This is a genomic window from Alteromonas abrolhosensis (assembly GCF_001953635.1).
Lineage (GTDB): Bacteria > Pseudomonadota > Gammaproteobacteria > Enterobacterales > Alteromonadaceae > Alteromonas > Alteromonas abrolhosensis.
The window spans coordinates 1-57671 of record NZ_MEJH01000013.1; the positions used below are offsets into that span (position 1 = coordinate 1).

Consider the following 57671-nt stretch of genomic DNA (forward strand, 5'->3'; position numbering starts at 1 on the left):
GATACGGTACCACCTGACTCCATTCCGAACTCAGAAGTGAAACGTATTAGCGCCGATGGTAGTGTGGGGTTTCCCCATGTGAGAGTAGGACACTGCCAGGTCCCATTAAAAGAAACCCGCCTAACGGCGGGTTTTTTGCGTCTGGAAGAAACAAAAAAATGGGGTCAGAGTACATTAACCGCCAATTCCTACCAGCAAAACCTCAAAATGGGGTCAGAGTACTTTATTACCCAAATCATAAGAACCAAGCCAAAGTACCCTTATCCTCCAATGAAGAAAAATAAGAGAAATGTACTCCGTCCCCAACATTAAAATGTGTTTTTCCGCGACTGCACTCTTTACCAGCTCAAGTCACTGTGAAAGTTTCATTTATCGAATAGTTTAAGGCGCACAAACTCCAACACAAACATCAGTCTCTTCACTCAGGAGTAAAGGGGTCAGAGTACTTTTTGGCTCTCACTCTCGTTAACAAAAGAAATGTACTCTGACCCCAAAATTGAGGCGAGTTTCACTTCGACCGCTTTCAATGTTTAGACAGTGTCAGGCCGCATTGCATAAATAGCTTACACAATTGAACAGCTTAAAATAATAAAGGGGTCAGAGTACTTTTTAATATTCACACTTATTAAAACGAAGAAATGTACTCTGACCCCATTTTTATGGGTTTAGATAGATCGGCTCTCTATGCCTGTGGTGTGTGTAATAACGAGTTTGAATATGAACTAGAAAACTATTGTTCGCAGATTAGGCACAAGTATTAAAGATTCTAAATAGGGGCAGAGTAATTAAAGTCTCAACTTTTTATGAGCTTGAAATATGCTCCGGACTCATTTGTTAGATATGTAAAAATGTACTCTGACCCCATAATTTTTTGTGTTGTCAGTATTTGTAGACATTCTTATTCGATAAAAGCCTTAATAGATCTGACTTACTTTTAGCAAACTGAGCGTTTTTTGGTAAACTCTGTCGGGTATTTTTCTAGTTGAAGTAAATAGGACGAACTAATGGCCGTATTCGGTACAGTATTCATGCCACAAATGGCACTTGCTACCTTTGTCAACGATAAGTGGACTGACACCGAATTTGTCAGCTCTGATAGTATTCAGCTTCATCCTGGTGCACATGTACTTCATTACTCGAGTACATGTTTTGAAGGCTTAAAAGCATTTAAGCACGAAGATGGCAGCATCAACATTTTCAGAATGGATAAGAATATTGAGCGCTTCGCTCAAAGTAGCCGTCTACTCAACTTGCCTGAAATAGACAAATCGCAAGTAGAGAAAATGATCATTGATATCGTCGCTAAATATGCGTCTGAAGTACCAGAGCCTCCGGGCTCTATGTATATCCGTCCTACGCATATCGGCACAGAAGCGTCTATCGGTAAAGCGGCAGCGCCATCGGCAAGTTCTATGTTATACGTCCTGTTATCGCCAGTTGGTGACTACTTTGCTGGCGGCCTTAAACCACTTCGCTTGTTGCTAGACGAAACAGGCATGCGCTGTGCGCCGCATATGGGAATGGTAAAAAGTGGTGGTAACTATGCCAGCGCGTTGCCTCCTATTCTGAAAGCCCGTGCTGAAGTACAGGCCGATCAAATTCTGTTCTGCCCTAATGGTGATGTTCAAGAAACAGGTGCTGCGAACTTCTTGCTTATCGATGGTGATGAAATCATTACCAAAGGCCTAGACACTAGCTTTTTACACGGCGTAACTCGTGCAACGATTCTTCAAATCGCCGAAGACCACGGCATGAAGGTTAGCGAGCGTGATATTACGGTAGAAGAGCTTCTAGAGCGTTCGGCAAAGCCAAATACTGAAGCGGCGCTGTCTGGTACAGCTGCAGTACTTACGCCAGTAGGTACATTTATCCACAACGATAAAGAGTATCAAGTAGGTAGCGGAGAAGCTGGCCCTGTTACGATGAAACTTAGACAAGCGTTAAATGATATCCAATGGGGTAAAGCCGAAGATAAGCACAACTGGTTGGTTAAAGTACCTAACTAATCTGACACCCATAAAAAAGCCTGCTAACGCAGGCTTTTTGGTATTATAAGGGTACTCGATTACTTCGCTTTGCCTTGCTTAGCGACTGCATCCATCATTGCTTTGATAGCGTCAGCATCGCCAAGATACTCTTTAGAGATTGGCTTAAGGTTTTCATCTAGTTCGTATACAAGTGGTACGCCTGTAGGAATGTTCAGACCTAGTACTTCTTCGTCTGACATACCATCAAGGTACTTAACAAGGGCACGAAGACTGTTGCCGTGCGCAGCAATAATTACGCGCTTGCCCGCTTGGATATCTGGACGAATAACGTCATGCCAGTACGGTAGTACACGTTCAATAGTAAGCTTCAGACTCTCACCACGTGGTAAGATATCTGAATCAACATTGTGGTAACGCGGATCGTGGCCTGGGAAGTGCTCGCTGTCATCTTCTACGGCTGGAGGTGGAATGTCGAAGCTACGACGCCAGATTTTTACCTGTTCTTCACCGTGCTTGGCTGCAGTCTCAGCTTTGTCTAAACCAGTAAGTGCACCGTAATGACGTTCGTTCAAGCGCCAGTGACGCTCTACTGGAAGGTAGTGCTGACCCATCTCTTCAAGTGCAATGTTAAGTGTTTTAATTGCGCGAAGAAGTACAGACGTATACGCCTGATCGAATGTAAATCCAGCATCTTTAAGAAGCTGACCTGCGGTCTTTGCTTGTGCTACACCAGTGTCGGTCAAGTCAACGTCGTGCCAGCCTGTGAAACGGTTTTCCAAGTTCCACTGACTTTCTCCATGACGAATAAGTACCAATTTATACATAGTTGGGTTACCTGCGGCGTTTGAGTGAAATAGTCTGAGATATTTCCAGTAATTGGACGTTCAGACGTATATTTAAAAATCTGCTGTTATCATCCTTGATCGGCGCTTAAAAATCCAGTTTATGCTAGTACAAAATCGCAGGTAAGACGTCTGTACATCGTCATAATTTTAGAATGGTTAAATAAAGCAGGTAAGGTCTGGATGAGCCACTTTTATCCACTCTTGCATAGCTGGCTCTTCAATGAAACTAAAGTCTTCAAAGTCAAACCCCGGTGCCACTGAACACCCCACAAGTGAATAGTCACCCATGGTTGCAGCTGCTTGGAAATTTCCCGCTTTTACTACTTCGACATATTCATTATTTTGGCCACCGATACGGCGTTCCCACAATTGTTGTTTTTGTAGCTGAAACAGCTGCAAAGGTGCCCCTTCGTAGTGATTCCATACTTCATCATGTAATACACGATGAAAACGACTGACTTGTCCCTTCAATAAAAGAAAGTAAATGTGGGTGAGTGCGGGGCGATTAGCGCCGTGCACGAAAGATTTAGTTTCATTTTCAGAGCGGAAAACCTGACGGTAGTATCCTCCCTCGGGATGAGGCGCAAGGTTGTACTTCTTAACTAGCGGGTGTGCCATGATAACTTCGTTATTATTGTTATTGCTTACTACGAATGCCTGATTATCTTCAAGACGTTCTGAGCGCGCACTAAGACATTAAGCGTTTGACCATCTTTTAAGCATACCGTTTACCAGCATATAAGAAAATAGAAATGTTGCATATTTGTAAATCACAACACAATATTACCCTTTCCGCCGAGTAGATTTGATAGATACTTTTACAAAGGCAGTGAGTAGCAGACACAAACGCATTATGCACAATTATTAATCGGTGGCATTTGTTACTGACATTGTTTCCTTACGAAGTCTTATATCGAGCATAAACAATATTGCTGCTCTTAAATAGCGACCTTGAAAAAAGCGAGGTCAAAGCTACTCACAGGTGAACTTTTTTTCATGTTTAAGCCGTACAAACTAGAAAATAAGGCGACAAACAATTACACGTCGCGCGTTTCTTGCGTTAGCAAAATTTAAACGTATACATTATTCACGAACAGGCAAAGAAGGATGGAGAGCGTATGACATATAAGTCTTTTTCGCAGCTTGAAGTAAACGGCAAAAACTTCAAGGCGGTTAACTTTGACGGTATAGGCAGTAAATATGCGCTCGACAGGCTTCCGTTTTGTATCAAAATTCTGTTGGAAAACCTGATTCGCCACGAAGATCAAGAGTTTGTTAGTAGCAACGATATTGAACAAGTTGCTAAATGGGATACCGCGAATCATGTTGATCACGAAGTGTCGTTCGTACCTGCCCGCGTAATTCTTCAGGATTTTACAGGCGTGCCCGCAATTGTAGATTTAGCGGCTATGCGAGATGCGGTCAATCGTTTAGGTGGTGATGCACAAGCAATTAATCCATTAAATCCAGTAGAACTGGTTATCGACCACTCGGTAATGGTGGATCACTTTGCTGAAGAGAATGCACTTGAAAAGAATACTGACATTGAAATTCAGCGAAACAGAGAGCGCTATCAGTTTCTGAAATGGGGTCAGTCTAGCTTTGATAACTTCAAAGTGGTTCCCCCCGGTCGCGGTATTGTGCACCAGGTTAACCTAGAGTACCTGGCTCGTTGCGCGTTTACTAAGGAACAGGATGGAGAAACGTTGGTTTACCCAGATACCTTAGTAGGAACAGATTCGCATACCACTATGATTAATGGCCTTGGCGTACTAGGCTGGGGTGTGGGAGGCATTGAAGCAGAAGCGGCGATGCTGGGTCAACCAGTAACAATGTTATTACCGAAAGTGGTTGGCTTCAGGCTTTCAGGTAAATTACCTGCTGGCGTAACTGCCACCGACATGGTGCTAACTATCACTCAACAACTACGTGAACATGGCGTTGTTGGAAAGTTTGTAGAATTCTACGGCCCAGGCCTTAAGCATCTTACTACGGCAGACCGTGCCACCATTGCAAACATGGCGCCCGAATATGGTGCTACTTGCGGTATCTTCCCAATTGATGACGTAGCATTAGACTACCTTCGACTCACCGGCCGAGACGAAGACCAAATTGCACTTGTTGAGGAATACGCGAAATTCAGTCACTTATGGCACGACGATCATTCAAAAGATGCGCAATATCATGAAACTCTTGAACTAAACTTAGATGAAGTTGTTCCTTCACTTGCTGGACCTAAGCGTCCCCAAGATAGAATTGCCCTCGATAAAGCAGCCGAAGCATTCAAAGAATGGCATCGTACGCAGATTGACGTGAAAGTGCTTGATGAAGAAACCGACTTAATTGCAGAAGCGGGCTTAGGCACGACTGACGAGGTGGACGAAGAGCACGATTCATTCGTGGAGTTCAGAGGAAGCAAGTTCAACTTAGAAGATGGCGCTATTGTAATTGCTGCTATCACCAGCTGTACTAATACATCGAACCCATCGGTACTTGTTGGCGCGGGTTTACTCGCTAAGAAAGCTGCGGAAAAAGGGCTAACCCGCAAACCGTGGGTTAAAACTTCATTAGCACCTGGTTCTCAGGTTGTAACTCAGTATTTGGAAGATGCTGGTCTTATGGACCCGCTTGAAGCATTAGGTTTCAACTTGGTTGGCTACGGCTGTACTACATGTATTGGTAACTCTGGGCCACTTCCCGACGCCATTACTGACGCCATTAGAAAAGCGAAGCTCACAGTAACATCAGTATTATCTGGTAACCGTAATTTCGAAGGACGTATCCATCCTGATGTGGCTGCAAACTACCTAGCGTCTCCACCACTGGTGGTTGCCTATGCGCTAGCTGGGAATATGAATGTAGATATTACTAAAGAGCCGTTAGGTCAGGCGAGAGATGGTTCTCCGGTATACTTAAAAGACATCTGGCCAACCGAAGACGAGATTCAGCAATACATAGCTGAAAACGTTACCGGTGATTTGTTTAAAGAAAAGTATGCAGATGTATTTAAAGGAAGCGGCGAGTGGAATGAACTGCAAGTCAGTAAGACATCCGTATACGACTGGCCAGAATCTACCTATATAAAACATCCGCCTTTCTTTGAAGTAATGGGTAAAGAGCCAGAAGCGTTGTCGGCAATCGAAAATGCGAGATGCTTGGTTAAGGTGGGCGATTCAATCACTACAGACCATATTTCTCCAGCCGGTGCTATTGCAGAGGATAGCCCTGCTGGCGAGTACCTACAGGCGCAAGGCGTTGAGCCAAAAGACTTTAACTCTTACGGGTCTCGCCGCGGTAACCACGAGGTTATGATGAGAGGTACGTTTGCTAACGTGCGTCTTCAAAACCAACTGGCACCTGGGACGAGAGGCAGTGCCACCACACACTTCCCAAGTGGCGACAGCATGTCTATTTTCCACGCCGCTATGCGCTATAAAGACGATGGCGTACCTGCCATTGTCATTGGCGGAAAAGAGTACGGTACTGGTTCAAGCCGAGATTGGGCAGCTAAAGGCCCTTCTTTAATGGGTGTGAAAGCAGTATTAGCCGAAAGCTATGAACGTATTCACCGTTCGAATCTGATTGGAATGGGTATCTTACCGCTTCAATTTAAACAAGGTGAAAGCGCAAGTGCTTTAGGATTAAAAGGTAATGAGACCTTCTCTATCAGCGCAGTTGAACGAGGGCAGTCTGAAGTTGAAGTAAAAGCCGTCTCTGACGAGGGGCAAACAACCACCTTTATGATGGATATCAGAATTGATACATCAAACGAGTTTACCTACTTCGAAAACGGCGGAATTCTGCATTATGTGATTAGAGAGTACTTGAAGAAGTAAGTACGATAGCCATCGAGGGCAAGGGAGCAATCCCTTGCCTGAAGTGTTGTCGAAAACGTAAATTGAAGATTAATCACCACCGATAATTTGAACTTGTGCAAGGTCGGTGTCGCCTTTAAGCACTTTGAAAATTGCGTCTTGAACGAGAGTTCGCATGCCATCAGCAGCAGCCTGAGACTTCATATCGGCGACGCTGGCTTCTTTGTACACCATTGACCGAAGCTCTGGCGTCATGCCCAGTAATTCATGTACACCCGTTCTACCTTTGTAACCCGTATTTCCGCACTCTTCGCAGCCTTTCGCCCTGTATAACTCTAGTGGCGTCTGAATATTAAGCTCTGCCATGTGCGCTTTACCGTACTGACGCTCAATAAAGGCCATATCGGTTTCAGTGGCTATGTACTTTTCTTTACAGTTACTACATAGCGTTCGAATAAGACGTTGAGCCAGTATGCCCACACAGGCATCTGAGAAGTTCACTGGGTCGAGACCCAAATCAAGTAAACGGGTAATTGTTTCAGGGGCTGAGTTGGTATGCAGTGTAGACAGTACCAAGTGACCGGTTAACGAGGCCTCGATACCTGCATGCGCGGTTTCTTTATCACGCATCTCACCAATAAGAATAATGTCAGGGTCGGCACGTAAGAATGCGCGCAGGGCAGCAGCAAAGTTAAAGCCAATCTTAGGGCTTACTTGAACCTGTTGTAGGCCGGGTTGCGTGATTTCCACCGGGTCCTCAGCTGTCCAAATTTTCTTTTCAGGCGTGTTTAAATATCCCAATATAGCGTGAAGCGTGGTGGTTTTACCTGAACCCGTCGGCCCAACAACGAGAAGAATGCCGTGAGGCTTCTTAATCATTTCTTCTAAACGCGCACGGTTGTTTGGTGCCAGGTTCATCTTATCTATAGGCATCGCACCGCCAGAGGCAAGAATACGCATAACCACACCTTCACCGGCAACCGTAGGTATGGTGGCTACACGAACTTCAACAAGTTGCCCATTCATTCTGAAGGCGAGTTTGCCATCTTGTGGCACGCGTTTTTCAGCGATGTTCAAATTCGACATTATCTTTATGCGTGCAATAACCGCACTATGATGCGAATTGGGCACCTGGTTCATGTCGCGGCAAACACCGTCCACGCGCATACGCACGCGAGTGGGGGCGTTTTTCTCTGGGTCTATGTGAATATCTGAAGCATTTAAACGTTTAGCATCGTGAAGAATACGGCTTACTAAGCGCACCACAGCAGGGGCGTCGTCCGACAGTTCATCGACTTGGTCTTCGTTGTCTTCAGAAGACGTACCAATCTCGTCGAGAATGTCACTCATCTCGCCTGGACCACCACCGCCGCTGTTTTCACCCAGGTATTGAAGAATTAAGCTTGGTAGGCTGACAGCTATTTCGTAGCTATCAATACCCATGGCGCTCTCTATTTCCATAAGTAGCGCCGCATTATTAGGTTCAGCCATCAACACTATGGGGTTGTCATGGGCATCGGCAATAACAGCCACATAGTTTCTTTTTAAATAAGAAACGTTCAGACGGCTTTCATTTTCGAACCTGTGGTATTTATCAGGTAAATAAGGAATGAATGGCACCTGATAATGAATAGAAAGTGAATTACCTATTTCCTCTTCAGGGATGCGATGTTCCGACACTAGTCGCTGAATGAGCGCTCTAATGTCTGGGGTCGAGTCTTGAATATCATTTAGGATTGCTTCGTCTAACAGACTTTTATGAACCAGCAAATCGAAAGGGTTGTTGGTGCCGCCTAATTCAAATCTGAACTTGTCGCCAAGAATAAGTGCTAATGCATTACCTAGTTTTAAATCTTCTTCGGTAAAACCACCGCTGACTTTGTTGATGATTTGAATAACACCCATCAACACGCCCGCATTCATTATAGGTACGCATAAAATGTTCTTGGTTTTAAAGTCATTGTCTTTGTCGAATTTGTCGGCAAAGCGAAGGCGCGGGTGAATGCTTTGAAGTAGAGCAGGATTATACGGGTCGTCAACAACCACTGCCCTTTGTGATAGGGCAACATAACCGGCAATCGACATCGGGCTAATAGGCACCTTTATTTCTAGTGTCTCTTTACCCGTTTTAAAGCGCGCAACCAAATCTTGATGCTGACGTCGACGCTGAAAAATACTCATACGCTGGGCATCGAACAAACCGAGGATAATTGGCTCTAATAAACCGTACGCATCCAGTAACGTGGAATGGTTGTTTAAGATGCGTTTTATTTGTGCAAAAGTTTGCTGGTTATTCTCTACTTCCATATTCTCACTACTAATAATGTTGGCGCCCATTCCTTAATGCATTTGGCTTTATAAGCACTTATCAAGTTAGGGTAACAAGATATACCTATACCACGAAAGCAACAATACTACTTATAGACAGTTACATACACTGGTATAGCGTAAAAATATGTGTATAAAAAGCAATCTGCCACTTGCATTGCTTCTGCCTTTCTGTATAATTCGCGCCCACTGCCCAATTAGGGCACGTAATTTTTAGCCGCGACCTCACTGCTTTTAGGGTGGTTGCCGAAGTAACGGATTCATCATCACTGATTAGCCTGTTGCTGGCGTGCTAGAAAAAAGAACAGGGTTCCGATTGGGAACCATCGGTTTACGCACATCCTTTCTTTCCGGAATAAATGGAAGAGAAAGGGTGAATTTTTTTGTTCTTTCGATTGGAGCTTAATCGATGCCAAATCAAAGAATTCGCATTCGTTTGAAAGCGTTTGATCACAAGTTGATCGATCAGTCTACGGCTGAAATCGTTGAAACTGCGAAACGCACTGGTGCTCAGGTAAGTGGTCCTATTCCTCTACCTACTCGCAAAGAACGCTATACAGTTCTGATTTCTCCGCACGTTAACAAAGACGCGCGTGATCAATATGAAATCCGTACTCACAAGCGTTTGGTAGACATCATCGAGCCAACTGATAAAACAGTTGACGCGTTGATGCGTTTGGACTTGGCTGCTGGCGTTGATGTTCAAATCAGCCTGGGCTAATAAGAGAGGGTTATAACAATGGCGATTGGTCTAGTCGGTCGTAAAGTGGGTATGACTCGCATCTTCACTGAAGATGGTACGTCTATCCCTGTGACTGTTATTGAAGCGACCCCAAACCGCGTTACTCAGCTTCGTACTGAGGAAACTGACGGTTATCGCGCTCTTCAGGTTACTGCTGGAACTAAGAAAGCTAACCGCATCAACAAAGCTGAAGCAGGTCACTTTGCTAAAGCTGGTGTTGAAGCTGGACGCACTCTAGTAGAATTCCGCCTAGAAGAAAACGAAGGTGCCGATATTGAAGTAGGCAGTGAAATCACTGTTGAAATCTTTAACGACACTAAGAAAATTGATGTAACTGGTACATCAAAAGGTAAAGGTTTCCAAGGTGCTATCAAACGCTGGAACTTCAGTTCTCAGCGTATGACACACGGTAACTCTTTGTCACACCGTGCTCCTGGTTCAATTGGTCAAAACCAATCACCAGGTAAAGTATTCAAAGGCAAGAAAATGGCTGGTCAGCTTGGTAACAAGCAAGTGACTACTCAGTCTTTGGAAGTTGTACGTGTTGACGTAGAGAACGGCCTTATCCTAGTTAAAGGTGCCGTACCTGGCGCAACTGGCAACGATGTAATCGTAAAGCCAGCTGTTAAAGCGTAACGTCTGGGGAGTGAACTGATGGAATTAACATTGAAAGACGCGCAAAGCGCTCTTGAAGTATCCGAAGCGACCTTTGGACGTGAATTCAACGAAGCCCTGGTACACCAGGTAGTTGTAGCTTACGGTGCAGGTGCTCGTCAGGGTACAAAAGCGCAGAAAACTCGCGCTGAAGTTCGTGGTGGCGGTAAGAAGCCATGGCGTCAAAAAGGTACTGGCCGCGCGCGTGCTGGTACAATCCGTAGCCCAATTTGGGTTGGCGGTGGCCGTGCTTTCGCAGCAAAGCCTCGTGACTTTGACCAAAAAGTTAACAAGAAAATGTATCGCGGTGCGATCAAGAGCATCCTGTCTGAACTAATCCGTCAAGACCGTTTGGTTGTTGTAGAGAAGTTCGGTGTTGACGCACCTAAGACTAAAGCTCTTATTTCTGCACTTAACGAATATGAACTAAATGACGTTCTAATCGTTACTCCTGAAGTTGATGAGAACTTGTTCCTAGCGGCGCGCAACTTGTACAAAGTTGACGTACGTGACGTAGCAGGCATCGACCCAGTGAGCTTGATTGCATTTGAAAAAGTGCTAATGACTGCTGATGCGGTTAAACAACTTGAGGAGGCGTTAGCATGAAAGAAGAACGTCTACTGAAGGTGCTAGTAGCACCTCACGTTTCAGAAAAGTCTACAATGGCTGCTGAAGCGAACAACACAGTTGTATTTAAAGTAGCTAAAGACGCGAACAAAGCCGAAATCAAAGCTGCAGTTGAAAAACTGTTTGAAGTTGAAGTTGAAGGTGTTCGTACTGTGAACGTTAAGGGTAAAACCAAGCGTCACGGCATGTCTTTCGGTAAGCGCAGCGACTGGAAAAAGGCCTACGTGGTTCTTAAAGAAGGTCAGGACATCGACTTTGTCGGTGGTGCTGAGTAAGAAGGGGATTAGAAATGCCATTATTGAAAGCTAAGCCAACTTCTGCCGGTCGTCGTCACGTTGTTCAGGTCGTAAATCCTGACCTGCACAAAGGTGCACCGTACGCACCTTTGCTTGAAAAGAACAGCAAATCTGGCGGTCGTAACAACAATGGTCGTATTACCACTCGTCACATTGGTGGTGGTCATAAGCAACACTACCGTGTAATCGACTTTAAACGCAACAAAGACGGCATTCCAGCTAAAGTTGAGCGTTTAGAATACGATCCAAACCGTTCTGCAAACATTGCACTAGTATTGTACGCAGACGGTGAACGTCGTTACATTCTGGCTCCTAAGGGTATGCAAGCAGGTGATGCAATCCAGTCTGGTTCGGACGCTCCGATCAAGTCTGGTAACACTCTACCTATGCGCAACATCCCAGTAGGTACTGTTGTACACGCAATTGAAATGAAGCCTGGCAAAGGTGCGCAAATCGCACGTTCTGCTGGTGCTTATGCTCAGATCCTAGCACGTGACGGAAACTACGTTACCCTACGTCTACGCTCTGGCGAAATGCGTAAAGTTCTATCTGATTGCCGCGCCACTATCGGTGAAGTTGGCAATGCAGAGCACATGCTTCGTTCACTAGGTAAAGCTGGTGCTACACGCTGGCGTGGTGTTCGTCCTACCGTTCGTGGTGTTGCCATGAACCCGGTTGATCACCCACACGGTGGTGGTGAAGGTCGTACATCAGGCGGTCGTCACCCAGTAACTCCTTGGGGTATTCCTACTAAAGGTAAGAAAACCCGAAGCAACAAGCGTACTGATAAGCTTATCGTACGTCGTCGTAACAAGTAATAGCGAGGATTCACCATGCCACGTTCTCTCAAGAAAGGTCCTTTTATTGACCTTCACTTGCTGAAGAAGGTAGAGGCTGCAGTGGAAAAGAACGAACGTAAACCAATTAAAACTTGGTCTCGTCGTTCTATGATCATCCCAGATATGATTGGGTTGACCATTGCGGTCCATAACGGTCGACAACATGTACCTGTCATTATTAGTGACGAAATGGTCGGCCACAAGTTGGGCGAATTTGCGCCAACGCGTACTTACCGCGGCCATGTCGCGGATAAGAAAGCTAAACGTTAAGGGGTAGGAAGATGGAAGCATTAGCTAAACACCGTTTTGCCCGCACGTCGGCTCAAAAGGCACGCTTGGTTGCGGATCAAATTCGCGGAATGCACGTTGAGAAAGCTCTTGAGCTTCTTGCGTACAGCCCGAAGAAAAGCGCAGCGCTAGTAAAGAAAGTATTGGAATCTGCGATTGCTAACGCAGAGCACAACGAAGGCGCAGACATCGACGAATTACGCGTGTCTAAAGTTTTCGTTGACGAAGGTCCAACTATGAAACGTATCAAGCCACGTGCTAAAGGCCGTGCTGATCGTATCTTCAAGCGCAGCAGTCACATCACTGTGGTTGTAGCGGATAACTAGGAGTAGATAATGGGACAGAAGGTACATCCTACAGGTATACGCCTGGGTATCAGCAAACCATGGACATCTACCTGGTACGCTAATACTGCAGACTATGCAGACAACCTGTATAACGATCATCAGGTACGTCAGTATCTGACTAAGCAACTTAAGAACGCTTCACTTTCTAAGATCGTGATCGAGCGTCCTGCTAAGAGCATCCGTGTGACTATTCACACTGCTCGTCCAGGCGTTGTAATCGGTAAGAAAGGTGAAGACGTAGAAAAGCTGCGTAACTACGTATCTAAGCTAGCCGGCGTGCCAGCTCAGATCAACATCGCTGAAGTACGTAAGCCAGAGCTAGATGGCCAGCTAGTAGCTGATAGCATCTCTAGCCAGCTAGAGCGTCGTGTTATGTTCCGTCGTGCTATGAAGCGCGCAGTACAAAACGCAATGCGTCTAGGCGCGAAAGGTATCAAAGTTGAAGTTAGCGGCCGTTTGGGCGGTGCAGAGATTGCACGTTCTGAATGGTACCGTGAAGGTCGCGTTCCTCTGCACACTTTCCGTGCGGACATCGATTACGCAACCTCTGAAGCGTCAACTACTTACGGTATCATCGGCGTTAAAGTATGGATCTTCAAAGGTGAAGTTCTAGGTGGTCTACCTACAACTCAAGAGCAAGCACCAGCTGCTCAACCTAAGAAGAAAGGCCGCAACGCTAAGCGAGAGGGCTAATCATGTTACAACCAAAACGCATGAAGTTCCGTAAGATGCACAAAGGCCGCAACCGCGGCTTAGCAGCGGGTAATACTGTTGCCTTTGGTACTTACGGCCTTAAAGCAGTTGGCCGTGGTCGAATGACTGCGCGTCAAATCGAAGCAGCGCGTCGTGCTATGACTCGTCACGTTAAGCGTCAAGGTAAAATTTGGATTCGAGTTTTCCCTGACAAGCCAATTACTGAGAAGCCTCTAGAAGTGCGTCAAGGTAAAGGTAAAGGTAACGTTGAGTACTGGGTATGCCAAATTCAGCCTGGTCGTGTTCTTTATGAGATGGAAGGTGTTCCTGAAGCTCTAGCACGCGAAGCGTTTGAATTGGCAGCGGCTAAACTGCCATTTAAAACAACCTTTGTAACTCGGACGGTGATGTAATGAAAGCGACTGAACTGAAAGAAAAGAGCGTAGAAGAGCTGAACGCAGAGTTGATTAACCTGCTACGCGAACAGTTCAACCTACGCATGCAGCACACAACAGGTCAGCTTGAAAAAACTGATCAGTTGAGAAAAGTACGTCGTAACATCGCGCGTGTTAAAACCATTCTGACTCAAAAGGCTGATGCGTAATGACTGAGCAAAAAATTCGTACAGTACAAGGTCGTGTGGTTAGCAACAAGATGGATAAAACCATCACTGTTGTAGTTGAACGTTTTGTTAAGCACCCAATCTATGGGAAGTTCATCAAGCGCTCTACTAAGCTTCACGCCCACGACGAAAACAACGTGTGCAATAAAGGTGACGTAGTAACAGTACGTGAATGTCGCCCACTATCTAAGAACAAATCTTGGATGCTAGTTGACGTTGTTGAGAAAGCTGGCGTTTAATCGCTAACTTTTTTCAAAGTCTTAAAAAAGCCGCTTTCGAGCGGCTTTTTTGTATCTGCAGTTTCTTACACGTGTTTCCATAGGCTCAAGCGTGTTCCTTATCAGCGCCGTTGAAGACTAGCGTCTTGTATAAATTAGCGTAGGCACTGGACATCCTTTCTATACCAAATTTACTTGTGACAAGCTTATACAAAGCCTCTCCATATTGTGCTCTTTCATCAGGGGCTTCAATTAGACTAATTAAGCTCTCACCAATTCCGTCAATATCGCCAGGCGCCACCATAACTCCCGTCTCATTGTGCTTAATCACTTCGGGTATGCCTCCTACAGGACTGGATAGCACAGCGCACTTATTCGCTCCTGCTTGAAGTAAGATATCTCCCAAACCCTCTGAGTAGGAAGGGTGTACTAAGATATCTATGTTGGGGAGTATTTTGGCTACCTCCTGTGTAAAGCCGCAAAGTTTTACATGGTCGTCTAACCTGTGACGTTCGATTAGTGATTGGTAGCTCTCTTGGAGATTACCCTCGCCAAATAGCAAACAGGTTACATTTTCATGTTTGTTTAATACGTCGTGCATAGCCAAAATGATATCTGCTTGCCCTTTTTGCGATATGTACTGGGCAAAGTTAGCGACTACAGTGTGATCATCAGGAATAGAAAATGTACGACGAAGCCAGTCACTGTCTTTTGGTTGAGTGTATTGGGTAAAATCGACAGCAGGGTAAATAACGTGCTGGTGTTTGACGCCTTCACAATGCATTGAAACTACCTTCTGCACCCCTTCAGATACACTGATAACGGCATCGAACTGTTTGTATTTGTAAAAGGAAAAATGGGTTTCGGGATTATCGATTCGCCTTGTGCAAACGGTAGGCACACCAGAGATTTTGGCTAGCATGGCACCCCAGACATCTGAACCACGTTCGCTATGCACGTGAATAATATCTGGGCTAACCGCGTTTACGACTTCCAGTAAACGTTTGACACATAGGAAGTCTGACTCACCGGCATACTTAATGGTGTGGGTTTCACAATGCCCAAAAGCGGTATAACGAATTTCGCTGTCTTCAGCGCACACCAAGTGAAGCGATATATCACCATGGTGCTCTAATGCATTGATGAGGTATGCAACTTGTTCGGCGCCACCGTGAAGATGTACGCCAAGTTCAATGTGAAGAACGCGTATACTCAAATGTCATCCTTAAAATTTATTTAATATTCTATATACGACGCTTATTTATTTAAGACCGTTTTTATCCTGCTTTTCTTCTAGAGCCACTTTTATATAAAGCAGCTCAAGCGTAGCAATAGCCTAAGAAATAGTTATCAAAGTAAGATAATTCTAGTCTTGTTAAGTATTTAGCCACCCATAATGAAGCTCGGCTCTAGACGCAGGCTATTTAGCCACTACAATGTCGAAAGTATTTATTCAGGCATGTAGCACTTTATTAATGTTATGACATGCGCAACGCTTGAAAGTGAGCGTATCGCTTCTGATTACACAGGGTTTGAAAGGCTTATATCAACCTCAATATTCGCTGTCTCTAAATGCTGTTGTCGAAGTTCTGTATTAAAAAGGATGTATTTATGGTTGTTGCCAATACACACGGCTATAAACCTACGCTACTCGAAACGCTCTGCCGATGGGGATATTCGCTTGTATTGGCGATTGCCATTCCCTTCGCATTTATTCATTTGTTAATAAAAGCCTCGAAAACAAGCGATAACTCGCGTCGTGAACGATTTGAGCGCTTTGGCTTTGTCCCTAAGCCGCCCAAGCAGAATGGCTATTTATTTCACTGTGTTTCAGTAGGGGAAGTGGTGGCTGCTTCATGCGTAATAAAGCGAATTATGCAGCACGAGCCAGATGCGCAAATAACCGTCACTACTACCACCTCTACAGGTTCTGCCCGTGTGCGAGATATATTTAAAGACGCGGTTCACCATTTCTATTTGCCTTACGACCTACCTTTGACCATGTCTGTAATGCTGAAACGCATTAGGCCTAAGGCGGTTATGATTACTGAAGTTGAATTATGGCCAAACCTCATTGATGTGTGCTGGAGGCGGAACATTCCCGTTATGGTGATAAATGCTCGCATGACCGAACGCTCAGCTAAGCGTTATAAAAAAATTGGAAAGCTATTTAACCCTATGTTGGCCAAGCTTTCCCACGTGTGTGCACAAGGCCAGAGAGATTTTGATAACTACGCATGGTTAGGAGTAGCACAAGCTAAGCTAACCCTGACAAACAATATTAAGTTTGACCAAGCTGCTACCACCATTAGCCCCTCTGAAGGCTTTCTTGGATTAGTGAAGGGTGAAAGGCCATTACTTGTTGCAGGTAGTACGCATGAACCTGAAGAGAGCGTTATCATTGAAGCAACACAGGCTTTATGGAAAAAGAATGCCTACCTACGGGTTATTATAGTTCCTCGCCATCCAGAGCGTTTTGATAGCGTAGCCAAATTACTTGAAAAGCATAATCTGACTTTTGTTAAAAGTTCAGAGGTAAACAATGTACCTGAAGATGTAAACGTCATCTTATTGGATGAAATGGGGAAGCTAAATCACGCCTATGCGGTTGCCACATTCGCCTTTGTTGGAGGCTCGATTGCCGATAGAGGCGGCCATAATGCTCTTGAACCCGCTGCGTACTCGCTGCCAATAATGATGGGGCCACACATTTATAATAACCCTGTTATTTGCGACTACCTGAAGGAGTGCGGCGCGTTGAGCATAGTTGAGGATGCTTCTCGTATTTTTTCTACGGTGCAAGATTGGCTTGAATCACCCAGTAAGGCTGAACAAGCGGGCAGGGCGGGTAAAAAGGTTCTGCAAGACAACAGTGGTGCACTAGATTCTACTTTGGCGTGTATTCATCGCTGCGTTCGTTAATGACGTAATTAAAAGCGACAAATCATTGTTATTGAATAAAAAAAGAACCCCGTAACAGTGCGCTTGATGCACCGAAATGGCAACTATAAGCGCGGCACAGAGGTAAATAGAACAGAGTTATTTGGCTATGTTTTTGATTTGAAAGACTTTGTAAAAGTTGGTTTGCGGCTTGCTATAAAGCGTACGACAGCGTAACAACAGTAAAATCCAAATAAATATGCACCTTTTAAAAAGGGCACTGCGTTACGCGTTTTCCAGGGAGAGACCTCCTGCCGGTGGGCAGGAGGTTTTCTTACTTTTGCTCTTCTACTTTTTCTTCTTTTCGCTCTGGTTCAATCAAGCTAATAACACGCCACCCTGCTTTTGGGTGAATGCTGTTGCCGTTGATAAAGGTATAGCTTTTACCTTCCGCATTGATCGCAATAAGCGGTGTAGCGCGCTCACCATACTGCTTAATATACTGCTCGTAGGTAAACTCTTCAGTTAAGCGGGTTGTTTTAACCATTGAGTCACGGGCAATGGCTGATGCTAAGTACCCATAAGTAACGCCTTCATCGAACAGAGTAAGCTTTTTCGCGTATTGTTCGCTAACTTGGTGACTTGGTCGTGTAGATTGCTCGTTATTTGTCAGCGCCCATACTTTGTCTTTGCCCATCGTGTATTCAAAGTGATACGCAATAAGTGGGTTAAGCTGCTTATAAGGCGACATGATCAGCACAGTACCAAATGTATTCAGATCTAGGTGGCGTGCCGCATGGTCAGACATCGGGTTACCGAAATATACCGGAATATCCTTCATGCGCGCTTCTCTAATCGCATCCCAGTTAGTATCAGCAATGGTAACGTCCAGCTTTTGATTTATCATTTCCGTCGCTAAGGCGCGATTGAACTTACTGCCACCGAAAATAAGGTAGCCAGTAGGCGCTGGCGCTCTCACCTTAAGTAGCGACGCAACGGTACGTGACGTTAGGCTCTGCACCACAACCGTCGCGATAATCACCATAAAGACGATAGGAACGATAATCCCTGCACCTTCATAACCAATTTCTTCAAGCTTTAAAGAGAAAAGGGCAGAAACCGCCGCTGCAACAATACCGCGAGGTGCAATCCAACTTAGCAAAGCTAACTCATTTAGCTTGAGTCCGGTACCAACGGAGGACGCCAGTACAGACAATGGCCGTGCCACAAACATAATGGCAGCAAGAACCACAATTGAGCCCCAACCAACATCCACTACCGATTGTAAGTTTAGGCGTGTGGCAAGCAAGATGAATAGGCCCGAAATAAGTAAAACACTCAGGGTTTCCTTAAACTCAAGAATGTCTTCTACATCAACGTCCTTCATATTGGCCAATACCATACCAGAGATGGTAACGGCTAGAAGGCCTGACTCGTGCGCCACGTAATTAGACGCTGCAAATACACCCAGAATTACGGTTAAAACGGCGGTATTAAGCAGGTAGTGTGGTATCCAATCTTTGCGAATAGACAGACCAAGCAGATAGCCGGAAGCAAGTCCAAGTACAGAACCAATACCAATGGTCTTGCCAAATGCTATTAGCGTATGGGTAATGGCAGTTTCTTGTGATGCTACGATAAATTCGAAAACCAGTACGGCGAGCAGTGCGCCAATAGGGTCTATGACAATTCCTTCCCAGCGCAAGATATTGGCCAAATTCGTTTTAGGTCGCACGGTTCTGAGCATGGGTACTATTACCGTAGGGCCAGTTACGGTAACAATGGCACCGAATAGGAAGGACAGCTGCCAGGTAAGGTCAAGGCTGTAATGAGCAGCAGTGGCTGCGACAAGCCAGGTTACAACCACGCCCACAGAGCAAAGGTTTCGCACCATGTTACCGTGACCAGCGATGTCGCTGAATTTCAGCGTCAGTGACCCTTCAAAAAGAATAATGGCAACGGAGAGAGAAACGACAGGAAACAGTAAATCTCCGAATAAGTCGTCTGCGTTGAGCACGCCAAAAACAGGGCCGACCACAATACCGACAATTAACAACGGTAAAATAGCAGGAAGCCTAACCTTATAAGCTAAGTATTGGCAGGTAATCGACAGTAATCCAACTGCAACGAGTGAAAGAAGCGGGTCTGACAAAGTGAGTCCTTAACGTGTTGGTATTATTCCATGGTATATCAGCCTAAACATTTGTCATACTGAGACTTTAGACCAAATAATGTTTATAGCGATATACGCTCGGGCTAAAAGTTTAGACCAATAGACCTTATTTCGCGCGCTAAAATGCATGTTAGAGAATGAATAGGTTTGCTATTATCCGTTAATTATTGTTCTTTTCGGAGCCCTTCATTGAACATTCTTTTTAAATTTGCGCTTATACCAGTATTACTTGTATTAGTTTCAGCATGCGCGGTTCAATATCCTACCCCGAACGCTCAACTACAAATAAAAAGTATCGTTAATTTGCCGAAAGAACTTTCAGAAACGTCCGGTCTTTTTTGCGATGTTGACGGCATGTATTCGTTGAATGATTCAGGTAATGCTCCCATCATTTACCGCATTAACTACCAAGGTGAAATTATTGAGCGTACGCGTTTACCGCTCACCAATAAAGACTGGGAAGCAATAACTGCCGACGCGTCGTCATTTTACATTGCGGATGTGGGGAACAATAAGGGTAAAAGAGAGCAGGTAGAAATACACAAGGTAAACCGTTCGAATGTGAATGACATCACCACTATTACTTTGAAATACGAAGGTAATGACGCTTCGAACAATATCCCCTATGCCCACGACTTTGACTCAGAGGCAATGGTTAAACATGGCGACGATCTTCTTCTTTTCTCAAAAAGCTGGAAAACAGGAATAACCCATGTTTATAAAGTGAATGAAGGTGAGATTGAACAAACTATAAGTACATTTGCATCCATTGACGGACTACCGGGCGTAGTGACGGGAGTCGATTTCGATCAGCACCAAAATAAGTTTGTCATTACCGGGTACAAATCAGACCCATTCGGAAATTTTTCCACTTTCATGGCTCAAATCTCGAAAGACTTTACTTTGCTTGATGTATGGCCGCTTGAGCAATATAAACAAGTTGAAGGCATATGTGTGGATAACAACGGCATGTATTGGTTCAGCGAAGAAGCTACGGAAGGTCGTAAAGCATCGCTTTCTAGCGCCAAAGTAACGCCATAACAATGCAGTAACAACGCCTTTGTATCGGGGGGAGTGCGGCGTTATTATGGCTAACTGAGCGAATACGGGCAGATAGTCTCTCCAAGTTATCTTTGTTTTTCCAATGTTTAGAATAGGTGTTCCTGTCAGTTACGATAGGCGTTCTTTTTTTAAGTTATCTTTTAGCCAATGTTAGTAAAATGGCTAATACCCAACCGCCCACTTTCCTGCCTATACTGAAATTGTGATCGAATAAGTTGTAGCCAACCACAGTTTGAGAGGCAGCGAAAAATGAGACGATTGAACCAGTCCTTTTTAGCAATGTGTATTTGCCCATGTTTTTTAATGGTGGGTGCAGCAAATGCCTCCGTAGTTGAAAAAGCACAGGAATGGCTCAATAAATACTCAAGCAATGACGACACGTTTTCCTTAACCCTCACCAAAAACAAAATTAAGTTTAAAGGCTGCAAACAAAAGCAGTACCAATTAGCGTTTAGCCAAAAAATTGCGCCTATGTTTAATGTTGAAGCTATTGTTCACTATAACAAAGGGTTGCTTGATTACGGCGTTATGTCTCAGCGTGTCAGAAGCCACGAATTTGAAGTAGTAAGCTGGTGGGATCGAGGGGATTATCGCTTGGGGTTGAGTCACAAAGTGCGCCCCCGCCACGAAATGAGTATTCCAGTTGCTGATACAATTCGACTTCCAACCAGCACGTCCGCAGGCCTTTATTTAGAAATTCCATTTGCCGAAGACAAGCATCTTCTTACTGTTGGTGCTATGAGAGAGTCGTGGGAAAGTGAAGGGGCATCAATGCAATTGCCCTGGCGCTCTAGCCGTGACAATCAAGTGAAAGTAGAATACGCCATCACTTTCTAAATGATGGCGCGTAAAACGGGTTTGTTTCGAAGCTTCAGACTTCGCAAAGTGTAAGCAAGCTTAGACCGCTACAGTTTAAACCTACTCACTTCTGATGAAAGCTCTTGTGCAAGTTCGTCGAGCTTGTCACTCACGCTAACCAATATCTTAGTTGCATTCAGGGTTTCTTCACTTGATGCACTAATGTCATTAATGTTTCGACTGATATCTTCAACCACAGTAGCTTGCTCTTCTGTGGCAGTGGCCACTTGTGTGTTCACATCGTTAATGTGAGCAATTTCTTCGGCGATATCTTGAAGTAGTTTATCTATTTCATTGGTTGCGGTTACCACATCGGTTGTGCGCGCGCGGCTAGACTCCATTTGCGAAACGGCAGATTTAGAGTCTTGCTGGAACTTGTCTATCTTCACCTGTATTTCATCAGTGGCTTGGGCGGCACGCTGTGCAAGTGTTCGCACCTCATCAGCAACTACCGAGAAGCCTCGGCCGTGATCGCCAGCCCGCGCTGCTTCAATTGCGGCATTTAGCGCAAGCAGGTTGGTTTGCTCTGAAATTCCCCGAATGGTATCAAGAATGCCGCCAATCGCCGCTGTGTGTTCATCAAGCGATTGAATAACCCTAGACACATCTTGAATTTGGTCGGAAAGACCGTTTATCGCGTGAACTGCGCGCTGGGTAATCTCTCGACCGTGAGCGGAGTTAGTGGTTGCCAGATTCGCATTTTGCGCAGCATGAGTAGCTGACTGAGCCACCTCATTCACCGTACTGCCCATCTCTGTTAATGCGGCTGCCGCCTGTAAGGTTTGATCGCGCTGACTCTTGGTAGAGTTTTCTGTTTGATGAGACTGCTTCGCAACATCTTGTGCTGACGCCTTTAGCGCGTGACTTGTTTTCGCCACTTGCGAAATAGTGCCGTGAAGGTGATCAATAAAGTTGTTGAACCCTTCCACTAAGCGGGCAATCTCTTTTTGTTCTGGCATAGGAATACGAGAGCGCAAATCGCCTTGTCCTCTACCAAGCTGCTGGAAAACATCGGCTAGCGATTCAAGTGGCTTGGTAAGCGTGCCTGCTAGCCAAATGCCAATAAGCGCGAAAGCGCCAGCAATAACCAAGGCCCAAATAATAATTTGGCGACTGCCTGCATTTAATGATGCGTAAAGCTCGTGCTCGGGTACTTGTGCTACCACATACCAACCGGCTTTTTCCACATAGGTACTGGCAAACAGTTGCGTGTCGCCTGCTGAATCGCTGGTGGCCATAGCAAAGCCCTGACGATTAAGTAGTTGCCCCGCTGCGCTCGAATCGCTTATTGACGCTAACTTCGCCTTGCCCAGTAACTCAGTGTCGGGGTGAGCGATAATGGTGCCGTTACCGTCAACAAGAAAGACAAAGCCGGTTTGGGCAATTTTCACCGCATTGATGATATCTAGTAACTCATCGACCGACTTAGCGACACCTGACATACCTCTACCGTTTACTTGCTGGTAATTCGCAAAAAGACGGTAACCCTTACCGGGTTCGTTGTACAAACTTAATGATATTGGCTCGCCGCTATCTTTATAGGCGAAAAACCATCCATCGAATTCATCGTTTTGAAGCACTCTTAAAAAACCGTCCTGGTTCCAATATTTGTAGGTGGTTCTGTCTACGAATGAGGCAACAGTTAAATCGTTGAATTCAACAATATTACTTAAATAGTTAACAAGACGGCGTTCGCCAGCGCTGTCTGCACCTGCTGAAGACCATGCAAGAATGTCAGGATTAGAGGCAATGCCATGAGCAACAGTAAGCATCACACTTGCTTCCCTGTCCACTCGGTTGCCAACCTGTTTAAGTAACGAAGGAAGCTGAAGCTCTTCCATGTTCTCTTTAACGAGATCACGGGCAATCCACTGGCTAATGGAACCTACAAGAATAGCAGCAGCGAGTACCGCCACAATAAGAGAAATAATGAGTTTTTGTTTTATACTGAAAGTCATGACTTTCGACCACGTAAGTTAATGCTGAAATTTTGATAAAGGGTGACGTGGCATTGCAGGCACAGCAACGTCTGATACTGAGTCCTAGGCGGGTCAGTACTACTCTCTGATTCTTACGCTAGTGCTATTGTTATTTTTAAAGCGCAGACAAGTTATCGACCTATTCCCTGCAAAGTTTATACTTTTTGCTAAGGAAAGAAGATTGTGAAGCATAATTGACCAATAGGTCAATAGAAAGATGAGGGTTGATACCAACACTTATTACAAAAAGGCCCTCTGACTTTCATAGAAAACGAGAGGGCCAATGTCATGCTGAAGCTACAGATTTAATTAGCAACAGACCTAGGAAAAGTAAGTGCTAAACCTTACTCTTTGTTTTCCTTAGGAATTGGGAAACCACGGTCACGCATCAATGCATCTACCTTGGCATCGCGGCCGCGGAACTTGCGATAAGCTTCGGCTGGATCCATAGCATTACGTACAGCGAATAGGTATTTCACTAAGCGATCGCCTACTTCTTTATCGTAGAAACCACCCGGTGCTTCCATAAAGGCTTCTGCTGCGTCGGCAGTAAGTACCTCTGCCCACATGTAGCCATAATAGGCCGCTGCATAACCTTCACCCGAGAACACGTGACCGAAATGAGGTGAACGGTGACGCATAACGATTTCTTCTGGCATACCTAGCTTCTTAAGCTCTTCACGCTCAAAAGTATCAGGGTCAATCTTGCTAGGATCGGTAGTGTGATACTTCAGGTCCATAATGGCAGAAGCCATGTATTCAGTGGTTTTGAAGCCTTCATTGAAGGTTGAGGCCTTCTTAATCTTCTCAACCAGTTCAGCAGGAATTGGCTCGCCTGTTTCATGGTGCACTAGGTAGTTGTTAATAACCTCATCGGTGGTTAACCAACGCTCTAGTAACTGAGACTGGAACTCAGTGTAATCGCGTACGCCAGAATGCGAAGATGGGTATTTTACGTCAGACGCTAAGAAGTGAAGTGCATGACCAAATTCATGGAAGTAGGTCTCAGCATCATCCCAAGAAATAAGCGTAGCTTCGCCGTCAGCGCCTTTCACGAAGTTCGAGTTGTTAGAAGACAATACGGTTTTCTTGCCATCGAACGTGGTGTAAGAGCGATACGTGGTCGCCCAGGCACCAGAGCGTTTACCCTGGCGTGAGAATGGATCTAGGTACCAAAGGCCAATGTGTTCACCGCTGTCTTTGTCCGTTACTTCCCATACTTTCACGTCTTCGTGGAATACTGGCACTTTGCCTTCTGCAACAGGTGTGAAGTTGAAGTTGAACAAGCGACCGGCAACGTAGAACATTGCTTCGCGAAGCTTATCAAGCTGTAAGTACTGTTTTACTTCGTTTGAATCTAGGTCGTATTTCGCTTGGCGTACTTTCTCTGCATAGAAGCGGTAGTCCCAAGGTGCAATAGTAATGTCTGCACCTTCTTTATCGGCAATGGCTTGCATGTCAGCTACTTCTTCTTCAACGCGAGCAATAGCGGCTGGCCATACTTTCATCATAAGATCCATGGCGTTTTCTGGGTTCTTCGCCATGCGATCTTCTAAACGCCACTGTGCGTAATTTTCGTAACCTAATAACTCAACGCGTTCATCTCGAAGGGTTAGGATACGTTTAATGATATCGTTGTTATCAAACTCGTCAGCATTGTCGCCGCGGTTATAGTAAGTACGCCATACTTTTTCACGAAGCTCACGATTAGTTGAGTAGGTCAAAAACGGGTCCATTGACGAACGCGTATTGGTAATCGCATATTTACCTTCTTCGCCGCGAGACTCGGCTGCCGCTTTTGCTGCTTTAACGAACGAGGCTGGTAAGCCATCAAGCTGGTCTTCGGTAATATAAGTTACGTAGTTTTCTTCGTCCGCTAGCACGTTGTTAGAAAACTTGGTGTGCAGCGTAGCAAGTTCTTGGTTAATTTCAGCGTAACGCTTTTTCGCTTCGCCATCTAACGTTGCGCCATTGCGTGCGAAGCTATTGTAAGTCATCCACGTAATGCGTTGTTCTTCTGGCGTGAGTGATTTCAGTTCATCAGACTCGTATACCGCTTTTACTCTTTCAAAGAGTTTTTCATTTTGCGTAATTTGAGTGAAGAAAGCTGATAGCTTTGGCGACATTTCTGCCTGAATTTCGCGGAATTCAGGGCTAGATTTGTTAGAGCTCCAAATGCCGTAGTAAGTGAATACACGGCCAAGCTCTGCACCTGCACGCTCCATTTCAACTATGACGTTTTCAAACGTTGGCGGTGCTTCGTTATTAGCGATGGCTTCGATCTCTTTAAGATTCAATTCCATAGCTTTTTCCAGCGCAGGTTTTAAATCCTCTAGATTCATTTTATCGAAAGCAGGCACGCCGCCGTACGGGCCTTTAAACTCTTGAAGCAGCACGTTATCAAACTGTGCTTGTTGAGATGTCGCTGTCTTTTGTACATCAGTGCTGGTGGTTTCAGGCGCTTTTTGTTCTGAACATGCACCGAGTGCAACCACAACCGCCATAGCGGTAAGTGATGATTTGAATTTACCCATGAGTTTTCCTGTCTATTTTTTATCTATACGTTTTTGACAAAATCCATCTTAAGATAATGTAAAAATAAGTTAAATGCTCTTTAACGTAATTCCTTGCAGCACAGCGGTTTGACGTCAAAACGTGCAAATATGCAATTCATCGAAATTGGTTAAAATTTGATTGGCTTTATGTTGGTTGGAATTTACACTGCGCGCGTTCTAAATAGCTGTATTCCACAGCTCGTAAACCACTGACTTATTAACTGTGATCACCATGTTTGAATTACTTCTTCACGCGTTTCCCGTTATATTCGCGTTGGCCTCCTTTTGGTCGAATACTGAACGTAAATTACTGTTACTGAATTTAGGGCTATGTATTGCCATTGGCTCACTTTTGGTTTTTGAGCAGGCGTGGGGAGGAGCAATTGTTATTACAGTGGCAGGGCTGAGTACCAGTTATCGTTTGATAAAACAAAAACTACTGTCTCCTGTTGCAACCTACATTACATTAATCTCTATGATGGTTATTGTACTGACGGTAAACAACCTAACCGGTAAAACCTCGTTGGTTGAGGCTATGCCTGTGTTAACTTTCATGGCGTACCGCTTTGGTGAGCTCCACTGTAAAGAAGCGGGTTTGAGGGTGTGCATGATTATTGGCTCAATCAATTTCACCGCGTACGGCATAATAACTCAAACCTGGGGGTTAGCCATTACCGAAGCGTTATTTGCAGCTTCGAACCTGTGGTATTACATGAAGCTAAGACGCGCCATGCGTACCAGCCCTGTTTGAAGCATAAAATAGCTAATATAAGTCTCCTAGCTCTACCAATCTAATCACATGAAGGTGGGCGTAATGAAGCCGTGGCTTGTATTGAAACCATAGCCGCTTTGTGATTTATTGCATCTTTAAAGGGAATCGAAAATTCACAGGGAAGACGATGCAACGCAAACCAATCGACAAGGCACTATTTCTTGGTGTTCCAGCTTTTCTACTGGCTCTTTTCATTGTAAATATCACTACAGAAGGTGAAGTGAAACTAGCAGCTACCCTAGGCAGTGTAGGGCTATGTGTTGGCTTTTTTTCTTATTTAAGAAGCAAGCGCTTCGGAAATAAATATCCTATTGAAAACTTGATAGAAAAAGACGGTGATTTTGTGGTGTTTCACTTTTTACAGGGGCTTGATCGCCAGCCCCTCAGGGTGAACGCCAATACTATCTATGCGCTTAATTTTTCTCACCATTACCTTGGAGTTATCTTGGAAAGCGGCAACGGCAAAGGGTTTGACTTTCACTATCCTCATAAGGAAGCCGTAATAAAAGCGAGACTTCAAGAGGTGCTTGGTGATGATGGGTTTAACAACGTCAACGTGAACGTGTAGATAGAGCAAAGGTAGTTTTAGATGGAAGCCCAAAAGTAATGTTTACTCGCGGGCTTTTTTTATTTTATCAGTGTAAAAACTTACGCAAACACCACGGTCTTATTTCTGTGAATAATCACGCGGTCTTCTAAGTGGTAGCGCACGCCATGAGCTAATGCCGTTACTTCACAATCTTTACCCTTGCGCACCATGTCGGCTGCACTGTCGCTGTGACTAATACGCTTAACGCTTTGCTCAATAATAGGGCCTTCATCTAAATCTTTAGTAACGTAGTGACAGGTTGCGCCGATTAGCTTTACGCCGCGATCATAGGCTTGCTGGTAAGGCTTAGCACCTGCGAAGCTCGGCAAGAAGCTGTGGTGAATGTTAATAGCTTTACCTTGCAGCTCCTGGCAAAGCGTATCAGGTAAAATCTGCATAAAGCGGGCAAGCACGGTCAAATCAATTTTGTATTCTTGAAGTAAGGTCGTGATTTGCGCAAACGCCGCTTCTTTCCCTAACGCTTTGAAATCCACCCAATGGAAAGGGACTTTATACCAATCGGCAAACTGTTTCATTTGCGGGTGGTTACCAATAATAACCGGAATATCACAGTGTAGTTCCCCTGTGTGCCAGCGGTGAAGCAGGTCAACTAAACAGTGAGACTCAAGGCTAGCTAAAAGCGCAACGCGTTGTCTTTTGCTGGAGTCGCTGAGCTTCCAATTCATCTGATATTCGTTAGCAAGCGGGGTGAATTCTTTCACAAAGCTTTGATGATCTAACTTTAGTGAGTCGGTGCTAATTTCATGGCGCATAAAAAAGCGGCCGGTTTGTAAGTCGGTGTGGTGGCTTGCTTCAACGATGGTAGCGTTATGGTCGGCCAAAAATTGCGACACGCTGGCAACTAGCCCAATTTGGTCTGGGCAGTCTATTACTAATCTAAATGTTTGTTGCATTTGGGCAGTTTGAATAAAAAAACAGACTTTCTTTTTACCCGTGACGCCAAGCGTTGTAAAGGCAGCGCGCTACTTTAAACCAGCTTAAATTGCTATAACTCATAATCACACAAGGTCTTTACTACTGTTTTTCGATGAAAAGGTGACGGTTTAACTAATATCGATTTCGCGAATCAGTACGGTATCGCAAACCTTCTTACTCATCGGTTATTCCCCTGCGCAGCTTTTCTCTTACCGACATATTGTGTTTCAACGGCCAAGACTGGCGGATAGGGTAGGTTACCCCCTGCGGTGTAGAGACAGATTCAAAAAGGTGAAATGCCGAAACGTGAACGTCTACATTGGGGCTATAAAGGGGGAGAGGTAAGCTCGACGTAGCCTTTCTAACAAGCGTGACGTGAGGCTTATAGTCTCTGCTTTCTACCTCTATTGCCGCTTTGCGGGCAGCTTTTCGTGACTGTTTGGCAAGTTCACTTAGTGCCTTTGGCGTCTCTGTTGGCGCCGCGAAGAGTATTTTAGGACCGTTCCATAATCCCGTCGCGTCGAGGGTTAAAGAAAATGGCTCGCTAACGAGTTGATCGAGTTCATATATAAGCGCTTCGTGCTGACGGTGATTAATCTCGCCTAAAAAGCTAAGCGTAATGTGAAAGTTTGCCGCTGGCACTGCATAAGGGAGAGCTGGGCCTTGGCTACTGTTGTGGTCGTAGCGCTTATTGGCTGACTTTCGAGAACGGGGAGATTCGCTTTTCACCCATTGGCGGGGCATAACTTCAGGCAATGCCTGTTGACGCCAGCTATCAAGGGCAAGCTTTTCTGTGGCGCTAAGGTCTAACCCAATAAAACATCGCATAGCTTTCCTCCTTTAAATTTGCCCTTTAGCTTGTACATCATGTTAATGAGCTACTCGCAAGTTAATAGCTAAAAGTTAAAATTAAGCGGGGAGCTCATGCTCATACAAACCTAAGTTTATCATGGTGCTACCCGCGAATTCCAAACAAGACGCAAGTGTTGAGCTATCTACTAAATTTAAAAAAATAGCAGTGGTGTTCGGGTGCATTGATCAAATCAGGTACACTATGTCCATCAATTTATAACACCTTTATGCCCTTTATGTTACAGCTGTTTTCTCATTTACCCGCTTATGAACTTGTTTTACCACTTCAAGGTGCGGTGGCGGTCAATAACGTCATTATAGGGGCGCCTCCGGGCGCGGGAAAATCTACCGTACTTCCTTTGTCACTGTTGCAATCATCGCTTCAGGGTAAAATATTGCTTATGCAGCCACGACGGGTAGTGGTAAGAAATCTTGCCGACTACTTGGCTAGGCAATTGAACGAAAATGTGGGCGAAACCGTTGGCTACCGTATTAAGGGTGAGTCGAAAACATCGTCTGCCACTCGACTTGAAATCATAACCGAAGGGGTGCTTACGCGCATGATTCAGCAGGATCCCGAGCTTGCTGGCATAGCCGCCATTGTCTTCGATGAGTTTCACGAACGCAGTATTCACAGTGACTTTGGTTTAGCGCTAGCGCTAGAAGTCCAATCTGGGCTTCGCGATGACTTACGATTAATCGTAATGTCGGCTACCTTAGACATAGCAACACTTCAAACCTTGCTCAATGCGTTTAGCGTACTGCCAGTGGAGAACTTAAATACCCAAGGGCGCGTGTTTCCCGTTGATATTCGCTACACACAAGATGTGCAAGCGCATGAGTTAGTACCTAAAACCTGCAATATCATAAAGCAGGCAGTGGCCGAACACGACGGTGACATATTGGTTTTCCTTCCTGGGCGAGGAAGCATTAATGCAGTTGCCAGAGAAATAAAAGGCTTAGCTGAGACTGCGGACATGGCCGTTCACATGCTCTATGGAGCGTTGAGTAAATCTGTGCAGCAAGCCGCTATTGCGCCAGACCCGCAAGGCAGGCGAAAAATCATATTATCTACCAATATCGCTGAGACAAGTTTAACCATCGAAGGCGTGACGGTAGTTATTGATAGCCTATGGGAAAACAGTGCTCAGTATCATCCGTCCAGTGATATTACTTCGCTTACCCAGCAGCGCATTTCGCAAGCATCTGCCATTCAGCGAGCAGGGCGAGCGGGGCGGGTAATGGCCGGAACCTGTTATCGTTTGTGTAGCAAAAGCAGCTTCGAGCGTTTGGCAAAACACAATGCGGCGCAAATTGAAAAAGAAGACTTAAGTAGCTTCTTGCTTGATACCTTAGCTTGGGGCAGCAGCCCAGACACCTTGGCATTGTTGACGAAGCCTACACAAGCGCAGCTGCAGGTCGCACAACAAAAGCTTCTGCGCGTTAATGCTATCTCACAAGCAAATATTACTCCCTATGGAAGAGCGTTGGCACAGTTGCCCTGCCAGCCCCATTTAGCCCATTTACTGCTGACCGTAAAACAGGGTATTGATGATCTTTCTGCTGATGAAAACGATGCGCTTCGCCACGCTGCTCCCTTTGTTGTGGCGCTTAGCGAAAGCAATATCAGTGTAGGGGGGGCTACAAACGTAATGGATGCACTACTTAACGCCAATAGCAGTACGCGAAGTCAGCTTACACAGCAAGCTACCCGCTATGCGCGCTACGTGCAAAATAATGATGGAAAAGAACAACGCTTTAAGCTGGATATTAACGGACTAGATGAACACGCCCTTGGGCTTTGTGTCGCCATCGCATTTCCTTTGCAGGTGGGCTATAGGCGCAATTCGTCAGGTCAATCAGGAGAGAGCCCTAATGTGTCAAAGCATGTAGTAGGGGGCGCAACAAGAAACGGTAAGTCTCAGGCGAATTTAATCGAATACAAACTGGCAAGTGGAAAAGGCGCAGAGCTTACTACTAGTGGCAGCCCTTTAGGTTGCAGTGAGAGCGAAAATGGCGATGGGCCATGGCTGGCAGTGCTTGACGGGCAACTGATAAAAAGCACGGTGGCAATACGTTTGGCACAACCTGTACCTGAAAGCTGGTTGCGTTTAGCGTTCCCTGACGCATTCAGCGAAAAGCGCAGCGTAATTCTTAACAGCGATACGGGGGTTATGGAAGCCAGAGTAAGTACGGGCTTTTATGAGATAACGCTAAATAGCACACCAGTTTCTGGACAGGAAAAAAGTCGTGAAAAAGCATTCTGGGACGATGCGTTATGCAACGCATGGTTCGCGCATCTTGATGCACTTCCTCTATCAAGCTGGCCGCTTTCTGATGCAGACTGGCAATGGTGGCGAAGAGTTGAGATGGCAGGAAAGCTCAACTTGCCCCAAGACAAAGCTTTCGATGAGCCAGACCCGTGGCCATCGTCATTAAGTGACCTGGTGCACAAGGCTAAAGATAGTTTAGCGCCAGTCTTAAAAAGCTGTAAAAGCATCAAAAACCTTAAGCAGTTACCGTGGAAAACAGCCTTGAATAATGGTTTATCTTGGCCTCAGCAAGATGCGCTGGCCACGCTATTGCCAACTCATGTGACGATACCAACGGGGAGGGAGGCTAGCTTAGACTATCGCGAAAATGGAGATGTGGTTTTGTCGGTCAAAATGCCAGAATTGTACTCACAAAGCGCCCCATTAACGATAGCGGGGGGGCGAGTTACGGTTGTTTGCGAGCTGCTGTCGCCAGCAGGACGACCATTACAAACCACCAGTGATTTAGCGGCCTTTTGGCGAGGTAGTTATAAAGAAATACAAAAAGAGATGAAAGGGCGCTACCCCAAACACTTTTGGCCGGATGACCCTGCAAATGCAGTTCCGACCAGTAAAACTAAAAAACATATGTAGCCCCTGTATTTGAATGGCTACACTAACTAGTGATTCACGTAGCTGTTTAAGAACTGTATTTGAAAGGTATTGAAACAGATATCACTGCTGGAGCGCAGTGATATCAACGATTTTTTGACCAAGTGAGCTAGGACTGTGTCGCTTTATTCCGCTCTAGCTCAACATTTAGCGCAGCCATTACTTCCAGACCAGGAAACCCATCCGCAATCATGTTGTTACTAATTTGATAGTTGCGAATACCTTCACGTGTGGCTGGTCCAATAATGCCGTCAGGTTTACCCACATCGAAGCCTAAATCATTCAGCTTACTTTGAAGAGCAATGATGTCTTTGCGATTGTATGCAGGTAGGTCAGGTAACGTGGCTTTAATGCCAGACGCGCCAGCGATTCGGTCGGCCAATACACCCACGGCAATGGCATAAAACTCTGAGTTGTTCCAGCGCATGATAACGCGGAAGTTTTTGTAGGCGATAAAGGCTGGACCATTATGACCTGCAGGCACAATAACATAGGCGGTAGTATCGCCTTCACCCAACTCAGAACCATCAGCTTTTTTCACGCCCTGGGCGTGCCATTCACTGAGAGATTTTCTATTTTTATAGCCTGATTCTTGATAGTCGAAGTTCTCAGGCAGTTGCACTTCACGACCCCAGCGGAAGCTGCGCTCCCAACCAAGGTTAGCAAGGAAGTTAGCCGCAGAAGATAAGGCATCTTCTTCACTTGTCCACAAGTTTATTTGGCCGTCGCCATCGCCATCGATAGCATAATGGGTATAGGCCGAAGGCATAAATTGGGTGTGTCCCATTGCACCGGCCCACGAGCCAATCATGTCATCTTTTTGAAGCTTCTCTCGCTCCATCAGCTTCACAGCCACAAGAAACTCTTGGGTGAAGTAGGTGCTTCGTCGCTTATCACAAGCCAAAGTGGCAAGCGAGTCGAGTACCGGCATTTTGCCTTTATAAGAGCCAAAGTTTGTTTCTAGTCCCCAGAAAGCGAGTAGGTAGTGAGGAGGTACGCCGTATTTTTCACTTAGCTTATGCAAAAGCTTTTCGTGTTTTGCATACATCTCTTTGCCTTTCTCGGTGCGCCAGTCGGTAACGCGCTTGCTGAAGTACCCGGGAAAGGTTTGTACGAATTCAGGTTGGCTGCGGTCTAGCTCTATCACGCGGTCCTGGTGAACAAGACGAGGAAACACGTCATCGATAGTTTGCTGGCTAACTCCTTCCTGCTTGGCTTTTTCGGCTAGCGCGGCGGTACAGCTTGCGAATTGTTCGTTAGCCAGTGCCGAATTAATTGCCGCAGTCGCAAGAAAAAGCGAAAGCGATGTGCGAAGGAATGAGGCGTAAGACGTGGCCCTTCTAGGCGAACGATTAGAGAAAAAAGAAGACTTTAATGAAGCTAAGCGCATAGTACGATTCCTGTGTTACTTGCCAGCATGCTATCGCATTGTGACCGTGAAACGCGAGTAAAATTCATTTTCGCCCTTCAACCGAGATGCGTTTTTCAACATTTCAGCAGCACATACATTCGAAGTGTGCATATTTGGAAACAGTTGTTGAGAGGCTGCCCGAATGGTAATGTTGATACTATTAAAACTAACGTTTTAAAGGCGTTGGTTAAATCCATATCGCAATGTGTGCGATGTCATCCTCAATGATCTTCATGGCGTTTTCACGTGGCAAAAAGACAGACAAAAGATAATCCATCTTCAAAAAGTAAAGCATCAAGCAATGGCAAAGGCTCGGCTAAGCGCTCGTGGTTTTTCAAACTGTTTTGGCGAGTCACTCTTATTGGTTTGGTTGTGCTTGGGGCGTATGCCTTCTACCTTGACGCCCAAATTAAACATGCGTTCTCGGGCAACAAGTGGGAAGTGCCCGCACAGATCTTCGCCCGTCCCCTGGAAATCAGCAAAGGTGAAGAGATAACGCCCCAAGAAGTCATTGATGAGCTTAATTTGCTGGGTTACCGCAAGGTAACCTTTGCCGACAGTAGCGGTGAATACAGCTATCAAAATAAGGTGCTGACTGTACAGCGCCGCGCGTTTCAGTTCCCTGAAGGCGCAGAGCCTTTGCGTCACTTAGTAATAACGTGGGAGGGCGCGCGTATTGGGGAAATTTATGACAAGTCACAAGGTCGCCCTTACGGTTCTGCAAAGCTAGAACCCTGGTTAGTGACGCGCATGACAAGTGGCTCTCAAGAAGACCGTATGTTGGTGACGTTAGACACTATTCCTGAAATGTTGCCTAAAGCGCTAACGTTGGTGGAAGACCGCAATTTTTATAATCACCACGGTGTTGCGCCGCTTTCAATATTGCGGGCTCTAATGGCAAATATTGCAGCCGGACGAACGGTTCAAGGTGGCAGTACGCTAACGCAGCAGCTAGTTAAGAACATGTTTTTAACCCGTGAGCGTTCAATTGTGCGTAAGGCAAAAGAAGCCATCATGGCGGTGATCATTGATGCACGCTACAGCAAATCAGAAATTATTGAAGCGTATTTAAATGAAGTGTTTCTAGGGCAAAACGGCGACATGGCCGTGCACGGCTTTGGACTCGCCAGCTATTTCTATTTTGACCGACCAGCCAACGAGCTAAGTACGCCCGAGATAGCCACGTTGGTTGCTATTATTAAAGGCCCATCCTATTACAATCCCCGTAAGTATGCTGAACGTACTAAAGAGCGTCGTGATTTAGTGTTGCGCATGTTGTTTGATGAAAATGAAATTAGTCGTCAAGACTACGAACGCTTCGTGAATATGCCGCTAGGGCTTGCCAGTGGTGCGAGCTTAGCAAGCGGTAAACACCCTGCGTTTATGGAGCAGGTGCGCAGAGAACTCAATGAAATTCTGGCAGAGCCAAGCTTAAGAGACTCGGGCGTAAAAGTGTTTACAACACTCGATATCGTAGCCCAGCGCCGTGCTGAAAGCGCATTGTCAGGTACGCTAGACGGTTTGCAGAAAGACAGAAAAGTACCATTACAGGGCGCAATGGTAGTTACCGACAGCGCAAGTGGTGAAGTACGCGCTATTGTTGGCGGAAAAGACTTTGCGTTCAAAGGCTTTAACCGAGCACTAGATGCAAAACGCCCGATAGGCTCGTTGATTAAACCTGCGGTTTACTTAACTGCACTAGAAGACCCAACCCAATTTAACTTGGCAACGCCGCTTAAAGACGAGCCTATTACCCTTGAAAGTCGAAACGGAAAAACGTGGTCACCGCAAAACTACGATAAAGAGTTCAGAGGGCAGGTGCCATTACTTCAAGGTCTAGTCGAGTCTTTGAATGTGCCCACAGTTAATTTAGGTATGCAGATAGGGCTTGATGCGCTGGAGGATACTATCGCGCGTTTAGGGGTAACCACACCCGTAGATAAGGTTCCGTCCTTGACCCTTGGTGCTTTTGAATTGACCCCTTTTAGTACCAATCAAATGTATCAAACCCTATCAAATGATGGACGTTATATACCTCTTCATACGGTGACGTCTGTAGTTACGGCTGATAATGCACTGCTTTGGAAAAAGGCTGAATTTTTCGCTCAGCGCACCGATGAAGCGGCAACCTATCTGCTTAACTACGCCTTATACAAGGTAACCACAGAAGGTACTGCAAAGCGCATTGGCTGGAATTTTGGCAATGTGAATATGGCCGGCAAGACGGGCACCACAGATGATTATCGCGACAGCTGGTTTAGTGGCTTTGATAGAAATAACGTTGTTACAGTGTGGGTGGGTAACGACGATAACCAGCCGGTTAATTTAACCGGGGCAGGTGGAGCCTTACCCGTCTTCATCAATTATATGAAGTCCCAGTCGCCTAAATCATTATCAAGGCGTTTCCCTAAAGGTTTAGGTATTGCGCATTTTGATGCGAAAACTGGAGCAGTGGTTGTGGCTGGCTGTGCCGGAAGTTTAAGTGTGCCGGCTATTTTGGATGTGCTTCCTCCACCTCAGCAAGACTGCTCAGGCCGACCTGTTAACAAAGACAGCGACAAGGATGATAAAAGCTGGTGGGAACGGATATTCGGGTAAAAAAAGCTCCAGTAAGAAGATAGAAAACACAATCACTTGGCTGGGATACAGTCCGTGCTTTCTATCTCCCTCTGGAGTAAAAGGCCCAGGGAGGCAAATCTGTAAGCGGTAGTCGGCTAGGTACCTATTTATTTTTTATTGCGTTTTCAATGACCTTTCTGAAGGAATAGGCGCGCTGTAGAAAACACCAGCGCACTGACTACAAACGCAATAACCGGACCGAGTACCACCATAAAAAGGGTTGCGGCGGTCAACATATGCATTCTCCTTATGCGTCGTTATCGTTTGAGCTAACAGGCTCAATCGGGGTAATAGTAATATCTGCAACTAATGAGTTCGCTTCTTCTACCTCTGGCTCAAACGTGTGACCCGCGGTTAATACATCGTATGCCACATCTAGCTCTAAGTTCTGCTTCACATCTTGCATAGCACTTTCAACGATGAAGTCTGTGTGCGAAACAATGTTGTTTTGAGTGTCATTAGCGAATGCTGATGCGCTCAATACGCTAGTTGCTAAAGTTAGTGCAGTGAAAGTTTTGCGACCGATAAACATAGTAATCTCCTAAAAAAATAAGTTAGACACTGCACTTGAACATACTGCGTGGCAGCTATCATGTTGCTAAAGGTTTCGATAATAAGTCGTTATCAATTAACAATTAGTTTATAGCGAGGGATGTGCCAACTCGTAAAAATTACACAAGCTTATGAAATATATGGTTTTTATTTTTTATGGAAGAGTGGGTGTGAAAATATCAAATAATAGAAAAGCTAAAATTTAGCGAATTTATCAGGGTGGTGGTCAAAATGACTAACGCTAATGCTTTGAAATTCGCGCGGCTATACTAGTCGCCACGCGAAGGCATAATAAATGGGGCACCAAATGCGTACGCAGTCGGCACCTGTAGGAAAAGAGTGATCTTAGGAGGCTTTACTTCTAAATTGTGAAATCATTGTCACTACCAGCGCAATGATTACACCTGCAGCAACACCAACAACGCCATCAGCAAGTATAGACATAACCAGTGATGCGTCTGGGATAAGCGCAGTAAACCAGTCGGTAACAACGTGCAAAAAGCCGATGCTGTGCGTGAGTATGCCACCGCCTACCAAAAACATAGCCACTGTACCTACAACCGCAAGGGTTTTCATTAGTGCGGGGGCGGCAACTAATAACGCTCTGCCAACAAAACGCTGCAGTGAGTTCATTGAACCCGTTAGCGACTTGCGAAGCATGTAAAGCCCGACATCGTCCATTTTAACTAAAGCCGCTACCAGCCCATAAACGCCAAGGGTAATGGCTAGGCTTAGTGCTACTAGCACACCAATTTGCGTGGTAAGTGTTGCATCGGTCACTGTGCCTAATGCAATAACAATGATTTCAGCAGACAGTATGAAGTCAGTGCGTATGGCGCCTTTAATTTTATCTTTCTCAAAAGCCACCATATCCACATCTTCGTGGGTAAGCGCCTCTATTCTCGCTTCTCGTACTTTTTCTTCATCTTCATGAGGCAGGTATTTATGCAGCAGTTTTTCTGCACCTTCAAAGCACAAATATAACCCGCCTAGCACCAAAAGGACGGTTATAAGTGAGGGAACAAAAGCACTGATGGCTAACGCAGCAGGAACCAATATCGCTTTATTAATAAGTGAGCCTTTTGCAACGGCCCACACAACAGGTAGCTCTCGGTCTGCTTTAACGCCTTGGACCTGATCGGCGTTAACCGCTAAGTCGTCGCCCAAAACGCCCGCTGTTTTTTGCGCAGCGACTTTCGACATAGTTGCGATGTCGTCCATTAACGTTGCTATATCATCAAGTAGGGCTAGTAAGTTAGCTGCGGCCACGTCGAATATCCTTTGTTATGTATTACAGTTAGAGTAATCCCCATTAAATTGCAGCTTAGCGTACTGAAAACACAGGTAATATACAATAAACCCGATAAATCGCAGTTTTTTAGGTAATTTGCAGGGCGATAACCAACAGAAAAGGCGAAATCAGAGGAAGTGAGAAATGAGAAGAACACGTTCGTGCTCTTCTCAAATTGAAGTTAATTACCCCAAATGCTGTTTACCAACTCTGGGTGATCAACGAAAGGGTTTCGATTGTTCTGGAAACTGAAGGCAGCTTCATTCCTATCGATTTCCTTTTGGCTTACCGGATCTTGAGAATGCCAGCTTAAAAGTAGATTTAAGAACCAGCTTTCGAATACTTGGTCATTCGTGCCATTTAACACAGCATCGCCATACGTACTATTCGTTTCCCAATTTGCAATGACATTTTCGTAACGGGTTGCCATGTAGAAATACGCTCTAGCGAAGTCACCTTTAAACTCGTCGATAGGTTCAAAAACGGTGCCTGTATAACCAGAAGCAGAGGAGCCAGCGCCCAGCTTGGAGCCATTCGAAGACGTATAAGTAGCACTTCCTACATCACCGTACGGATAGCTACTACGGCGCCCGTTAACGTATCCATCAGTAGCAAAAACGTGGTGAATATCGGTATTCATTGGTGAGACTGCACCGCCAAACCAGCTGCGCGGGAACGCGTGCTCACGGTTATAGCAACTGCCTTCTCCACTATAGCTGCCACATTGGTCAGAACCCGCTGTGTAGCTGTAAGCGTCACTACCATTTGGGTTTTCTGAATACATATCCAAAATAGAGCCATCATTTTCATAGTAGCTGTCGCTTGTATATGAAATATAGAATGTCCAAAGGTCGCCATAGCTTTGGGTATTATGGTTTTTGATAATATTGTAAAGCTCGGTCTTTAACGCGTAGCCTGACAGACCGTTAGCGCTTGCATAGTAACCAGTGAGTTCTGATGAACCACCACCACTGCCACCGCCACTCGTTGTGCCAACGCTAAAGCTGGTGCTTTCACTCGCACCGAAAGAGCCGCCATTAGCAACAGACACGCCTTCTATTAGCAAGTTATAGCTGCCAGAGCCATAGGAGCAGCAGATTCCATCGCCATAGGCATCACTAATGGTAAAGGTATATTCTCCATCAGTAAGGCAAACCGCTTCAGTATAACTTTGGTTGCTAGCGTAGTTGCTGCCAGAGGCTTCAATTTGGTTGTTTGAGTTAGTTATCTGCCAGCTTGTTTCACTGCCGTAATTGTCGGTGGTTAAGTTCAGTTCACCCGAATGGCTAGCGCACGTGCTTCCACCGCCATTATTGCCACCTGACCCAAGTGTGGTCGGTTCGAATGCGTCTACATAGACGATTTCTGAACCATCAAAGCCAGTTTGATCATAAAAACGTAACCCCACCTCAATTTCTTTCGTCACTGTAGCGGAGTAAGAGAAAGTAAGTTGTTGCCAGTTTCCGGTTAAGCTGTTGTCAGAATAACCTTGATAGCCGTCTACATATAAGCGCGCTTTAACCGCTCCCTCAGTGTGATATAGCCTTACTGAGAACTCATAGTTTTGACCAGCAGTAACATTAATTGATTGGCGGAAGTCAGTTGAGCCTTGCGTTGTTGTGTTAACGGTAATTGCAGCGGACTTGCTACCCGAGAATGAGTAGGCAGAATTTTCAGCCACGCTAATTCCAGAGTCGATAGTTGACCACGAATCAGGTGTACCAGCTGTCCATGTTTCAAAATCTCCATTTGAGACTTGAGCCATGGCGATAGCGGGTAAAAATACACCTGCCACGCCCACTAATTGACGTAAATTTATATTCATTTATTTTCCATTATTGTCTTTATTTTAAATGTAATATTCGTCCTTTAAATGTAGTGTTCGATGCCTTCCTAGGCGCGCTAAATATTGCACGTATTTATGACAAAATGAATAAAAGCGCTTAATCTAGTGGTAAAAATCATTCTTTTTATAAGAACTTTAAACATTCCCCTTGCTTGGACAATACCTAGAAATCAGCAAAGAACGCAGCAGAAAATGTACAGCAAAAGTTATTGTCCCTTGCCTGGCCGTAGGGGAGAAAAGTCGCTTCACGGGGAGCCTATGAAGACCTTACTGCTAATTGAGACAGTTTGTGCGGGGATACAATGACAAGCGATGTTATTCCTTCATTATCAGTGCGCTCATATACAAAACAAACGTGTCGCCACAAACATGACTATTTTCAGCTGGTGTTGCCTATTAACGGGCATATCTTGATCGAAATTGATAATTTTAGCGGTCGAGTAGGCGTCGGCGAAGGTGTGTGTATTGCGCCGAATGAGGTTCATTACTTTAGCGCTAATGAACTGTCCAAGTTTATTGTCGCGGACTTGAAAGATGTGCCAGTTAATTTAAATGACAGGCTACATCCAATATTTCAGGTAACGTCCGCATTACAGGCGTTTTTGTCGTTTGTAGAAATTCAAATTAGTCAGTTTGCAGACCATGGTCATGAAGAAATACTGGCGCTGTTTTTAACCTTGCTAGAAACATCCTTGAAAGGGTGCAGCATGGATAAGCGAATTACTCCTGTATTAAGTTATATTCATCGCGACCTCGCCAAAGGTTTTACGCAGGTGGAGTTAGCACAGATAGCCTGTATGGGGACAACGCAATTCAAAACACGTTTTAAAGAAGCTACTGGACACAGTTTACGAGATTATCTTGTGAAAGTGAGGATGGAGAAGGCCAAAGCACTGCTTAGAAATACCGATACACCCATGTTGGGTATAGCTCAGCTAACGGGGTATGAAGATGTTGCAGCATTCAGTCGACGGTTTAAAGCGTACTTCGGGCAACCCCCTAAGTTTTTCAAAAGAAAGTAATCTCGTGCTTCTTTTTCATTAAGCTGACGTCGATAGCCTAAACTGCTAGTTTCGCTCTTCATCTTTAGGAAGCTTATTAACTCTGGCGTCTATAAAACGTTTGTGATCGTCCATTTTGGTGCACTCTAATGTACCACCTGTAATCCCACTTAATATCGCCAAGGCTTTATTGGTGGTACTGCTACAGTTTACGCGTTTTGAAGGGCGTCGATTTTCATTAGCTTGTATTTCCTGTGTGCTTGGTCCACTTAGCACTGGGCTATTTTTCCGTGCCTGGAATTCCCTCGTTGCCTGCTCAGCATCTTCGGCTATTTTGTCGTTATGATACTTTTCGAAATATAGCGCTGCACCGTCTTTAGCCGATAAGTTTAGTGAGCCAGCACGCCTATTTGCATTTTTTGAAAAAGTGGGTGATGGCGGCGTATTAGTTGGCTTACTTTCAACGAGTACCTGCTGTGTATCCGGCTCAGCATTTTTTTGCTGCTTGGTCGTAGGGCTTTCCACAATTTTATTCTTACTATCAAGCGCTTCAGTGGCTTTGGTTGCCTCAGTTTTCAACTCAATTTCTTGCCTTTCTGGTGAAACATCGATTGATTTCATTTCTTGAGGTTTAGCTTGGACTGGAGGGCGCAAAATGGGTGGGTAATACAGTCTGGCGCTTATCTCAGGCGTTCGCTCCAAATCATTTACGCGTGCTTTTTGGCTGTTGATACTCAACTGAGAAAGTATGACCACCACGATGACCCCAAAAACGTGTAAAAAACCAGAGACCAATAAGGAGCGCCACGCCGTTTTCTTTGCAGCGGAGCGGTGTTCAATACTGCGCTCGGGCGCAAAGAAAGAAGGGGTGATAGTCGTCATAGTAAACAACAGACCATGCGCTCTATTGAATAGTTCCATCCTAATTTCATCGCACTTTTTAGTCTTCTTAACTTACTCAAACCCTGCGCCGCTTCATAATTGGGCAAATTTTTATCGGTGCACCATTTGTGTGCATTATTTTTGTGCGTTCATGAAGCGTTTGTGTGTATGTATATGATTTTTATGGTTAATCATTTGTGGCATGGCTCTTGGTTTATCTTCCGATAGTTGGAAACACGACCATAAATCACAGAATAACCAAAATAAACTGGGAGCAACTCATGAAACTAGTCACAGCGATCATCAAGCCGTTCAAGCTAGATGATGTTCGTGAAGCCATTTCAGAAATCGGCATCGACGGTTTGACCGTGACCGAAGTGAAAGGCTTTGGACGTCAAAAAGGACACACTGAACTTTACCGCGGAGCGGAATATCAGGTGGATTTTCTACCTAAAGTCAAACTGGAAATTGCTGTTCAGGATGATCAAGTAGAGCGCCTGGTAGAAGCCATCGTTGGCGCTGCCAAAACAGGCAAAATTGGAGACGGCAAGGTGTTTGTTTACGACCTTGAACACGCCGTTCGTATTCGAACTGGTGAGTCGGATAGCGACGCGCTGTAAGCCACAACGATATATTTGCGGAGAAAACCATAATGGAAATCACTTTTGAACTTGGGTATGCGCTAGATACCTTTTATTTTCTAATCTGCGGTGCATTAGTTATGTGGATGGCTGCAGGTTTTGCGATGCTTGAAGCCGGTCTTGTTCGAGCGAAAAACACCACAGAAATTCTAACTAAAAACGTGGCGCTATTCGCTATCGCTTGCACTATGTACATGATTTGCGGTTACGGCATTATGTACGGTGGCGGCGACTGGGGTCCATTCCTAAGCGGTATCATGGCTGATGGCGCAACAGGTGTCGCTGAAGAGCCAGCAACATATGCACCTTCTGCTGACTTCTTCTTCCAAGTAGTGTTTGTTGCAACAGCAATGTCTATCGTATCTGGTGCGGTAGCTGAGCGTATGAAGCTTTGGGCATTCCTAGCGTTCGCAGTTGTTATGACGGGCTTCATCTATCCAATGGAAGGTGCTTGGACATGGGGCGGCGAAGCAGTATTCGGTATGTATACGCTTGGCGACCTTGGTTTCTCTGACTTTGCAGGTTCTGGTATTGTTCACATGGCTGGTGCAGCTGCTGCTCTTGCTGGTGTACTTGTACTAGGTGCTCGTAAAGGTAAATACACAGCTGACGGTAAAGTAAACGCGATACCAGGTGCAAACCTACCGCTTGCAACTTTAGGTACATTTATCCTGTGGATGGGTTGGTTTGGCTTCAACGGTGGTTCAGTACTGGCCACTGCAACTGTTGAAAGTGCAAACTCGGTTGCTATCGTATTTATGAACACGAACGCTGCGGCGGCTGGCGGTGCTATTGCTGCACTTATCGTTGCACGTATTCTGTTTGGCAAAGCTGACCTTACAATGGTACTTAACGGTGCGCTAGCTGGTCTTGTGGCAATCACAGCCGAGCCCTCTACACCTACGCCTCTACAAGCCACTTTGTTTGGCGGACTTGGCGGTATCCTAGTTGTACTTAGCATCGTTGCACTTGATAAAGTAAAAATCGATGACCCTGTGGGCGCTATCTCTGTTCACGGTGTGGTAGGTCTTCTTGGTCTGATCCTTGTGCCTTTCACAAACGATGGTTCAAGCATTTCTGGTCAGTTAATTGGCGCAGCGACTATCTTTGTTTGGGTATTCGTAGTGAGCCTTGTTGTATGGCTAGTGATTAAAGCGGTTATGGGTGTACGTGTGAGCGAAGAAGAAGAGTTCGACGGCGTAGACATGAGTGAGTGTGGTCTGGAAGCATACCCAGATTTTACAAGCAGCCGTTCGTAAGAGAGTCTCGATTAGGCAAATGAAATAACAATAATAATGCCTTATTACTTCGTTTAAGCCCTGCACATGCGGGGCTTTTTTCGTTTCTAACAACGTGTTTTGTGCCAAGCATCGCGCTAGGGGAAAAGAGCCTAGGCGTAATGTGACAATAACGCTACACTATGATTCGATAGGCTTTCGCTAGATTTATTATCAGCAACGTTTTAGTAAAGGGATGGTTATGATTGCAAGTGCGCGACTTCTACCTTTGATACTGGTTTTCTTTAGTATCAGCTGTTTAGGCTATGACAGAATAACGGGGCACCCCTTTGCAAGTCGCTCAGAAGTTATCGCAAAGAACGGCATGGCGGCTACAAGTCAACCGCTAGCCACACAAGTGGCTTTAGATATTTTAAAGCAAGGTGGCAGTGCGGTTGATGCAGCAATTGCAGCCAATGCCATGTTAGGTTTAGTTGAGCCTACGGGTAGCGGTATTGGCGGTGACTTATTCGCCATTGTGTGGGATGCAAAAGAAGAGAAGCTAGTTGGCTTAAACGCATCTGGCCGCTCACCCAGACAGTTAACCAAAGCGGTGTTCGCCGAGCGTGGTTTGCATCAAATTCCAAAATTTGGTCCTTTACCTGTTTCTGTCCCAGGCGCTGTAGATGGCTGGTTTGCGCTACACGAAAAATTTGGCAAACTGCCTATGTCTACGCTGCTTACCCCATCTATCAAATATGCTCGTGAGGGGTTTCCTGTTTCAGAAGTTATTGCCTACTACTGGCAAATGAATTACGAGCGAATTGGTCACTATGACGGTTTTGCAGAGACCTTTCTTATGGATGGAAAAGTACCGCAAAAAGGCGATGTTTTTAAAAATCCTGGGCTAGCAGTGACCTATGAAAAAATCGCAACAGGCGGGCGAGATGCTTTTTACAAGGGCGATATTGCGCGCACAATCGATGCTTATATGAAGTCTCAAGGAGGCTTCTTGTCATATCAGGATTTGTCATCGCATACCTCTGAGTGGGTAGAGCCCGTTTCCGCTAACTATCGTGGGTATGATGTGTGGGAGCTTCCGCCCAACGGACAAGGTATAGCAGCGCTACAGATTCTTAATGTGCTTGAGCACTATGATATCGAAGGAATGGGGTTTAACTCGGCTGACTACATCCACACCTTTGTTGAAGCCAAAAAGCTCGCCTTTGAAGATCGCGCTAAGTTTTATGCGGATCCAGACTTCAACGATATCCCCGTCGACTGGCTAATTTCGAAAGAGTATGCCGCAAAGCGTCAGAAACTCATAGATAAAGAACGCGCAGCGAATCGCGTTGATGCAGGCATTTATGAAGGAGATACCATTTATCTGACCGTTGCTGATAAAGAGGGCAATATGGTGTCTTTAATTCAAAGTAATTACCGCGGAATGGGGTCTGGCATGACACCTCCCGGACTTGGTTTTATTCTTCAAAATAGAGGTGAGATGTTTACGCTTGAAGAAGGGCACTTTAACGAATATCGCCCGGGAAAGCGTCCATTTCACACCATTATTCCAGCTTTTGTAACAAGAAACGGTAAGCCAGTGATGAGCTTTGGCGTGATGGGCGGTGGAACTCAGCCCCAAATGCATGCACAAATTATTGTAAACATTCTCGATTTCGGAATGAATTTACAGGAAGCGGGAGATGCTCCACGCATATTGCACAGCGGTTCAAGCAGTCCAACGGGCGCGTTGATGACTGACGGTGGCTATGTGAGTTTAGAATCAGGTTTCAGTGAAACCGTTCAGCGAGAGCTCATGGAACGGGGTCATAAGCTTCAACGTGTAGTAGGCGCGTTTGGTGGCTACCAAGCTATTGCATGGGACGAGCAAAAAGGCGTGTATTTTGGTGCATCAGAAACGCGAAAAGATGGACAAGCAGCGGGCTATTAAGCACACTAGTGTAAATAATAGCCGGTGAGGCTAATTAGTCTCACTTTGTGCTGCTTCGCTTTAAACGGTTTCAAAGCTTGAAGCAGTCGTTACACTTTACAAAAAGGTTCGCAACACTAAGCGCGGCGAAAGTTCGCCAGCAGCCACACGTCAGAACAAGGCGTTAATAAAAACAAGAGCGGCAATGACACAACCACAAAAAGGCCTCTGCGCTGAGCCAAATTTACATGCACAGTATTTATTACTGAACGTAATTGATGATGATAGCCAAGCGGTGCGGGCTAAGCTGTCACGCGTTCTGGATATATTTGAGCATTTTGAGAATGAGCACTACGAGGCCATGGTAACGGGCGTTGTCGCTATTGGCACCGGTTACTGGGCTGAGGTATATCCTGGTCTTATCCCTGTTGAGCTAGCCCCTTTTCCCGATATGCAGTGTGACGACAGAAGTGCGCCAACAATGCCTTGCGATCTCTTCATTCAAATCCGCGCTGATAGGCTGGATATTTGCCATGCGGTTGGCATTGAAGTGATGGATTTGCTGCGTATTCACGTTGAACTGGTAGAGCAGATAAGAGGGTTTAGGTACTTAGATGGCCGTGACCTCAATGGTTTTCTTTATGGCGCAGATAATCCACGTGGCATGAAGCGTAGACAAGTCGGCATTATTGGTGAAGATGACCCTGATTTTAGCGGTGGAAGCTATGTCCACATACAACGCTATCGGCATGACTTAAGGCGCTGGAATAGCCTTTCAAGTCGCCAGCAAGAACAAGTGATGGGCACCACACAAGAACACAATCTGGTAAGTAGCGAACAGTCTGAGTCATCGCACTGTGTAAGAGCAAGCACAGTTGGGCCAGATGGCGATGAGCCAAGGTTAATAAAGCAAGGCATGCCATACGGTGATATGGCCTCCCAAGGGTTGTTCTTTGTGAGTTGCAGCGCCAGTGCGCGGCCTTTTAAACAGATGCTCCATAGCCAAATATACGGCAATGGTGAAGGCGATTATGACAGATGGCTAGATTTTACCAGCGCTGAAACGGGCGCCGCGTTTTTCGCGCCTTCCGTTAACTTTATTCGCCAGCAGGCAAAATTATCAGAAACCTAAAACGAAAAGGCACTATTCAGTGCCTTTTTTTCGAGAGCGAATTAAAGCGTTGAAAATACTTTATCAGCTGCAGCAAGAGTTTGCTCAATGACGGCAGCGTCATGCGCTTTTGAAACAAAGCCCGCTTCATAAGATGCAGGTGCTAAATACACGCCTTGCTCTAACATACCGTGATAGAACTTGTTGAATTGCTGAGTATTGCAGTTAATCGCTTGCTTGTAGTTCGTAACTTTCTCTACGTCTGTAAAGAAGATTCCGAACATACTGCCGGCAATATTAGTAGTTAGGCTAATATTGTGTTTGTCAGCAAGGGCTTGGAAACCATCTACTAGCGTTTGCGTATTTTCGAAAATTGAATCGTAAAGTCCAGGCTGTTTTATCTGTGTTAAAGCAGCAAGACCCGCAGCCATAGCTACTGGGTTACCAGAAAGCGTACCCGCCTGGTAAATTGGCCCTGTTGGGGCAATGTGGGTAATGATGTCACGACGACCACCAAAACAGCCTACTGGCATGCCGCCGCCAATAACTTTACCCAAGCAAGTCAGGTCTGGTTTGATGTTGTAACGCTCTTGCGCCCCGCCGCGAGATACGCGGAAGCCTGTCATTACTTCATCAAAAATCAATACGCTGCCATATTGGTCACAAATAGCGCGAAGTCCTTCAAGGAAGCCTTCCACAGGAGGGATACAGTTCATGTTACCTGCGACAGGTTCAACGATAATGCACGCAATATCATCGCCATGGGCTTCGAAGATTTCTTTTACGCTGTCTAGGTTATTGTATTCAACGGTAAGCGTATGCTCAGCAACATTTGCTGGAACACCTGGTGAACTTGGTACACCTAAGGTTAGCGCCCCTGAGCCCGCTTTCACTAGCAGTGAGTCCGCATGCCCGTGATAGCAGCCTTCAAACTTAACAATTTTGTTTCTGCTGGTGTAGCCGCGAGCTAGGCGAATAGCCGACATAGTTGCCTCTGTACCAGAGTTCACCATGCGTACCATTTCCATGGATGGAACCAGCTCACTAACCAACTCAGCCATGATCACTTCAGCTTCGGTAGGTGCACCGAAAGACAGGCCGTTATATGACGCCTCAATAACCGCATCGCGAATTTGGGCGTTATTGTGACCTAGAACCATTGGGCCCCAAGACTGGATATAATCAATATATTGCTTACCATCCGCATCCCACATGTATGCGCCATCCGCTTTCGTGATGAAGCGAGGTGTACCGCCTACCGCTTTAAAAGCGCGAACAGGTGAATTTACGCCACCAGGAATGGTTTTTTGGGCGCGGGTGAATAGGGCTTCAGATTTTTGCATGTAATTACTTACTCTTATTGCTGTACCAAACCACGTCACGCTCGTACTTGGTGAGAAGGTTTTCAACACCCAGAGTAAGCGCAAACAAGGCCATCCTAACAAGTACACCGTTGTCGGTTTGTCTAAAAATGGCGAGGTTTGGGTTAAGGTTTAGATCGTTATCTAATTCGTTGGCTTCCATACGTGAATCTCGTGGAAGTGGATGCATGATAACGGTCTTCGACTGAAAGTGTTTCGTGTAAATCGACTGATTAAGGCGGAACTTACCACGGTATTTGTTGGCTTCTTCTTGAGAAGGAAAGCGCTCTTCCTGGATGCGCGTTTGGTAGCAAATGTCCGCATCCATATTCCCTTCAAGGGTATCGGTAATGGTAAGCTGGTGCCCCGCATTTTCAATAGCGTCAATAATGGGCTGAGGCATGGCCAGCTCTTTTGGCGAAATGAGCGTAAAGCGAATGTTTTTAAACAAACACAGTAAGCGCGACAAAGAGTGCACAGTTCGGCCATAGCGCAAATCACCAATCATGGCGATATGTAATCCGTCAATGCCTTGGCCATTGTATTCAAGCTCTCGCTTAATCGTGAATAAGTCCAACAGCGCTTGGGTGGGGTGTTCGTTTGCACCATCACCACCGTTGATAACCGGCACGCGACTACCTTCGGCAAATTCTGCCACTGAACCCGCCGCAGGATGTCGCATTGCAATAATGTCGGAATAGCCGCTCAGCACACGGGCTGTGTCGTACAATGACTCACCTTTAGCCAGCGCAGAGCTCGACATGCCTGTGGTTTCTCTAACTTCGCCACCTAAAAGGTTGAACGCGGTACCAAAGCTAACTCGCGTACGGGTACTTGGCTCAAAGAAAAGGTTACCGAGAATAGCGCCATCAAGCACAGTGGTGCGCTTTTGTCGTTTGGCATAGGGTTGCATGGAATTGGCAACTGAGAACACTCTCTCAATGGCCTCGCGATCGAATTGATTAACCGAAAGAATGTGGTTACCGGTAAAGTCAGACATGCGCTTCTCAATCATCAACGAAAACGGCGCTAGTTTATAATACCGCTGGGGTTAAGTCATTAGCGCAACGTTAATCTTGCCTTAGGTTTTTCTCTGTTTAGAGAATTGTTGAAAAGGCTTAACCACACGTAAAGAAGTAAAGGTAAGTTTTAGTGCATGTCGACTAATTACGTTGCTGCGTATAGTGATTAAAGAGCAAGAGGATCTTTTCAGCCGCGCTATTTACGTGGGCTGTGATCGCGTCGTCTTGAAGCGGAGACTGTATACCGCAAAGCATCATGGTGTGATATTCCCCCTTAAGCAGGGCGCAGTAGTCTACTGCCAATTGATGAGCTTTGTCATGACTCAAGTCGCCTTTGCCAAACCTTTCAATGACATCACTTAATGTAGACAGAGAAGCTTCTGGGCCAGCCTGATAAAAAAGTGTTGCCACGTGAGGGTTATTTACCGCTTCAGCGATAATTACACGAAAGATAGCAATGGCTTCTGGGTCTTGTAATAGGCGTACAAACTGACAGCCCACTTTTTTCAAACAATCAATTAGCGAGAGTGAGTCAGACGCAGAGTCGATAAGTTGCTGAGTGTCGAGTTGGTATGATCTGCATTTTGATGAGATAGCTGCCTTAAAAAGGGCATCTTTACCCTCGAAATGAGAATAAACCGTTTGCTTGGATACACCTGAGGCTTTAGCAACGGTGTCCATAGATGTGTTGGCAAAGCCTTCTTTTAAGAACAGGCAAGAGGCTGCATGTAATATAAGATGGTATTTCTCTTCACTTTTAGGTCGGCCTTGCTTTCGAGTGGTAGCCACGTTCGTTCTCACTTCATTGACGAATATTTAAATATCAAACTGGACGGTCTAGTATTAATATACTAGCATAGCACAATAAGTATGCAAATATAGCCCAGAGCACCTGCTTAACTGGTTAAAGGAAATGTTATGACTGCTGCACACACGTCTTCTGAAAGTGGCAAATTCACGCTATTCGTCTCTATTGCCGTTTTTACTGTAGCGTTAGTGGTTCTATTGATGACTGCGGGGCTTGGCAACGCAACGCAAACGCCAGAGGCAAGAGTTCCTGTTGCAGTGTCCACTGGAACAGTCAAAATTCAATCGGGCTTTGAAACTCCAATCAACGTTTTTGGGCTTGTCGAATCCCCAAAGGCTGCCTCGCTTTCATTCGATATGGCAGGGCAAGTCAATACCTTACTTGTTGAAGAAGGTGATGTAGTAAATAAAGGGGATGTTCTAGCTCGTCAAGATGTTCAGCGTCTGAACGCCAGAAAACGTGAGCTTCAAGCCTCGCTAGAGCGCGCGAACGCCGACCTTGAGCTTGCTAGAGTAAATAGCGAAAGAACAACGTCGTTGGTTGAGAAAAAGCTAGAATCAGCACAGCGACTAGACGAAGTAAAGGCAAGTTTAAATGTCGCTAAGGCCCAAGTTAATGAAATGCAGGCCGCCCTTGAATCGCTTAATGTAGAGATAAACAAAGCCACGCTTATTTCTCCGTTTGACGGCGTAGTCAATCGACGCTTTATTGATGAAGGCAGTGTGGTTAGTGCAGGAACTCCTGTGTTTGGTGTTACAAGTATCGAAAAATATCAGGCGCGCTTCGCGGTTCCTGCAGATGTTGTTGAGCAGTTTGGCGTTAATGAGTCAGTACAGGTAAAGGTTGGCGATATAGAAGTGGCGGGTACGGTCACGCAGCGCTTGCCTGTTCGCAACGTGCAAACGCGAACCATTGATATTTTAGTGACATTAAATAGTAATGAGAGCGTGCGCCCCGGTGACATGGCCATTCTGTCCGGTTCTCGTTCTCATTCTGAGACAGGAAGTTGGCTGCCGGTTAACGCGCTAAGTAATGGCTTGCGTGGTTTGTGGCGCGTATTTGTTTTATCAAACGAGCAAAACGCCACTCTTGAAGCCCGCGTAGTGGAAGTTGTATACACCGACGGAAACAACGCGTTTGTGCGCGGAGCGCTCAAAGATGGAGAGATTTATGTAAGCGAAGGTACACACAAACTCGCACCTGGCCAAATGGTATCCATCCCTAGTCAACACCAAGCTGGGGCACGCTAATGAAGTCATTTAACTTCGGCTCAGATAAATCTTATCCGTGGTATACCTTATTTTACCGACGAGGGCACTTACTTATACTGAGCCTACTGGTGCTGATAACCGCTGGTTTATCAGCATTAGGCTCTCTGCCGCGTATTGAGGACCCGCGAATAGATACGCGAAACGCACTCGTCATCACTCAATACCCCGGTGCGTCGGCGGAACGGGTAGAGGCTTTGGTTAGTGATGTGCTTGAAGACAGGCTTAGAGAAATATTTGAAATAAAGGAAGTGAAGTCCACTTCGCGTGCAGGTATCTCCATCATTCTCATAGAAACGCAAGACTGGATAAATAATTCCACTAACGAACAGCTATTTAGCGAAATTCGCGACGCCATTGGCGCTGCCGCTGAGTCATTCCCTGAAGGTGCGATGGCGCCAGTTTTCGATGAAAAGCGCGGCGCGACCGCGTTCACTTTATTGTTATCTGTGCGTGCGGACCACTTTGAAAATACCCCTATTACACTCACCGCGCGTTTGGCCCAAGAACTTACAGACAGGCTGCGAAACGTTAACGGCACTGAGCTTGTGCGTGTATACGGCGCACCGCAGGAAGAAATTAGCGTCAACATCGACCCTATTAAGCTTGCTGCAACGGGTCTTACCTTACAGCAAGTAAGCAATTTAATAAGCCGCGCCGACCCCAAATTGCCAGCAGGCATGCTTAACTCTCAGCAAAGCAATTTGCGCTTTACAGTGGGGGATGGCTTAGATGGCGTGAACATGATTGCTTCAATTCCCTTAGTTAACGAGCAAGGTCGCTACTTACGGGTGGAAGACGTTGCGACGGTAGAGAGAAGTTTCACAACACCTCGAAAGGACGTGGCATTTTTAAACGGTGAAGAGTCTATCTTTGTGGCAGCGCGTATGCAGCCCTCGCTACGCTCAGATGTATGGACAGAAAATGCATTAGCGGTAGTAGAGCAGTTTAACAAAGACTTCAGCGGAACCTTAACCGCGACTGTTGCATTTGAGCAAAACGAATATACCGCTACTCGCCTTGCTGACTTATCGATGAACCTGCTCATGGGGTGCGCAGTGGTCATGATGGTTATTCTACTTTTCATGGGGTTTCGTGCTGCGTGGATTGTGGGCCTGGCACTTCCCTTATGCGCCGCTTTTGCCTTGTTCTCTTTAAGTTTTTACGACGAGCAAATTCACCAAATGTCTATCTTTGGCATGATCATCGCCATTGGTTTACTAATCGATAACGCCATTGTTATTACCGATGAAATTCGCATTAATTTACAAGATCCTAATTTAACGCGAGTAGGCGCTATGGCGAAAAGCGTCTCTCATCTATTTGTGCCGCTTTTGGCTTCAACGCTTACGACCATTTTAGGCTTTATGCCGATTTTTCTTTTAGACGGCAACATTGGTGACTTTGTTGGCCCGATTGCCATTAGCGTGGTGATGGCGCTTATTGGCTCGCTGTTTATCTCTTTAACTATCATTGCAGCCCTCGCTGCCCGATTTTTGCCAAAGCACGACAACAGTTCGCAACATGAAACAGCATCGAAGGCGTGGTGGAAAGTGGGATTTCAAGCGCCAGAGCTTAGTCTGGCTTTCAAAAAACAATTGGGTAGATGGATAAAGCAGCCGATTTTGGTGTTACCGATTATTGCTTTGCTTTGTTTATCTGGCTTTGTGCTGTCTAAAAGCTTAGCCAATGTGTTTTTCCCAAGTGCAGACAGAGATCAGTTCGAAGTGTACCTGTGGACCAAAGAAGGCAGTAGCATCGACAACACCACAAACTACGTTAAAAAAGTCGATAGCGCCATACGCAGCGAGCAAGGCGTGAAACAAGTAAGCTGGTTAGTCGGGGGCTCTGCCCCATCGGTGTACTATAACCAGACGATGACCCGTGACAACATGCCTTACTTTGCAAATGCTGTGGTGTCGACAGATACAGTGGATGACGCCGTTGCGCTAGTGGGCAAGCTACAACAAGAGCTTGATAGCGCGTATCCAGAGGTACAAATTGTAGTGCGAGCCTTTGGGCAGGGGCCACCTATTGCGGCGCCTGTTGAGGTAGAGATTTTCGGCCCTGATCTGAATGTGTTGAACGACCTAGGCGACAAAGTACGCATGTTAATGTCTGAAGTCGACGGCATTTCTCAGTCTATAACCAGCGTTTCAATGGGAGAGCCCGAGCTTAAAATAAACGCGGACAGCGATAATCTGTCTTACTTGGGGCTTACGCTTTCTGAGCTTGCCAATCAAATGCAGATAAACTTTTCGGGTATTACCGGTGGTTCTGTTTTGGAAAGCACAGAAGAAATTCCTGTACGTGTAAGGTTAGACGAGGCGTATAGACAAAATGTAACGGGCGTAGACGCCATGCCTATTCCGGTTGCAGGAGACAATGCTATTTCTTGGTCGCCACTTGCTGCTGTAACAAACTTAACGCTTCAGCCTGCAACCAGCAGTATCACGCGTCTCGATGGCGAAAGACTCAACCGTATTCAGGCGTTTTTGCTTCCTGGTGTCCCGGCCATTGATGCAAGTAATCATTTGCGAGACCTGCTCGAAAGTCGATTAATTCTTCCCGAAGGGTATCGCATTCATTTAGCGGGTGACGCTGATGAGCAGCAGCAAGCACTAGGAAAGTTAGCGACCTATGCACCGGTCTTGTTGGTTCTTATGGTAACCACGCTCATTCTGACTTTTACCAGCTTGCGCATGGCGGGTGTAATCGGATTAGTGGCAATACTTTCTGTAGGGCTGGGTATGTTCAGTCTTTGGATATCTGGATTGCCGGTTGGGTTTAATCCGCTGCTAGGTTGTGCTGGCCTTATTGGCGTCGCAATCAACGGCTCGATAGTGGTTATTGCCGCTATCAACGCGAACCCCAAAGCAAAGCAGGGAGACACAAAAGCCATTGTTGAAGAAACCATGAGCTGTAGCCGCCATATTTTATCGACAACTTTCACAACGGTAGGTGGATTGATTCCATTGTTATTGTTCAGTGAAGGTAGCTTTTGGCCGCCGTTGGCCGTGGTACTGGCTGGGGGGGTAGGGTTTTCGGTGATCTTATCACTAGTCTTTACGCCGACCATAGTGGCGGCATTTCAACGATATCGTTATAGAAATCACACATTGGCATAATTTTACGGTTAAACTATCCCTTTTTAACCCACGTATAAATTTGGCTTACTTGGCGTATGCGAAAATCAAACCCTCTTTTACGTTGGTGGCAAACCGACTGCGTGAAGTGTAAACGCATGAGACTTTATATTGTTTGGGCTGTAATCATGTTAGTGGTGTATTTTTATGTCTGGTACTAGTGTCGAACCAATCTATATTCGAGCTGCCTCGAAAAGTAATGGCATTACCAGCTTAGTTCTGGGCTGTATCGGTTTGTGTATTGCCGCGCTCTGGTTAGCATTCCTACCTGACTGGCTGTTTCTGGCAGGGATTTTTCTTACCAGTGCTGCCTTGGTGTGCTTGCTGGTAGGGTACTTCAAAATTCGTGAGCCGGACTATAGTTTGGAGATAGCCAAAGACTATATTACCTATCGTCATCGCTTAGGCAGCTGGCGTATTCACTGGGACAACTTACAGCGCGCCGATTGCCCCAGGGTTAGGCATGGTCTGGACCACATTCCACTTGAAACCATTGGTTTTAAAATAAAAAGCTATACGGATTTTCTCAATACGATTTCACCAAGGCTTGCTACACACTTACTGATGGAGCAGCGACCGTTGCTAATGCAAAACACAGATGAGAGCTGCGCCACAGGAAGTTGTTACGAACAGTCGATGTTTGATGACAAACAATACGTAATGGAAGATGGCACCATTATCAAAGGCATAAAAGCTATGCTGGCACATCGTATGGTGGAGCTTCGAAAGCGCCTTGGCTTTGATATTTTCATCGCAAGTTCGGAGCTTGATAGGGATGCAAGTGAGTTCGCTGGCCTTATCGCGCAGTGCCAACAAGCGAGGCAGTCGTCCGACGCCAATTGAGCTTATCTGAGCGATTAGGCTCTAATCGCTCAACTTTGTGAGCCGTTCAATTTACTCTCGTTTAGCACCTTTCTGGCTTCAGCGATAAGTGCTGGCAAGTTTTCTTCAACAAGCTTGTGCTGTCCCAGCTTAAGAGAGATCTCTGTTTCATTGGCTAAATGCTGCATGCGAGGCAAGCCCGTATAGCAGCATGCACCGTGTAGTTTGTGAACTTCGGTTTTAAGCCCATTGTAATCTTGATCGTCCCAAAGCGCCGACAGTGTCTCGATAGTTTCGGGCAGTAACGCAATAAAACTGTCTAACATTTCTTTTGCTGTGTCTTGGTTTTGATTTGCGCGCTTAAGAGCAAGCTGCCAGTCGATAGAGGGAAAGACGATTTCACCGGGTTCAACATTGTGGCACCACGAATTGATAAGCGTAATAAGTAGCTCAACCTCAATAGGCTTAGGTAAGTAATCGTCCATGCCAGAGGCAAGTAGTCTTTCTTGCTCTTCTTTAAATGCGTGGGCTGTTACTGCTACGATTGGGGTGCCCATATTCAACGGTGATTTGCGAATTTCTCGGGTGGCCTGTAGTCCGTCCATGCCCGGCATCTGCACGTCCATTAGAATTAAGTCAAACTCTTGAGTTTGGCATTGATTGACAGCGTCTTGTCCACTGATCGTTGTGGTTAGCTCGACAGGAGAGTGATCGAGCCACGTATGCAGCAGTTTAAGATTCATTTCCATGTCATCAACGGCAAGAATTTTAGCTTTTGGTAGCGTGCCTATTTTCTCTTGCATCGCATTTTTAGCTGGCGTTGTATGGTAATGCACCAGGCTATCTAACTTGGTAAGCGTCATCGGCATACGCGCTTGCGAATGGAAATGTTGTGATAGGCTTGGGTATTGGGCAAAAGGTTCAGGGCCGGAATACCAAAGTATGCGCTTTTGCGCAGGAAATTGTACGAAACGACTCAAGTAGGTGTCGCGCAAGCCCATCTTGCTTACCGGCACAGTAGCCATAAAGAAGTCATACTGACCTTTAAGCGACGCTAAGTAATCTAGTGATTCAACGGAGGTAACTTTCGCCCCGAGTATTGAAAGCATGTTTGCACTTGAACGGCGTGTGGCAGGTACCGGGTCGAAAATAACCACGTTTTTACCTTTCCAGTCATCACTATTGGTTAACGCATATTTTTGACTTAACTGGTTCATGCGAAGAGAAACATGAAACGTAGAGCCTTGGCCTAACACACTTTTAAGCGTCAGATCGCCATTCATTAAGCGAACAAGCTCGCGACTGATAACAAGACCTAATCCTGTGCCTTGGTAATTCCGGTTAAGGGCATCGTCTACTTGCGAGAACGCGTTAAATAACTTCTTTCTGTCCTGACGGCTTATCCCGATACCTGTATCTTCAACGGTGATGTTCACTTCGTGTATACCGTGAGGAAGTGAGCGTCCACTCACCGAAAATGTGATGGTACCGCTGGAAGTAAATTTAAGTGCGTTGCTCAAGAGGTTATTAAGCACCTGCTTAATACGAAACACATCGCCGATGAGCTTTTCGGGGAGCGGATTTAAATCAAAGACAAATTCAATGCGTTTGCTGTGAGAAGACTTAGCCATAATAGTGACCATTTCTTCAAGTAGCTTGTTGGGCGAAAAAGGCTGATTATTGATTTGCAGTTTACCTGCCTCAATCTTAGAGAAGTCGAGAATATCATTTACGATTGTTAGCAGGTTGTCGGCGGCTGTGTTAACAATTCTTACCTGCTCTTGCTGATCCGTGGGCAGCGATGCATTGTTTAACTCTCTGCTAAATCCCAAGATAGCATTAAGCGGCGTGCGAATTTCATGGCTCATATTGGCCAGGAATTGAGATTTAACGTTACTTGCCTTTATCGCGTCTTTACGGGCAATATCTAAACGCGCATTCTGCTCTTCAATCAGCTCCATATTATTGCGTAAATCGTTAGTTGCCTGCTCAACTTCACTTTCTAGTTGCCCTCTGCTTTTCTCCATTAACGCAAATGAAAAGAGGCCAGCTTCTAAGAAAACTCCCACTTGAAAACAATAGGTGGTGAAGTCATTGGAAGGTAAAATTCCGATAAGGCTTAACATACCTATAATTGCGCCGGTGGCGAGCATACTCCATGCAAATATGAAGTAACGCGCGGGCTTAAACTTATTGAAAAATGCTTCAAACCCAGCGTAGATATAACTTAGTATCGCCACAAGTCCTACGCCGTATACCAGGTTGTTTTTCCAAATTGAGGGTAATAGGTCGACAAAACACACCAGCCCAGTTAAGGCTTGGCAGACGAGTAACAAGTTAATGACGGGATGCGCGGTGGGGGCATGCTTTTCAGTTTCTAAAAACGTCATGGTAAAGAAGCCTGAACTAATACCAATGATGACGAAAATCAACTCGGAATGCCCTACTAGCCAAGAAGGGATCCCCTGACTAAATAACAGGTGTGTATGCCCGCCCCACACAAACTGCCACAAAATAACTGCAAGGATATAGCCTACATAGGCAATCAGGCTCTTTTCTCGCACACCAAAAAACAGCGCTAGATTGTAGATAGCAAGAATGAGGAGTCCGCCATAGAAGAAGCCCCATAGTAAACTGTCCATCTGGAAGTAGCTGCTGTGTAGCGGTTCTGCCTGTATTCTCAGTGGCGCAATAAGACTAGATGAGCGACTTTCAATGCGTATATAAAGGTCGACAGGATCGCTATCAGGCAGCTCTACGCGAAAGGTAGGAACGCGAAAGCGCTGTTCTTTTTGTGCTTTTCCTTGATGGCTTTGCTTAAGAACTTTTCCGTCTTGAACCAAATAAAAATCAACACT

Annotated in this window: 46 protein-coding genes and 1 rRNA gene (1 of these 47 running past the window's edge); 29 read left to right on the forward strand and 18 right to left on the reverse strand. The window is 45.6% G+C overall.

Annotated elements, in window-relative coordinates:
* Positions 1-101 (forward strand): 5S ribosomal RNA (gene rrf / locus BGK61_RS16200); the annotation flags it as partial.
* Positions 102-1004: 903 nt separating this feature from the next.
* Positions 1005-2006 (forward strand): branched-chain amino acid aminotransferase, encoded by a 1002-nt coding sequence (locus BGK61_RS16205; RefSeq protein ID WP_014997059.1) that lies wholly within the window; start codon positions 1005-1007, stop codon positions 2004-2006.
* A 59-nt stretch (positions 2007-2065) separates the two neighbouring features.
* On the opposite strand, the gene gpmA is transcribed toward BGK61_RS16205, so the two are convergent.
* Positions 2066-2812: a 2,3-diphosphoglycerate-dependent phosphoglycerate mutase gene (gene gpmA, locus BGK61_RS16210; RefSeq protein WP_014997060.1), complete on the reverse strand. Its 747-nt coding sequence runs from the start codon at positions 2810-2812 to the stop codon at positions 2066-2068.
* 177 nt (positions 2813-2989) lie between these two features.
* Positions 2990-3451 (reverse strand): cupin domain-containing protein, encoded by a 462-nt coding sequence (locus BGK61_RS16215; protein ID WP_076012741.1) that lies wholly within the window; start codon positions 3449-3451, stop codon positions 2990-2992.
* A gap of 500 nt (positions 3452-3951) precedes the next feature.
* Between BGK61_RS16215 and acnA the strand changes: the two genes are divergently transcribed.
* Entirely contained in the window at positions 3952-6669 is a 2718-nt protein-coding gene (gene acnA / locus BGK61_RS16220; RefSeq protein ID WP_076012742.1) for an aconitate hydratase AcnA, read from the forward strand.
* A 69-nt stretch (positions 6670-6738) separates the two neighbouring features.
* Here acnA and BGK61_RS16225 read toward each other — a convergent pair whose 3' ends face one another.
* Entirely contained in the window at positions 6739-8955 is a 2217-nt protein-coding gene (locus BGK61_RS16225; protein ID WP_076012743.1) for a GspE/PulE family protein, read from the reverse strand.
* 430 nt (positions 8956-9385) lie between these two features.
* On the opposite strand from BGK61_RS16225, the gene rpsJ reads away from it, so the two are divergent.
* From rpsJ to rpsQ, 11 genes are read left to right on the forward strand one after another with little or no spacing between them, the layout of a single operon-like run.
* The gene (gene rpsJ, locus BGK61_RS16230) at positions 9386-9697 is read left to right on the forward strand and encodes a 30S ribosomal protein S10 (RefSeq protein ID WP_010179497.1); all 312 of its coding nucleotides are present in this window, start codon (positions 9386-9388) and stop codon (positions 9695-9697) included.
* An 18-nt stretch (positions 9698-9715) separates the two neighbouring features.
* The gene (rplC, locus tag BGK61_RS16235) at positions 9716-10354 is read left to right on the forward strand and encodes a 50S ribosomal protein L3 (protein ID WP_014947975.1); all 639 of its coding nucleotides are present in this window, start codon (positions 9716-9718) and stop codon (positions 10352-10354) included.
* A gap of 18 nt (positions 10355-10372) precedes the next feature.
* Positions 10373-10978: a 50S ribosomal protein L4 gene (rplD, locus tag BGK61_RS16240; RefSeq protein ID WP_012516958.1), complete on the forward strand. Its 606-nt coding sequence runs from the start codon at positions 10373-10375 to the stop codon at positions 10976-10978.
* Positions 10975-11274, forward strand: a complete 300-nt coding sequence (gene rplW / locus BGK61_RS16245; RefSeq protein WP_012516959.1) for a 50S ribosomal protein L23 — start codon at positions 10975-10977, stop codon at positions 11272-11274. The genes rplD and rplW overlap by 4 nt, the downstream gene beginning before the upstream one ends.
* A gap of 14 nt (positions 11275-11288) precedes the next feature.
* A complete protein-coding gene (rplB, locus tag BGK61_RS16250) occupies positions 11289-12113 on the forward strand; it encodes a 50S ribosomal protein L2 (RefSeq protein WP_014997064.1) in 825 nt (274 codons plus the stop codon).
* 15 nt (positions 12114-12128) lie between these two features.
* The gene (gene rpsS / locus BGK61_RS16255) at positions 12129-12404 is read left to right on the forward strand and encodes a 30S ribosomal protein S19 (protein ID WP_012516961.1); all 276 of its coding nucleotides are present in this window, start codon (positions 12129-12131) and stop codon (positions 12402-12404) included.
* 11 nt (positions 12405-12415) lie between these two features.
* Positions 12416-12748, forward strand: coding sequence for a 50S ribosomal protein L22 (gene rplV, locus BGK61_RS16260; RefSeq protein WP_014947977.1), 333 nt, complete (start codon positions 12416-12418; stop codon positions 12746-12748).
* Between the two features lie 9 nt (positions 12749-12757).
* Complete coding sequence (gene rpsC / locus BGK61_RS16265) at positions 12758-13462, forward strand: 30S ribosomal protein S3 (RefSeq protein ID WP_014947978.1); 705 nt, start codon at positions 12758-12760, stop codon at positions 13460-13462.
* A gap of 2 nt (positions 13463-13464) precedes the next feature.
* Entirely contained in the window at positions 13465-13875 is a 411-nt protein-coding gene (rplP, locus tag BGK61_RS16270; protein ID WP_014997065.1) for a 50S ribosomal protein L16, read from the forward strand.
* Positions 13875-14066: a 50S ribosomal protein L29 gene (gene rpmC, locus BGK61_RS16275; RefSeq protein ID WP_014947980.1), complete on the forward strand. Its 192-nt coding sequence runs from the start codon at positions 13875-13877 to the stop codon at positions 14064-14066. The genes rplP and rpmC overlap by 1 nt, the downstream gene beginning before the upstream one ends.
* Positions 14066-14323 (forward strand): 30S ribosomal protein S17, encoded by a 258-nt coding sequence (rpsQ, locus tag BGK61_RS16280; RefSeq protein ID WP_014997066.1) that lies wholly within the window; start codon positions 14066-14068, stop codon positions 14321-14323. Before rpmC ends, rpsQ begins: the two co-directional genes overlap by 1 nt.
* 85 nt (positions 14324-14408) lie before the next feature.
* Here rpsQ and BGK61_RS16285 read toward each other — a convergent pair whose 3' ends face one another.
* Positions 14409-15518 carry a glycosyltransferase family 4 protein gene (locus BGK61_RS16285; protein WP_076012724.1) on the reverse strand — a complete coding sequence of 370 codons (1110 nt, stop codon included), beginning with the start codon at positions 15516-15518 and terminating at the stop codon, positions 14409-14411.
* A gap of 395 nt (positions 15519-15913) precedes the next feature.
* Between BGK61_RS16285 and BGK61_RS16290 the strand changes: the two genes are divergently transcribed.
* Entirely contained in the window at positions 15914-17224 is a 1311-nt protein-coding gene (locus tag BGK61_RS16290; RefSeq protein ID WP_076012725.1) for a 3-deoxy-D-manno-octulosonic acid transferase, read from the forward strand.
* 292 nt (positions 17225-17516) lie between these two features.
* Here the strand turns inward: BGK61_RS16290 and BGK61_RS16295 are convergent, their stop codons facing one another.
* Positions 17517-19334: a cation:proton antiporter gene (locus BGK61_RS16295; protein WP_076012726.1), complete on the reverse strand. Its 1818-nt coding sequence runs from the start codon at positions 19332-19334 to the stop codon at positions 17517-17519.
* A gap of 210 nt (positions 19335-19544) precedes the next feature.
* Between BGK61_RS16295 and BGK61_RS16300 the strand changes: the two genes are divergently transcribed.
* On the forward strand, positions 19545-20396 hold the full coding sequence (locus BGK61_RS16300) for a hypothetical protein (RefSeq protein WP_076012727.1): 852 nt from the start codon (positions 19545-19547) through the stop codon (positions 20394-20396).
* Between the two features lie 270 nt (positions 20397-20666).
* A complete protein-coding gene (locus BGK61_RS16305; protein WP_076012728.1) occupies positions 20667-21254 on the forward strand; it encodes a hypothetical protein in 588 nt (195 codons plus the stop codon).
* 68 nt (positions 21255-21322) lie between these two features.
* Here BGK61_RS16305 and BGK61_RS16310 read toward each other — a convergent pair whose 3' ends face one another.
* Together BGK61_RS16310 and BGK61_RS16315 are read right to left on the reverse strand one after the other, a co-directional pair.
* Positions 21323-23233 (reverse strand): methyl-accepting chemotaxis protein, encoded by a 1911-nt coding sequence (locus BGK61_RS16310; RefSeq protein ID WP_076026114.1) that lies wholly within the window; start codon positions 23231-23233, stop codon positions 21323-21325.
* Positions 23234-23598: 365 nt separating this feature from the next.
* Positions 23599-25788, reverse strand: a complete 2190-nt coding sequence (locus BGK61_RS16315; protein WP_076012147.1) for a M3 family metallopeptidase — start codon at positions 25786-25788, stop codon at positions 23599-23601.
* Positions 25789-26041: 253 nt separating this feature from the next.
* Between BGK61_RS16315 and BGK61_RS16320 the strand changes: the two genes are divergently transcribed.
* Together BGK61_RS16320 and BGK61_RS16325 are read left to right on the forward strand one after the other, a co-directional pair.
* Positions 26042-26560, forward strand: a complete 519-nt coding sequence (locus BGK61_RS16320; protein ID WP_014997074.1) for a YgjV family protein — start codon at positions 26042-26044, stop codon at positions 26558-26560.
* 148 nt (positions 26561-26708) lie between these two features.
* On the forward strand, positions 26709-27149 hold the full coding sequence (locus BGK61_RS16325; RefSeq protein WP_014997075.1) for a hypothetical protein: 441 nt from the start codon (positions 26709-26711) through the stop codon (positions 27147-27149).
* 80 nt (positions 27150-27229) lie between these two features.
* Here BGK61_RS16325 and purU read toward each other — a convergent pair whose 3' ends face one another.
* Positions 27230-28084 carry a formyltetrahydrofolate deformylase gene (gene purU / locus BGK61_RS16330; protein WP_076012148.1) on the reverse strand — a complete coding sequence of 285 codons (855 nt, stop codon included), beginning with the start codon at positions 28082-28084 and terminating at the stop codon, positions 27230-27232.
* Between the two features lie 196 nt (positions 28085-28280).
* Positions 28281-28934 carry an RNA 2',3'-cyclic phosphodiesterase gene (gene thpR / locus BGK61_RS16335; RefSeq protein WP_014997077.1) on the reverse strand — a complete coding sequence of 218 codons (654 nt, stop codon included), beginning with the start codon at positions 28932-28934 and terminating at the stop codon, positions 28281-28283.
* Positions 28935-29140: 206 nt separating this feature from the next.
* On the opposite strand from thpR, the gene BGK61_RS16340 reads away from it, so the two are divergent.
* Positions 29141-31864, forward strand: a complete 2724-nt coding sequence (locus BGK61_RS16340) for an ATP-dependent RNA helicase (RefSeq protein ID WP_076012149.1) — start codon at positions 29141-29143, stop codon at positions 31862-31864.
* 127 nt (positions 31865-31991) lie between these two features.
* Here the strand turns inward: BGK61_RS16340 and BGK61_RS16345 are convergent, their stop codons facing one another.
* A complete protein-coding gene (locus BGK61_RS16345) occupies positions 31992-33272 on the reverse strand; it encodes a lytic murein transglycosylase (protein WP_076012150.1) in 1281 nt (426 codons plus the stop codon).
* Positions 33273-33539: 267 nt separating this feature from the next.
* Between BGK61_RS16345 and mrcB the strand changes: the two genes are divergently transcribed.
* Positions 33540-35891 carry a penicillin-binding protein 1B gene (gene mrcB / locus BGK61_RS16350; protein ID WP_076012151.1) on the forward strand — a complete coding sequence of 784 codons (2352 nt, stop codon included), beginning with the start codon at positions 33540-33542 and terminating at the stop codon, positions 35889-35891.
* 268 nt (positions 35892-36159) lie between these two features.
* On the opposite strand, the gene BGK61_RS16355 is transcribed toward mrcB, so the two are convergent.
* The 3 genes from BGK61_RS16355 to BGK61_RS16365 all read right to left on the reverse strand — a co-directional run bounded on the left by BGK61_RS16355 (position 36160) and on the right by BGK61_RS16365 (position 39580).
* Positions 36160-36444 carry a hypothetical protein gene (locus BGK61_RS16355; protein WP_014997081.1) on the reverse strand — a complete coding sequence of 95 codons (285 nt, stop codon included), beginning with the start codon at positions 36442-36444 and terminating at the stop codon, positions 36160-36162.
* 365 nt (positions 36445-36809) lie between these two features.
* Positions 36810-37733, reverse strand: coding sequence for a DUF808 domain-containing protein (locus BGK61_RS16360; protein ID WP_076012152.1), 924 nt, complete (start codon positions 37731-37733; stop codon positions 36810-36812).
* A 203-nt stretch (positions 37734-37936) separates the two neighbouring features.
* Positions 37937-39580, reverse strand: coding sequence for an endonuclease (locus tag BGK61_RS16365; protein WP_076012153.1), 1644 nt, complete (start codon positions 39578-39580; stop codon positions 37937-37939).
* A gap of 323 nt (positions 39581-39903) precedes the next feature.
* Between BGK61_RS16365 and BGK61_RS16375 the strand changes: the two genes are divergently transcribed.
* Positions 39904-40623 (forward strand): AraC family transcriptional regulator, encoded by a 720-nt coding sequence (locus tag BGK61_RS16375; RefSeq protein ID WP_014997084.1) that lies wholly within the window; start codon positions 39904-39906, stop codon positions 40621-40623.
* A gap of 45 nt (positions 40624-40668) precedes the next feature.
* Here the strand turns inward: BGK61_RS16375 and BGK61_RS16380 are convergent, their stop codons facing one another.
* Positions 40669-41523 carry a hypothetical protein gene (locus tag BGK61_RS16380; RefSeq protein WP_076012155.1) on the reverse strand — a complete coding sequence of 285 codons (855 nt, stop codon included), beginning with the start codon at positions 41521-41523 and terminating at the stop codon, positions 40669-40671.
* A 242-nt stretch (positions 41524-41765) separates the two neighbouring features.
* On the opposite strand from BGK61_RS16380, the gene glnK reads away from it, so the two are divergent.
* The 4 genes from glnK to BGK61_RS16400 all read left to right on the forward strand — a co-directional run bounded on the left by glnK (position 41766) and on the right by BGK61_RS16400 (position 46407).
* Complete coding sequence (glnK, locus tag BGK61_RS16385; RefSeq protein ID WP_012516988.1) at positions 41766-42104, forward strand: P-II family nitrogen regulator; 339 nt, start codon at positions 41766-41768, stop codon at positions 42102-42104.
* 32 nt (positions 42105-42136) lie between these two features.
* The gene (locus BGK61_RS16390) at positions 42137-43384 is read left to right on the forward strand and encodes an ammonium transporter family protein (RefSeq protein WP_014997086.1); all 1248 of its coding nucleotides are present in this window, start codon (positions 42137-42139) and stop codon (positions 43382-43384) included.
* A gap of 220 nt (positions 43385-43604) precedes the next feature.
* On the forward strand, positions 43605-45296 hold the full coding sequence (gene ggt, locus BGK61_RS16395; RefSeq protein ID WP_076012156.1) for a gamma-glutamyltransferase: 1692 nt from the start codon (positions 43605-43607) through the stop codon (positions 45294-45296).
* A 184-nt stretch (positions 45297-45480) separates the two neighbouring features.
* A complete protein-coding gene (locus BGK61_RS16400; protein WP_076012157.1) occupies positions 45481-46407 on the forward strand; it encodes a Dyp-type peroxidase in 927 nt (308 codons plus the stop codon).
* Positions 46408-46448: 41 nt separating this feature from the next.
* On the opposite strand, the gene hemL is transcribed toward BGK61_RS16400, so the two are convergent.
* The 3 genes from hemL to BGK61_RS16415 form a co-directional block, all read right to left on the reverse strand.
* Positions 46449-47729, reverse strand: a complete 1281-nt coding sequence (hemL, locus tag BGK61_RS16405; protein ID WP_076012158.1) for a glutamate-1-semialdehyde 2,1-aminomutase — start codon at positions 47727-47729, stop codon at positions 46449-46451.
* Positions 47730-47733: 4 nt separating this feature from the next.
* Positions 47734-48747, reverse strand: a complete 1014-nt coding sequence (locus tag BGK61_RS16410; protein ID WP_014997090.1) for an aspartate carbamoyltransferase — start codon at positions 48745-48747, stop codon at positions 47734-47736.
* A 163-nt stretch (positions 48748-48910) separates the two neighbouring features.
* The gene (locus BGK61_RS16415) at positions 48911-49558 is read right to left on the reverse strand and encodes a TetR/AcrR family transcriptional regulator (protein WP_076011443.1); all 648 of its coding nucleotides are present in this window, start codon (positions 49556-49558) and stop codon (positions 48911-48913) included.
* A gap of 129 nt (positions 49559-49687) precedes the next feature.
* Between BGK61_RS16415 and BGK61_RS16420 the strand changes: the two genes are divergently transcribed.
* The 3 genes from BGK61_RS16420 to BGK61_RS16430 all read left to right on the forward strand — a co-directional run bounded on the left by BGK61_RS16420 (position 49688) and on the right by BGK61_RS16430 (position 54834).
* A complete protein-coding gene (locus BGK61_RS16420; protein ID WP_076011442.1) occupies positions 49688-50827 on the forward strand; it encodes an efflux RND transporter periplasmic adaptor subunit in 1140 nt (379 codons plus the stop codon).
* Positions 50827-53973 (forward strand): efflux RND transporter permease subunit, encoded by a 3147-nt coding sequence (locus BGK61_RS16425; RefSeq protein ID WP_076011441.1) that lies wholly within the window; start codon positions 50827-50829, stop codon positions 53971-53973. The genes BGK61_RS16420 and BGK61_RS16425 overlap by 1 nt, the downstream gene beginning before the upstream one ends.
* A gap of 165 nt (positions 53974-54138) precedes the next feature.
* Positions 54139-54834, forward strand: a complete 696-nt coding sequence (locus BGK61_RS16430) for a DUF2982 domain-containing protein (protein ID WP_014997094.1) — start codon at positions 54139-54141, stop codon at positions 54832-54834.
* Positions 54835-54863: 29 nt separating this feature from the next.
* On the opposite strand, the gene BGK61_RS16435 is transcribed toward BGK61_RS16430, so the two are convergent.
* A protein-coding gene (locus BGK61_RS16435; protein ID WP_076011440.1) for a hybrid sensor histidine kinase/response regulator crosses the window boundary here: on the reverse strand, positions 54864-57671 show its 3' portion. 321 nt of this gene lie beyond the right edge of the window; the window shows 2808 of its 3129 coding nt (coding positions 322-3129); its start codon lies beyond the right edge, outside the window — the gene reads right to left on this strand; the stop codon is at positions 54864-54866.

What these genes read in the sequence shown, in the direction of transcription:
- BGK61_RS16215 (WP_076012741.1), bottom strand. Translation starts at nt 3,451, where the DNA reads ATGGCACACCCGCTAGTTAAGAAGTACAACCTTGCGCCTCATCCCGAG.
- rpsS (WP_012516961.1), top strand. Translation starts at nt 12,129, where the DNA reads ATGCCACGTTCTCTCAAGAAAGGTCCTTTTATTGACCTTCACTTGCTG.
- BGK61_RS16430 (WP_014997094.1), top strand. Translation starts at nt 54,139, where the DNA reads ATGTCTGGTACTAGTGTCGAACCAATCTATATTCGAGCTGCCTCGAAA.
- BGK61_RS16380 (WP_076012155.1), bottom strand. Translation starts at nt 41,523, where the DNA reads ATGGAACTATTCAATAGAGCGCATGGTCTGTTGTTTACTATGACGACT.
- BGK61_RS16375 (WP_014997084.1), top strand. Translation starts at nt 39,904, where the DNA reads ATGACAAGCGATGTTATTCCTTCATTATCAGTGCGCTCATATACAAAA.
- rpsC (WP_014947978.1), top strand. Translation starts at nt 12,758, where the DNA reads ATGGGACAGAAGGTACATCCTACAGGTATACGCCTGGGTATCAGCAAA.
- rplD (WP_012516958.1), top strand. Translation starts at nt 10,373, where the DNA reads ATGGAATTAACATTGAAAGACGCGCAAAGCGCTCTTGAAGTATCCGAA.
- BGK61_RS16320 (WP_014997074.1), top strand. Translation starts at nt 26,042, where the DNA reads ATGTTTGAATTACTTCTTCACGCGTTTCCCGTTATATTCGCGTTGGCC.
- ggt (WP_076012156.1), top strand. Translation starts at nt 43,605, where the DNA reads ATGATTGCAAGTGCGCGACTTCTACCTTTGATACTGGTTTTCTTTAGT.
- BGK61_RS16310 (WP_076026114.1), bottom strand. Translation starts at nt 23,233, where the DNA reads ATGACTTTCAGTATAAAACAAAAACTCATTATTTCTCTTATTGTGGCG.
- BGK61_RS16365 (WP_076012153.1), bottom strand. Translation starts at nt 39,580, where the DNA reads ATGAATATAAATTTACGTCAATTAGTGGGCGTGGCAGGTGTATTTTTA.
- BGK61_RS16410 (WP_014997090.1), bottom strand. Translation starts at nt 48,747, where the DNA reads ATGTCTGACTTTACCGGTAACCACATTCTTTCGGTTAATCAATTCGAT.
- rplP (WP_014997065.1), top strand. Translation starts at nt 13,465, where the DNA reads ATGTTACAACCAAAACGCATGAAGTTCCGTAAGATGCACAAAGGCCGC.
- rplV (WP_014947977.1), top strand. Translation starts at nt 12,416, where the DNA reads ATGGAAGCATTAGCTAAACACCGTTTTGCCCGCACGTCGGCTCAAAAG.
- gpmA (WP_014997060.1), bottom strand. Translation starts at nt 2,812, where the DNA reads ATGTATAAATTGGTACTTATTCGTCATGGAGAAAGTCAGTGGAACTTG.
- BGK61_RS16290 (WP_076012725.1), top strand. Translation starts at nt 15,914, where the DNA reads ATGGTTGTTGCCAATACACACGGCTATAAACCTACGCTACTCGAAACG.
- glnK (WP_012516988.1), top strand. Translation starts at nt 41,766, where the DNA reads ATGAAACTAGTCACAGCGATCATCAAGCCGTTCAAGCTAGATGATGTT.
- BGK61_RS16355 (WP_014997081.1), bottom strand. Translation starts at nt 36,444, where the DNA reads ATGTTTATCGGTCGCAAAACTTTCACTGCACTAACTTTAGCAACTAGC.
- acnA (WP_076012742.1), top strand. Translation starts at nt 3,952, where the DNA reads ATGACATATAAGTCTTTTTCGCAGCTTGAAGTAAACGGCAAAAACTTC.
- thpR (WP_014997077.1), bottom strand. Translation starts at nt 28,934, where the DNA reads ATGCGATGTTTTATTGGGTTAGACCTTAGCGCCACAGAAAAGCTTGCC.
- rplC (WP_014947975.1), top strand. Translation starts at nt 9,716, where the DNA reads ATGGCGATTGGTCTAGTCGGTCGTAAAGTGGGTATGACTCGCATCTTC.
- BGK61_RS16345 (WP_076012150.1), bottom strand. Translation starts at nt 33,272, where the DNA reads ATGCGCTTAGCTTCATTAAAGTCTTCTTTTTTCTCTAATCGTTCGCCT.
- BGK61_RS16305 (WP_076012728.1), top strand. Translation starts at nt 20,667, where the DNA reads ATGAGACGATTGAACCAGTCCTTTTTAGCAATGTGTATTTGCCCATGT.
- BGK61_RS16390 (WP_014997086.1), top strand. Translation starts at nt 42,137, where the DNA reads ATGGAAATCACTTTTGAACTTGGGTATGCGCTAGATACCTTTTATTTT.
- rplW (WP_012516959.1), top strand. Translation starts at nt 10,975, where the DNA reads ATGAAAGAAGAACGTCTACTGAAGGTGCTAGTAGCACCTCACGTTTCA.
- rplB (WP_014997064.1), top strand. Translation starts at nt 11,289, where the DNA reads ATGCCATTATTGAAAGCTAAGCCAACTTCTGCCGGTCGTCGTCACGTT.
- BGK61_RS16425 (WP_076011441.1), top strand. Translation starts at nt 50,827, where the DNA reads ATGAAGTCATTTAACTTCGGCTCAGATAAATCTTATCCGTGGTATACC.
- BGK61_RS16400 (WP_076012157.1), top strand. Translation starts at nt 45,481, where the DNA reads ATGACACAACCACAAAAAGGCCTCTGCGCTGAGCCAAATTTACATGCA.
- hemL (WP_076012158.1), bottom strand. Translation starts at nt 47,729, where the DNA reads ATGCAAAAATCTGAAGCCCTATTCACCCGCGCCCAAAAAACCATTCCT.
- BGK61_RS16315 (WP_076012147.1), bottom strand. Translation starts at nt 25,788, where the DNA reads ATGGGTAAATTCAAATCATCACTTACCGCTATGGCGGTTGTGGTTGCA.
- rpsJ (WP_010179497.1), top strand. Translation starts at nt 9,386, where the DNA reads ATGCCAAATCAAAGAATTCGCATTCGTTTGAAAGCGTTTGATCACAAG.
- BGK61_RS16225 (WP_076012743.1), bottom strand. Translation starts at nt 8,955, where the DNA reads ATGGAAGTAGAGAATAACCAGCAAACTTTTGCACAAATAAAACGCATC.
- rpsQ (WP_014997066.1), top strand. Translation starts at nt 14,066, where the DNA reads ATGACTGAGCAAAAAATTCGTACAGTACAAGGTCGTGTGGTTAGCAAC.
- purU (WP_076012148.1), bottom strand. Translation starts at nt 28,084, where the DNA reads ATGCAACAAACATTTAGATTAGTAATAGACTGCCCAGACCAAATTGGG.
- BGK61_RS16420 (WP_076011442.1), top strand. Translation starts at nt 49,688, where the DNA reads ATGACTGCTGCACACACGTCTTCTGAAAGTGGCAAATTCACGCTATTC.
- BGK61_RS16205 (WP_014997059.1), top strand. Translation starts at nt 1,005, where the DNA reads ATGGCCGTATTCGGTACAGTATTCATGCCACAAATGGCACTTGCTACC.
- BGK61_RS16325 (WP_014997075.1), top strand. Translation starts at nt 26,709, where the DNA reads ATGCAACGCAAACCAATCGACAAGGCACTATTTCTTGGTGTTCCAGCT.
- rpmC (WP_014947980.1), top strand. Translation starts at nt 13,875, where the DNA reads ATGAAAGCGACTGAACTGAAAGAAAAGAGCGTAGAAGAGCTGAACGCA.